We start from the raw sequence: 55,407 nt of genomic DNA on the forward strand, positions 1-55,407 counted from the left end.
GCGCGCCGACGCGGATCGGCGCTCGGCTTTTGTGGCGGCCCGAAATCCGGCGCGACAGCGATGAAGGAGAGACGGTCCGGCGCGCCGCCGTAACGCGTCGATTCGTCACGCGCATAGGCGGGCGCATAGGCGAAGCGCGCATCGCCGAGGCTGGCGGCGACGATGGCCGGCGCGACTCCGTCGGTTTTGCGCGTGAAGCGATAGCCCGCCGCGGCGAGCAGCGCCAAGAGCAGAGCGACGAGGAAGAGGCGCATGATCCTGAAGAAAGAGCAGCAGAGCCGATTCGCCGAGCTTAGCCGATTCAGGCCCGCGGCGCGCGCGCCCCGACAGCCGAGGCGCGCGGTTTCCTCTTTCGGCCAAAGACACTAGAAGGTCGGCGAACGCCCCTCGCGCCTCGCTCTGAGGCCCACCGCAAAGAGGGGCGCGGGAGACCAGGACCATGCCTCTCTACAAGCTCGACGGCGTCGCGCCGCGCGTCCCGGCCTCCGGCCGCTTCTGGATCGCGCCCGACGCTCAAGTCATCGGCCGCGTGCAGCTGGAGGAGGACGCCAACATCTGGTTCGGCTGCGTGCTGCGCGGCGACAATGAATGGATCACGGTCGGCGCGCGCAGCAATATTCAGGACAATAGCGTCCTCCACACCGATATGGGCTTTCCGCTCGTCATCGGCGCCGATTGCACGATCGGCCATGGCGTCATTCTGCACAGCTGCCTCATCGGCGAGGCGAGCCTGATCGGCATGGGCGCGACCATCCTCAATGGCGCGAAGATCGGCCGCAATTGCCTCGTCGGGGCCAATTCGCTGGTCACGGAGAATAAGGAGTTTCCCGACAACAGCCTGATCGTCGGCTCGCCGGCGCGCGTCGTGCGCACGCTGGACGAAGGCGCGCTCGCCCGCAATCTCGAATCGGCGAAACATTATGTCGAGAACGCCGAGCGCTACGCCAAAGGGCTGGAGGCGATCTGACCGTCGCGGCGCGCCCTGTGCCGAAGGGCGCGCCGAGCGCTGCCTCAGCGCGCGGCGAAGAGCGGGGCGTTGGGATCGTCGATCACGACCCAGACGTTCTGATCGAGCTGCGACTGGCGTTTGACGAAGCGATAGGGCGTGTTGGTCCAGGGCCGCACGGCATCGTTCATATTGTCGAGGACGAACTCGCCGCGATTGGTCTTCACCGTCAATATCGCGTGGCCGTCGCCATTCTTCTCCTTCACCACCGTCATCAGCAGCGCGGCGCGCGGATAGCCGAGCTCGACCAGCAGGCGGCGCTTCATCAGCGCATAATCCTCGCAATCGCCCTTGCCGTCGGTGGGATAGTCCCAGCGATCGACGACGCCCCAATGATCCATGTCGGAGACGGGCTCGATCGCGTGATTGACATGGGCGTTGACGCGCTGAATGTCCTTATAGGCTTTGGCGGTGAGGTCGATGTCGTGCGGTCCGGCGGCGTCGGCGGCGCATTCGCCACGATAGCGATGACAAAAATCCAGCCAGCCATAGGGCACGCTCGTCTCCGGTCCGAGGGCCGCGTGGAGCAGATGCTCCGAGCCCGCCCAGCCGGGCGCCGTTCCCAAAATGGAGACCGCGCCGGCCAGAGCCGCGCTCATCGTCAGTCTCGCTACTCTACCCAACATCTTCGTCGTCTCCCCGATGTGGAGACGAGATTAGTTTTATTGTTTTGCTTGCTCCGTAAGTCGATAGCTCAGTTTTTCGGCCAATCCATTTAGATTTGACGACAATTTTCGTAAGTATACCAAGAGATGACCGAAATAGGCGAAATTTCGCGGTATTTTCAATAGAGCGCTGAAATTACGCGATGTTCCCACCGCCGAACGGCGGCGCGACCACGGGCCGAGACCGGGCTTTTTGCTCATGGAGGGCCGATTCGTTAACATGAGCCCCGGAATCGTCGTTAACGGGCTTGCCGTGGCGGCGGCGAGCAACGAAATTACGGCGGCGGCCATGGTTCGGTCTCAAAGGCGGCGTAGGGACCGGATTCGAGTTTCGATCGGGGTTCCGAGTTTCCATCGGGGTTCTAAGACGATGTTGCTGCGCTTCGCAATCGCTCTGGCGGTGAGCCTCATGGCCTTCGTCGTCACAGACGCGCCGATCGCCGAGCCGCTCAATCGTGCGGCGGAGAACCCCTTTGTCGCCCGGCGCAATCCGCTCGAGAGCCATATGGACGAATGGCGGCTCGCCCTGCGCCTCTCCGGCGAGCAGGAGCGGCTGTTCTCCGCCTTCGCGCAACAGCTGCATGCCGTGGTTCAGGATCGCGACGCCGCCATCGTCGCCGCGGCGATCGACCGCAATCGCGACAGCGCCCCGCGCGACCCCGGCGCGCCGCTGCGCGCCCGCGCCGATCGGCTGAGCCGCCATGTGGAGAATTTGCGCGCCCTCGCCGACGCCGAGACCAGCTTCTTCGCCTCGCTCTCCGACGAGCAGCGCCGCATCGCCGATCGCGTGCTGCCCCGCGATGTGCTCGGCGCGCATGATCTGTTCCGCCGCCGCGGCATGCGCCCGGACCGGAACGGCTGATGGCCAGCGTCGATGACTGTGAATATGCGCGAGCCGCCTCCCTCGATCGATAAAAATCGTCTATCTGCCCACGAAGACAAAGCTCGTAATCCCGCCCCTCGCCGCGAGACAAGAAAATGACATCCGTTTCGCTCGCCCCGAGCGCCCGCCCCGCCCGCCGCATCGCCGTCGGATTTTGGGGACTGCTGATCTGCGCCCTTTCGGCCGCGACGCCGGCGTCGCCGGCATTCGCCGCCAATGGCGCGGACAAGCCGCCGGCGCTGGAGCCCGCGCCTGTCGCGCCCGCTGCGCCCGCGGCGCCGCCGGCGCTCGCGGGCAAATCGGCGCAGCCGGCGCCGGTCCGCAAGCGGCTCACCAAATTCGAGGCGAGACGCATCCGCCACGCCTGCCAGGGGCGCGCCAACGAGCGCAACCTCGTCGGGCCGGAACGCGAGGCCTTTTTGGGGCGTTGCTATTTCGGCCGCGTCTCGACGCGCGTCGAGCGGCAGCAGTGCCGGCAGGAGGCGACCGCGCGCGGGATCGAACGGGCGAGCCAGCGCGCCTTCATTCAGGAATGCGTCCGCGAGCGCGTTCGCGCCAAGAGAGAGCGCAAGGACTGAGCGCCTTTGGACAGACCGGCCGAGGGCGCTCCCCCGTACAGTCGTTCCGGTTAAGATCGAACCGGAACGACTCTCGATCTCATTATCTCTTCACGCGAAAACACTCTATCGCCGCACCACCAGTACGGAGCATTTGGCGTGGCGGACGATGGTCTTGGCGTTGGAGCCGAGCAGATAGGTGGACATGGCCGGCCGATGCGAGCCGAGCACGATGAGATCGGCGCCCCACTCCTCCGCCTCCGCCAGCACCTCCGGATAGATCGCGCCGAAGCGCACCACCGTCGTCACCAGATTCTTGGGATAGTCGATCTTGGTCGCGACATCGGCGAGCTCCTGCTCGGCCGACGTGCGCAGCTCCTCGTCGAAATTCGGCGGGATGTAGTCGATGAAGGCGACGGGCACCAGAGATTGCACATTGACGAGGCGAAGCTTGGGCTGCGGCGAGCCCTTGGCGAGGGCGAGCGCCTCGTCCAGCGCGAGCCGCGTGAGGTCCGGCTCGGTCAAATCGAGCGGAATGAGGATTTTCTCATGCATGAGCGCTCCCTCCTCTCATCGATTTAAGGCGCGCGCGCCCGTTTTGTCAGGGGCGTCCTCTCGACTTCACGGGCCGTCGTCCCGCGGCGGAAGGTCGCGCGCGTCGATTTCCGCTTCCACGAGATCGCCTTCGCGCAGATCGCCTTCCGGGGCCACGGGCCGGAACTCCGAGCGGCTCGCCGCGACCGCCTCTATATGGCGTCCGATCTCCGGATTGCGCTGCGTGAAAACATGTAGGTCGAAAGCGTCGAGAATCAGCAGCTTTATCGGCGTCGCGGCGCGCACATTGGCGGTGCGGCGCGTCTTGCGCAAAAGCGCGATCTCGCCGAAGAACTGCCCCTCGCCGAGCCGCGCCATCCCGCTCGGCAGCTCCACCTCCACCTCGCCGGCGGCGATGAAATACATGGAATGCGCCGGCTCGCCGCGGCGCACGATCAGCGCGCCCGCCGGCAGAGATTGCGCGCGCAAATAGCGCATGATCTCGGCGATCGCCGATGCGTCGAGCGTGGCGAACAGCGGCGCCTTGGCCACCATGCTCCATGTGACGACGAATTCGCGCCGGTGAATCTCCTCCGCGAAAGCGGTGGCGACGATGCCGACCGGCAGGCCGAGCATGACGAAGCCCATCACCATGGAGATTGCGGCGATGACGCGGCCCGCCGGCGTATGCGGCACCACATCGCCATAGCCGACCGTCGCAATGGTCTGGATCGCCCACCACATGGCGGCGGGAATGGAGCGGAAAGCCTCCGGCTGCGCGTCATGCTCGGCGATATGCATGGCGGTCGCCATGAACAGCACCACGCCGAACAGCACGATGCCGGAAGCGGCGAGCGCTTTGCGCTCGGCCTCCAGCACGGCGAAGATGGAGCGTATGCCCGGCGAATAGCGCGCCAGCTTGAAGAAGCGCGCGAGACGCAGGAACAAGAGCACGCGGAGATCCGCGGCGATGATGACGGAAAGATAGAATGGCGCGATGGCGATGAGATCGACCAGCGCCGAAACCGAGCAGAAGAAGGCGAGGCGCGCGCGTCCGGGGCGCATCGCGGCATAGAGCGCATGGTCCGGCGCGCTCCAGATGCGCAGCGCATATTCGACGCTGAAGGCGGCGACAGCGACATATTCCACGGCGCGGAAGAGCGCGCCATATCGCGCGGCGTGATCGGGATCGGATTCGAGGATCACCGCGCCGACGGAGAGGATGACCAGCGCCATCAGCGCGCCATGGGTGATTTGCGCGGCGCGGTCGCCGACGCCGCCGCTGTCGAGCAGAATATGGACGCGGCGACGGAGGCGGGACGGCGACTCCTCGGTCTCTGCGCCGCCTCGCTCGCTCACTGCGCCGCCTTGACCCGCAGCGTCTCCTCGATCGCTGTCAGCGCGGCTTCGAGCGCTGTGGCGTCGGGACCGCCGGCCTGGGCGAGATCTGGCCGCCCGCCGCCGCCCTTGCCGCCGAGCTTCTCGGAAGCGACGCGCACCAGATCGACGGCGTTGTAGCGCGCGGTGAGATCGGCGGTCACGCCGACGACGACGCCAGCCTTGCCATCGACCGAAGCGTTGGCGATGGCGACGACGCCGGAGCCGATCGTCTTCTTGGCCTCATCGACCAGCGACTTCAAATCCTTGGCGTCTATTCCGCTGACCGCTTTGGCGAACAGCTTGACGCCGGCCACGTCGCGGATCGGCTCCGCCCCGCCATTGCCGCCGCCGCCCATGGCCAGCTTGCGCTTGGCGTCGGCGAGCTCGCGCTCCAGGCTCTTGCGCTCCTCGATCAGGCTCGCGAGCCGGGCGGGCGCCTCCTCGACGGAGGCGCGCACGAGTGCGGCGATCTCGCGCAGCGCCTTGGCCTCGGAAACGAGCTGGGCGCGGGCGCCTTCCGCCGTCTTGGCCTCGATGCGGCGCACGCCGGAGGCGACGGCGCCCTGCGAGACGATGCTGATGAGGCCGATGTCGCCGGTGCGGCGCACATGGGTGCCGCCGCAGAGCTCGACCGAAAAGGCGCGATCGACGTCGACGGGGGCATGGCCCATGGCGACGACGCGCACCTCATCGCCGTATTTCTCGCCGAACAGCGCGCGGGCGCCGGAGCGAATGGCCTCGTCCTGGCCCATCAACCGCGTCTCGACCGGGGCGTTGTCCTGCACCACCTCATTGGCGATCTGCTCGACGGCGGCGATCTCTTCCTCGCTCAGCGGCTTGGGATGGGTGAAGTCGAAGCGCAGCCGATCCGGCGCGACGAGCGAGCCCTTTTGCGCGACATGATCGCCGAGCACGCGGCGCAAAGCCTCGTGCAGAATATGCGTCGCGGAATGATTGGCGCGCACGGCGTTGCGACGGGCGTGCTCGACTTCCAGCTCGAGGGCGAGACCGGGGACGAGCGCGCCTTCCTCCACCACGCCCTCATGGACGAAGAGGCCATGAACCTTCTTTTGCGTGTTGGTGACGCGAAAGCGCACGCCCTTGGCGCGCATCACGCCCATATCGCCGATCTGGCCGCCCGATTCGGCGTAGAAGGGGGTCTGATTGAGCAGCACGGCGCCGCGCGCGCCGGTCTCGAGCCGGAACGTTTCCGCCCCTTCATGGAGAATGGCGACAATCTGGCCCTCAGACTTCTCCCGGTCATAGCCGAGAAATTCGGTCGCGCCGAGACGTTCCTCGAGCGCAAACCAGACGGCCTCCGTCGCCGTCTCGCCAGAGCCGGCCCAGGCCTTGCGCGCCTCAGCGCGCTGGCGCTCCATCGCTTTCTCGAAAGCCGGCTTGTCGACAACGATCCCGCGCGGGCGCAGCGCATCTTCGGTGAGATCGAGCGGAAAGCCGTAAGTGTCATAGAGCTTGAAGGCGGTCTCGCCGGAAAAGCTCGCGCCCGCGGTCAGCGAGGCGCTCTCCTCGTCGAGGATGGAGAGGCCGCGCGCCAATGTCTGGCGGAAGCGTGTCTCCTCGGTCAGCAGCGTGTCGCGAATGAGGCTTTCGGCGCGCGTCAGCTCGGGATAGGCGAGCCCCATCTCGGAGACGAGGGCGCCGACGAGCCGATGCATCAAAGGCTCGGCCGCGCCGAGAAGCTGCGCGTGGCGCATGGCGCGGCGCATGATTCGGCGGAGCACATAGCCGCGGCCCTCATTGGAGGGCGTCACGCCATCGGCGACGAGGAAGGCCGAGGCGCGCAAATGATCGGCGATGACGCGATGGCTCGCCGCCTGCGGGCCGGCGGAATCGACGTTGGTGGCGTCGGCCACGGCGCCGATGAGGCGACGGAAAAGATCGACCTCGAAGACCGAATGCACGCCCTGCAACAGGGCGGCGATGCGCTCGAGACCCATGCCCGTGTCGATCGAGGGCCGCGGCAGCGGCGCGCGCTCGCCGGGCGCGGTCTGATCATATTGCATGAAGACGAGGTTCCAGAATTCCAGGAACCGGTCGCCATCCTCATCCGGACTGCCGGGCGGGCCGCCGGCGACGCTGTCGCCCTGATCGAAGAAAATCTCGGAGCACGGGCCGCAGGGGCCGACGTCGCCCATGCTCCAGAAATTATCGGCCGTGGGGATGCGGATGATGCGGTCGTCGGAGAAGCCGGCGATCTTTTTCCACAGCGAAAACGCCTCGTCGTCGTCGTGATAGACAGTGACCAGCAGCTTTTCACGCGGCAGGGCGAGCTCGCGAGCGACGAAATTCCAGGCGAGCTCGATCGCGCCTTCCTTGAAATAATCGCCGAAGGAGAAATTGCCGAGCATCTCGAAGAAGGTCAGATGCCGGGCGGTGTAGCCGACATTGTCGAGATCATTGTGCTTGCCGCCGGCGCGCATGCATTTCTGCGCCGTGGTGGCGCGCGCGTAATGGCGCTTCTCGAAGCCGGTGAAGACATTCTTGAACTGGACCATGCCGGCGTTGGTGAACATCAGCGTGGGGTCGTTCTGTGGGACGAGCGGCGAGGATGCGACCTTCTCGTGTCCATTGCGCGAGAAATAGTCGAGGAAGGTCGAACGGATCTGGTTGACGCCACTCATATCGGTTCTTGTCGCCCGCTTGTTCGGCACAAATGGCCATCGAACGCGCGCTCGGCCGTAACCGTCGCTGGGAAAAGGAAAAGGCCCGGCGCGAACCGAGCCCTTCTAGAGCATTTGTCCGCGAAGTGGAACAGGCCGCGCGGATCGCGGAAGGGAGTGATGTTCTGGAGTCTCCGTGGTGGAACCCCGCCCCGGACGGCTGCTCCGTCCGACCCTTCCCTCAAAGGGTGGGCCGTCCTCGCTTCACCTTCGGCGATCGCCCGACTCACTCCTCGCCGCCGGCGCCATCCTCCTCGCCGCCGGCGTCGAGGATGCGCTCGGCGATGAGGCCCGAATTCTCGCGGATCGCCTGCTCGATCCGCTCGGCGGCCTCTTTGTTCTGCCTGAGGAAGGTCTTGGCGTTCTCGCGGCCCTGGCCGAGACGCTGGCTGTCATAGGAGAACCAAGCCCCGGATTTCTCGACGACGCCGGCCTTCACCCCGAGATCAACGAGCTCGCCGACCTTGGAGATGCCCTCGCCATACATGATGTCGAACTCGACCTGCTTGAAAGGCGGAGCGACCTTATTCTTGACGACCTTGACGCGGGTCTGATTGCCGGTGACCTCGTCGCGGTCCTTGATGGAGCCGATGCGGCGAATGTCGAGCCGGACGGAAGCGTAGAATTTCAAGGCGTTGCCGCCGGTCGTCGTCTCCGGCGAGCCATACATCACGCCGATCTTCATGCGGATCTGATTGATGAAGATGACGAGCGTGTTGGAGCGCGAGATGGAGGCGGTGAGCTTGCGCAGCGCCTGGCTCATCAGCCGCGCCTGCAGGCCGGGCTGCACGTCACCCATCTCGCCCTCGATCTCGGCGCGCGGCGTCAGCGCGGCGACCGAATCGACGACGAGCACATCCACCGCGCCGGAGCGCACCAGAGTGTCGGTGATCTCCAGCGCCTGCTCGCCCGTGTCCGGCTGCGAGATCAGCAGCTCCTCGAGATTAACGCCGAGCTTGCGGGCGTAGACCGGATCGAGCGCATGCTCGGCGTCGACGAAGGCGCAGACGCCGCCCTTCTTCTGCGCCTCGGCGATCACATGCAGCGTCAGCGTCGTCTTGCCCGATGATTCCGGCCCGTAGATCTCCACGACACGGCCGCGCGGCAGGCCGCCGACGCCGAGCGCGATATCGAGCCCGAGCGAGCCTGTAGAGATCGTCTCGATCTCGACGGCCTTCTGATTCTTGCCGAGCCGCATGATCGAGCCTTTGCCGAAGGCCCGCTCGATCTGCGACAAAGCGGCGTCCAGCGCCTTGGTCTTGTCCACGGAGGTTCCTTCCACGAGGCGGAGATTGGCTTGGCTCACGGCGATGATTCCTTCTGGCACAGGCAGGGCGGCAGGCGCAACGCGAGATGCGGCCCGGGAACGAAAGAGCGGTGAAAGACTTGCGAGGATCAGGCGATATCGGACGCGAAGATCGGATGGGCAGATTGTATCGTATTTGTTCTCTTCGCCAAGTTCTTTTTTTGTTCCGCATGATTTTTCCCCGCTTCGCCCCGCCGGGCGCGAGCCAGGGGAAGGAACCGGCTTGAAGTCCGCGAGTTCCTCGGCGTAAGGGACCGCAGCCGGCTTCCGGCCTATTTCTCACGATCGACAGCGGAGTTTCGACAGCCCATGAGCGACACGCGCGCGCCTTCCCGTCCCGACGCCGTTCTCGATTCCGCCGATCCGCGCTGGGCGCGGCTGCATCGGCTGATCGACACGCATTCGCTGCTGCGCGGCGATTTCACGCTCTCCTCGGGCCGCAAGAGCAATTATCTCTTCCAGCTGCGCCAGACGACCATGCTGCCGGAGGGCGCGCATCTCATCGCCGATATCGTCGTCGACTATATGAAGGCGCAGGGAATAAAGGGCGTCGGCGGGCTGGCCGTGGGCGCCGTGCCCATGGTGGCGGCCATCGCGGCGGTGAGCTTTCCCAAGGGCGCGCCGGTCGACGCTTTCTTCGTGCGCAAGGAGGCCAAGGGCCATGGCGCCAAGGAGCGCATCGACGGCTATGTGCCCAAGGGCGGCGAGGCGCTGATCGTGGACGATGTGGCGACGACGGGCGGCTCTATATTGGAGGCCATCGCCGGCATGGTGGAGGAGCACCCGGAGGCGAGAGCGACGCGCGCGCTGGTCGTGATCGACCGTGAGGAAGGCGCGGCGGAAAAGCTCGCCGAAAAAGGAATCACGCTGGTGTCGATTTTCAAGCGCGGCGATTTCACCATATAGGCATTGCATGCCGTCGTTTCGGAGGTAGAGCCATGAATCGCGCGACGCCGATGTTTCTAGCCTTCCTCGCTTGCGGAGGCGTCGCGGCGCCGGCGCTGGCGCAATCGAGCGATCCTGCGGCCGGGCGGCGTCTCGCCGCCTCGCTCTGCGTCGAATGTCATCGCATCGACGAGAAGACGCCGGCCAAGGACGAGGCCGCCAAGGCGCCCAGCTTCGTCGATGTGGCGCGCATGCCCTCGACGACCGAGCTGGCGATCAAGGTTTTTCTGCGCAGCTCGCATCGGAACATGCCCAATCTCATCCTCACGCCGGATGAGATCGACTCGCTCTCCGCCTATATCGTCGGCCTCGCGCCCAAGCGTTGAGGCGTCACGGCTTCGGGCATTCGGGCTGCAGAAATTTCGCGTCTATGGTGAAGCCGGAGCGCTCGCGCGTGGCGCCGCTCTTTTGCGTGAGCGTCGTCTTCGATTGCGCGCGATACCAGCTCGAGAAATCGCCGGTGAGCAAGAGGCTCGTCACCTCGCGCGCGCCATGGAGATCGCATGAGAAGGTGACGATGACCTCGCCGCCTTGCGCGGATTCGACCGTCGGCTTCGTGCAATTGTCCTGCGGAGCGCCGAGGATGCCGTCGCCCGCTTCGATGCAGACGTCATGCGACTGCAGTCCCACGTCCGGCGATATTGTTTTTATGCGCCAGAGACCGGGCCGACGCTGCGGCAACTCGTCCGCTCGCGACGAGCGCGCGCTCGCAATGACGGAGAGAGACAAAGTCACTGCGAGCATCGCGAGATATGGCGCGCGACGATAGATGCGGAGGTTCAACGCTTCGCCTCGATCACGTATGATTTTTTTGCGGCGCAGAATATGTGGCGCGCGCGTTTGCGAGGCAACTCGTTTTCAATGTCGGGCGCGCATTTTAAGAATAGCTCCCGCGCGCGCCGCCGCTTTTTCCCGAATGCGTGACGCGGCCTCCCGAGAGAGGCCGCGCGACAGAGAATCAGGCCTGGCCGGCGGCGCCTTGGGCCTTGGGAATACGCAGCACCTGGCCGGGATAGATCTTGTCTGGATCGGAGAGCAACGGCCGATTGGCGGCGAAAATCTCTTCGTATTTTCCGCCCTTGCCCTGTCCATATTGCGTCTCGGCGATCTTCCACAGCGTGTCGCCCTGGCGCACCTTGTAGAAGAAGGATTCCGTTTCCTGCTTGCCGACGACGATATTGCTCTCGACCTGCGAGACGCCCTTGGTGTTGCCCACGGCGAGCACGATCTTCTCCGCGTCGCTGGTCGAAGACGCCTTGCCGCCGAGCTTCACCTTGTCGCCCTCGACCGAGATTTCGATCTTGGAGGCGTCGAGACCTTTCTTCTCGATCTCCTTCTTCAATTCATCGGCGGGCGCGGCGGCGTTATCGGTCGCGCCCTTGGGCGAAGGCGCATTCTTGTCGATCTGCTCGCCGCTCTTCGAGTTGTTCCAGAAATTGAAGAGACCCATTTTTACGACCTCCTTCGCGCATTGGCGTGAGCGCGAGCGCCGGTGGAATTGCGCCCGCGCCGCGTTACATAGGGCGCGCCGCGCTCAGGCGAGCCCATCGCGAAGAAGGCGTTCTCGCGCCGCCCGCACCCATAGCTTCGCGGCGAGCGGAGAGAAATGCAGGCCGTCATCGGTCATCTCGGGCCGCCGCGCGCCGTCTTGCGAAAGCTGCGGCGCCAGATCGACGACCGCGAGCCCGCGCGCCTCGGCGAGCGCGCGCATCAGCGCATTGATCTCGTCTATGCGCGGCGCCTGGGCGGCGTCGGTGACATGGGGCGCGAGCATCAGAACGCCGCGCGCATCCTCCGGCAGGCGGCGCAGCAGCGCGCGAAAATCATGGTCGATCTGCGCGAGCGGCGCCGCGTCGAAGAGAAGATCGTTCAAGCCGCCATCGATGATGAAGCAGCGCGCGCACATCATGCGCGCCTCGACGATTTGCGCGCCTATATCCTTCAGCGTCGCGCCGCCGAGGCAGAGGCGCAGCACGTCGAAGGGGCGCCGGCGGAGCGGGCGCCAGTCGCATTGCGCCGCGAGACTGTCGCCGACGATGGCGTAGCGCGGCGCCCGCAACCGCGCGACGCGCCGATGCAGCGCGATGCGAAAGGCGCGCCGCACGCCAGCGTCGGAGGCAGCGATCAGCGCGCCGCCGAGCAAGAGAAGGAAGGCGAGAATGAAAAAAATCTGCGCCAATGTCGCGATCATCGCCATCGCCGTCTCGCGCGCATCATCGGCAGAACATAGATCCGAATCGACTCTGGGGAGGACCCACGCATGATCGCCCGCATCGCCAAAATCCTGCTCACCGCCTGCGCTGGCTTGCTCGGCCTCGTCACCGGGCTCGGCAATATTTTCGATTATGGCACGAATTTCGAGGTCCTTCGCCATGTCGTCTCCATGGACACGACCCATGCCGACGCCGCGCTGATGAGCCGCGCCATTCTCTCCGACACGCTGCAGCGGCTGTTCTATGCCGGGATCATCGCGACGGAGCTCGCCTATGGGGCGCTCTGCCTCTATGGCGCGCTGCGGCTTTTTGGCGCACGAAAGGGCGATGCGGCGCGCTTCGAAACAGCGAAGCAATGGGCCATAGGCGGGCTCGCGCTCGGCTTCGCGCTCTATTTTTTCGGCTTCATGATCATCGGCGGCGAGTGGTTCCAGATGTGGCGTTCCGTTGATTGGAACTTCCAGCAGCCGGCCTTTCGATTCATCGGCTCGCTCGGCCTCATCCTGCTCTTCGTCGCCCAGCCGGAGCCCTCGCACGGCTGAAGTAGCGAGGGCATTGTTTGGAACCGATCCAATCTATGGAGTTTGACGGGATTGGCGCTCCTTCACTAGATTTCGTGCGCCCTGCTCATTCGGAGAGTTCCCTCTCGCGATCGGAGAATCTGAAAATGGCGCTCGCCACTCGATCGCGCCTCTCGACATTGTCGCGCGCTTTTTTCATTCTGCTCGCCGCGGCCTCGCCGGCGGCGAGCCTCGAATCGACCACGAGCGATGCGCGAGCGGCCGATGAGGCTCATCTCTCGCCGCGCGAGCTGCTGGGGAAACGAATTTTCGAGGATAAGAATCTCTCGGAGCCGGCGGGCCTCTCCTGCGCCTCCTGCCATGACCCCGCCAAGGCGTTTCAAGGCAATAATGGCTCGCCCATCGCGGCGCTCGCGCGCGGCAGCCGGCCGGATGCGCTCGGAACCCGCAAGACGCCCTCGCTCGCTTACGTCTCCTTCAGCCCGCGCTTTCATTTCATGAAGAAGAAGGACGAGGAGACCGGCGAGACGGAGCTGGTTCCCGTCGGCGGACAATTTTGGGACGGCCGCGCGGATGATCTCGCCGCGCAAGTGGAAGGGCCGCTGCTCAATCCACGCGAGATGAACAATCCGTCGAAAGCCGCCGTGGTCGAGAAGATAAAATCCGGCGCCTATGCCGATCTCGCGCGGCGCGTCTATGGCGAGAAGCTCTTCGACAGCGACGCGGCCTTCGACAAATTGGCGCGCGCGGTCGCCGCCTATGAGAGCAGCGAGCGCTTTCATCCCTTCTCGTCCAAATTCGACGATTTTCTGCGCGGACGCGAGAAATTGACCGCCGAAGAGGCGAAGGGCTTCGCGCTGTTCAAGGATAAAAAGAAAGGCAATTGCATCGCCTGCCATGTCGGCGAGGAGAAATCGCGCCATCCGCAGGACTGGCTGTTCACCGATTTCAGCTATGATGCGCTGGGCGCGCCGCGCAACGCCGCCATACCGGACAACAAAGACCCGGCCCACGTCGATCTCGGCCTCTGCAAGCGCGAAGGCCTCACCAAGGTCGCGCCCAAGGGCTACGCTATCGACAGCCTCTGCGGACAGTTCAAGGCGCCGACCTTGCGAAACATCGCCGTCACCGGCCCTTATCTGCACAATGGCGCCTTCGCCAGCCTGCGCGATGTCGTGGCCTTCTATGCGACGCGCGACACCGATCCCGCGCGCTGGTATCCCAAGAAAGAGGGCGCGACCGCGAAATACGACGATCTGCCAGCGGCGTATCACGACAATGTGAACGTCAAGGAAGTTCCTTATGATCGCAAGCCGGGCGAGACGCCGCGGCTCGACGAAGGCGAGATCGACGCCATCGTCGCCTTTCTGCACACGCTGACCGACCGGCCCACGCCCGCGGCGAAAGCTGAGAGATAGCGCGCATAGCGGCGAGAGCCGCCGCGAAAAGGACATAAGCATAGGGCCGGATGTCGCCTTCTTTCCCTCGAGGAGGCGGCCCATGCGGCTTCGCGTCTTGGCTCTCGTTTGCGTGTCTTCGATCGCTCTGTCTTCCGCATGGGCGAAGGAGACGATCGTCGAGGCGACATCGACGATCGACGGCGTCATCGTCCATCCAGACGCAGCGACAGTGACGCGCAGAGCGACGATCGATCTTCCCGCTGGCGCCGCGACGGTCCTCCTCAAAAATCTTCCCTTCGCGCTCGACGCCGATTCGCTACGCGTCTCCGGCGAGGCGAATGGGCGCGTGACGATCGGCGCCGTCGAGGCGCGGCTCGCGCCGGCGGAGACGCAGGCGCCGGACACGGCGATCGAATCGAAGCTGAAGCAATTGCGCGGCGCGCGCGAGAGCCTGCAGGTGACGCTGGACACGCTCACCGCCAAGCAGGCGATGATCGCGCGCTATTCGCAGGCGAGCCCGGAGAAGCTCGGCCCGGAGACACGGCCGCTCGCGATCGGCGAATGGAGCGCGGCCTTCGACGCCATAGCCTCCGCATTGACCAAAACCGGCGAAGAATTGCGCGGCGCCCACGTCAAGGCGAAGGAGCTCGACGACGAGATCCATGCGCTCGAGGCGGGAACCGGCGCGCGCGCGGCGCGGCGCCCGTCGCGCGAGATCGCCATAGCGGTCGAATCGGCGAGCGGCGGCAGGCTGCAATTGGCCCTCTCCTATCTCGTCTCCGGCGCCTATTGGCGGCCCGCCTATGATGCGCGGCTCGAGACCGGCGGCCCGGAGGGCAAGCCGCAGCTCGAATTCATCCGCCGCGCCGCGGTGACGCAGAACACGGGCGAGGATTGGGGCGAGGTCGCGCTCTCCGTCTCGACGACGCGCGCGCATCGCGGCGCAGCGGCCCCCGATGTGCAGCCGCAGCGGGTGAGCTTTTATGAGCCGCCGATTCTCTATTCGGAGAAGCTCGCCGCTCCGGCGGCTGCGGCGCCCGAGCGCCCGATGCGCAAAGCGGAAATCTCCAGGATGCCGGCGCCCGAGCCGGCGCCGGTCGCGCAGCAGACAGCCGCGCTGGAATCCAACGCTTTTCAAGCGAGCTTCAAAATCTCCGGCCGCGTCGGCGTGCCGGGCGACGGAACGACGAAGAGCTTTATTCTCACCGCGCGCCGCATGACGCCGACGCTCGCCGCGCGCATCGCGCCGGCGCTCGATCCCACGGCTTTTCTCGAGGCGCGAATCCTCAATGAGGAGGACGCCCCGCTGCTGGCCGGCCCCGTCGCCGTGCAGCGCGACGGAATGCATGTGGGGCAGAGCCGCATCGCTTTCGTCGCGCCGGGCGAGGCGGTGGAGCTCGGCTTCGGCGCCGACGACAAGATCAAGGTCGCGCGCGCGCCGGTCAAGCGCGTCGAGAATGAGCCGAGCTGGTTCGGCCAGACCAAATATGAGACGCGCGACTTCAAGACCACGGTCACGAATCTGCACGATTTCATCGTTCCGGTGACGGTCGTCGATCAGATTCCGTTTTCGGAGAATACAGCGATCACAGTGGAGACGCTGCCGCAAACGACGGCTCCCACGACGAAGCAGATCGCCGACAAGCGCGGCGTGATGGGCTGGAGCTTCGACGCCAAGCCGCGCGAGACGAAAGAGCTGCGCCTCGCCTATCGCGTCAAATGGCCGGCGGAGCGCGACATTGTGACACAACCGGCGCCGATTGCCCAAAGGTGACGGACTTGAAAGGGACTTCGGCGTAGCCATTTGTGTCGTGTCGCAGCGCTCGCGCGACGAGGAGACTCTCTGATGCATGTCAATATCGCCGCGGCGGAAGCCGCCATCACCGCTGCACGCAAGCGCGCCTCCGAGCTCGGCACGAAAATGTGCATCGCCGTCGTCGATTCCGGCGCCGATCTGAAAGCCTTCTATCGCATGGACGATGCCTGGGTCGGCAGCATCGACATTGCGATCAAGAAAGCGAAGACGGCCGTCTTCTTCGGCATGCCGACGGGCGAGATCGGCAAGCTGTCGCAGCCGGGCGGCCCGCTCTTCGGCATCGAGCATTCCAATGACGGGCTCATCACCTTCCCCGGCGGCCTGCCCATCGTCGATGAGGATGGCGTGCTTGTCGGCGCGATAGGCGTCAGCGGCAGCTCGGTCGAGAACGACCATGCCGTCGCGCTCGCCGGCGTCGCCGTCGTCGGCGTCAGCGATCTGCCGGCGCATCCTTGGCGGACGTGAGCTCGCCGTCGAGCCACATGCGCCACTCCGACGCCGCGCCGATGAAATCGGCCAGCGCCGCATAGCCGCCGCTATTGGGGTGGGCGCCGTCGCTGGCGGCCGCCTCTTGGAGAAGCACGCCGCAGCTCGCGGCAAAGCCGCGCATCTCGATATACGGAATTTGCAGCTCGGCGCAGAGCTTTTGCAATTGCGGACACAGGCGATCGATGCGCGCGGCGCCGGGCAGAAACGGCCCGACCATCAATACGGGCGCGAGCGTCGCGGCCTCGCGCAACATTTTCTGCGCATGAACGAGCGTCTCCTCGAGCGGCACGCGCGCACGGCCCGCTTCCTCCTCCACGCAATCATTGGCGCCGAAGGAAAACAGCAAGCGCGCGTCGGAGCCTGCCGGCAGACGCCGCCGCGCCTCCTCGCGCCAGCGCGCGGCGATATCGGCGCTGGTGTCGCGGCGGATGCCGAGATTATAGGCGGTGACATCTCGCCCACCGTGGCGCTCCCGCGAGACCAGCCGGCCCACCCAGCCGAGACCATCATCGTCGCCGGTTCCATTGACGAAGCTGTCGCCGAAAAAGCAGATGCGAACCGGCGTGGTCATGCGCGCCCCCGGATAGATTTGCGCGGCCTTCGCCGCCTTCCTTCTCCCCGCTCGCGGGGAGAAGGTGAGGATGAGGGGCCAGGGCATGAGCCACAAACGGAAAACGCCCCGAGCCCCTCACCCCGGCCCTCTCCCCGCTCGCGCGGGGAGAGGGAGAAATATCATTCCGCCTCCGCGCTCCATCCGCAGAGCGCCAGCGCCTCGCGCATGTGCGCGGGCGCCGGGGCGCGCACGACGATGCGCTCCTTGTTCTCGCGCATCGGAATGTCGATCTCGCGCGCGTGAAGATGCAGCGGCGGCGCGCCTTCGCGCTTGCCATGGCCATAGACGGGATCGCCGAGCATGGGCCAGCCCATGGCCTGGCAATGAACGCGCAGCTGATGCGTGCGGCCGGTCTGCGGCCTCAGCTCGAGGAAGGCGAGATCATTGCCCTGCGCGTCGCGGGCGCGGCCGAGCATGCGCCAATCGGTCTGCGCCGGCTGGCCCAGCGGATCGGGACGCATCCACCAGCCGCGCGTCGAATCGAGCCTGCCGAGCGCCATATCGATATGGCCCTCCTCCTCCGAAGGCGCGCCTTCGACGATCGCCCAATAGGTCTTTTTGATGCGCCCGTCGTGAAACAGCTTGCCGAGCCGCTCCAGCGCCTTGCGGTGGCGGCCGAGCACGAGGCAGCCCGAGGTGTCGCGATCGAGCCGATGCGCGAGCGCCGGCGCGCGCGGCAAGCCGAAGCGCAGCGCGTCGAAATGATCCTCCAGATTCTCGCCGCCCTTGGGGCCGCGATGCACAGGCAGGCCGGCGGGCTTGTCGACGACGAGCATCAGCCCATCCCGATAGAGGAGGCGCGAGACGAGATCATCCGGTGTCATGGGCGTCATCCTAATCGAATCGGCGATTTCGCGTGAGGCTTCCGCGGCCCGCCCTTGCCGCCGTGCGGCGCGCGCTAGCTAGAGACATGCGGAGCCAGCCCTTCGTCCGAGGGCCAGCAAGAGAGAACAACGGAGAGTACCATGGCCGAAGAAGACCAAGTCGACCGTCTGATGTCGCGGAACGCCTATATTTTCGCGGGGGTCGGGGCCGTGCTCGGCGCTGTGATGGGCGCTGGCGTCGTCGGCTTTCCCGCCGCGATCGGGACCGTGATCATCGGCGCGCTGCTCGGCGGCATTCTCGGGTCCTTCATCGTCACCAAGTGACCCGGCCGAGCGACGCCCATTCGACGGAGCGCGGCTGCGCGAAGCCGCCGCGCTCCCGCCGCTCAGACCGAATGGCCAAAATGGGCGAGCACGAAGTCCAGCGCGCCGACGCGCTCCAGCAGCCAATAGGCGCCGAGCAGCGCGATCACCGCCGAGAGCGCATAGACGAGCTGCGGGCTGCGCTTGCCGCCGGTCTGCTTGTCGATGAAGAGCAGCGCCGGCACGAAGACCAGCACGATCGCCACCTGTCCGAGCTCGACGCCTATGTTGAAGGAGGCGAGCGCGGGTAGAACCGCATCCGCCGGCACGCCCAGCTCCTTCAGCCCGCTGGCGAAGCCGAAGCCATGGACGAAGCCGAAGAGAAACGTGTCGCGCCAGCGTCCATCGACGCGGCGCGAGAAGAAATTCTCGACCGCGACATAGATGATCGAGGCGGCGATCGCCGCCTCCACCCATTGCGAGGGCAGCGTGACGATATCGAGCGCCGCCAGCGACAGAGTGACCGAATGCGAGACGGTGAAGGCGGTGACGATCTTCACTACCGGCCAAACGCGCGTCGCCCAGAGAAGAATGGCGATGAGGAAGGAAATGTGGTCGTAGCCGGTGAGAATATGCTCGACGCCGGCCTGCACGAATTTCCACATCAGCTGCCACACCGTCTCCAGCGGCTTCGAAAGATCGAGCGGCACATCGGTGGGATAGAGCATGGTCTCGCCGGCGTTGGGGCCGGTCAGCGTGACGAGATGCTTGGCCTTGGAGCCCGCGGCCGCCAGAAGCTCTTTCGCGTCGTAGAAAATCTGGCCGGAAACGCTGGCGCAGTCGAACGTCAGCGTCACCAATGCGCTGTCCGCATTGGTGGGGTCCTCTCCGGAATAGTCCACGCGGCCGGAACAGGCGTGGCCATCGGCGTCATGCATGGAGACCCGGCGCTGAATCAGCTTGCCGATCTCGGCCTCCAGCACACCGGGCTGCGATAGCTCGACGCCGGAGCGCTCCGCCATGGTCTGCGAGAAGATGCGCTCGAGATCGGTCGCCAGAAAGCCGACGTCTACCCGATAGGAATGGTCCTTTTCGGGCGTGACCTTAGCGGTGGAAATATCCGCCGTATGGGCGAAGGCCGGCGCGATCGATGCGAGCAATGCGGCGACGACGAGCGGCAAGCATTTCAACGACCAGCTCATTTTCGAAGGACTCCGGGCAAGCCTGACGGGCGGGGCCGCGACAATGCCCGACGCCGCGAAAATGGACAAGACCGCGCGCCGCTCGGCCCGCGCGCGATTGCGGGGCCGCGCCCGGACGGGTAAAAACAACGACATGCGGCCGGAGCTTTTCATTGGAATCCGGGACCGCCGCGAGGGGAGCGTCCGATATGCAGCGTGTCACCATGACCATCGACGACGATCTCATGGCCGCTCTCGACCAGTATATGGAGGCCGGCGGGCATCAGAATCGCTCGGAGGCGGTGCGCGATCTCGTGCGCGCCGGCCTCATGAAGCAGCCCAAGGTCGATGACAGCGACCGCCCTTGCATCGGCGCGCTCGTCTATCTCTACGATCACGAGACGCGGCAATTGTCGAAGCGGCTGATGCACGACCATCACAGCCACGCCGATCTCTCCATCGCCGCCCTGCATGTGCATGTCGACGCCGAGACCTGCCTCGAGGTCTCGCTGCTGCGCGGCCGCAAATCCGAGGTGGAGCATTTTGCCCGACATGTGATCGGCGAGCGCGGCGTGCGCTACGGCCAGCTCGTCGTCGCGCCCGGCGAGGCGCATTCGCCGGAGAGCGCCTCCACGCAAAAGCCTCACCACGGCCATAGCCACGCCTGAGCCCTGTGACGGAAATGCAACGCTGCGGGTAAATCCGTAGGCGGTCGTTGACCCGCCCCCTCTCGTATGATCAGATTAGTAAAAAATCATACGGGGGAGCAGCGATGACCGGCCGGCGCATTGGCGAAATCTCAGCATTGGCCCTGACGGCTGCGCTTTTCGGCGGCGCCGCCCTCGCTCAGGAGGCTCTGCCGGACATAGACGTCGGCGCGCCGATCGCGGCCGCGACGCCGGCGGCGGCCGCCGCGCGCTCGGAAGACGCGCAAAAGGCGAAGGTGAGGATCGAGGCGGCCAGCGAGACCATCTTCAGCGGCCAGCAGGTCAACGCCGTGCCCTTTGCACGTCCGGGCGAGGCGCTCGAGATCGTCCCCGGCCTCTCGGTCACGCAGCACAGCGGCGAAGGCAAGGCGAACCAGTATTTTCTGCGCGGCTTCCAGCTCGACCACGGCACTGATTTCTCGCTGACGCTGGACGGCATGCCGATCAACATGCGCACGCATGGCCACGGCCAGGGCTATGCGGACGCCAATTTCCTGATCCCGGAGCTGCTCTCCTCCGTCGTCGGCCGCAAAGGCCCCTATTACGCCGACAAGGGCGACTTCTCCTCGGCCGGCGCGGTCGATATGCAATATATCGACAAGCTCGACCACGGCTTCTTCCGGGCGACGGGTGGCAGCTTCGCCTATGGCCGCCTGCTCGGCGCCAAGAGCTTCGAGGTGAATGGCGGCAATCTGCTCACCGCCATCGAGTCGAGCATATACAACGGCCCATGGACGCGGCCGGACGAGATGCGCAAGATCAATTCGGTGCTGCGCTGGTCGCGCGGCACGCAGGAGGACGGCCTCTCGATCACGGCCATGGCCTACGCCAACCGCTGGTTCTCCACCGACCAGATCCCGTCGCGCGCCGTCTATGGCGGCGTCCTTCCGCTGTGGGGCAATATCGACAGCACCGACGGCGGCGACGCTTCGCGCTTCAGCCTCTCGGCGCGCTGGAGCCAGACGGAGGGCGCGCATTCCTCGCGCGTGGAAGCCTACGCGATACGCTCGACGCTCGATCTCTACAATAATTTCACCTATTTCCTCTCGCATCCCGACGTCGGCGACCAGTTCCGTCAGTTCGACCGGCGCACCGTGCTCGGCGTCAACGCGCAGCACGCCTATAAATACGAGGTCGCCGGCCTGCCGATCGAATCGCGCATCGGCCTCGAGAGCCGCTACGACAATATTCGCGTCGGCCTGCAGGACAGCTGGCGGCGCCAGCCCTATGACACGGTCGTCAACAGCCACGTGGCGGAAGGCAGCGTCGGCCTATGGACCGACACCACGGTTCGCTTCGCGCCCTGGCTGCGCGCCACAGGCGGCGTGCGTTTCGACTATTTTGCCGCCAGCGTCGGCAGCCTTCAGGATCCGCTCTCCGCGCCCAAGGACGGCAATGGCGATCCGATCTGGACCGGCCCCTGGAACAGCGGCTCCAAATCGGCGACGATGGGCAGCCCGAAGGTGGGCGTCGTCATCGGACCCTTCGAGCAGACCGAGCTCTTCCTCAATTTCGGCGAGGGGCTGCATTCGACCGACGCGCGCGGAACCGTGACCCGGCTGAGCCCGGCCGACGGCTCGAACGTCGCGTCCATTCCCTTGCTGGTGAAGCAGCGGGGCGCCGAGATCGGCCTGCGCACCACGCGCCTGCTCGAGGGGCTCGAATCCTCGGTCGCCTTCTGGTGGCTGAACAATGATTCTGAGAATCAGTTCGAGGGCGATTCCGGCAGCACGGCCTTCGGCCGGCCGAGCCGGCGCTATGGCGTGGAGATCATCAATCACTACACGCCCGCCTCCTGGCTGCGGATGGAGGGCAGCGTTTCCCTGTCGCATGCGCGTTTCCGCGGCGTCGACCAGCAGCAGGCGCTCGCCTGGATCGATCTTCTGCAGCCCGGCTCGTTCCAATATGGAACCTATGTCGGCAACGCGCCCGGCAATTACATTCCCGATTCGCCCAACATCGTCGCCATGGGCCAGATCGAGGTGGGCGAGACGACCGGCCCCTTCGCGGCGCTGCGCTATCGCTATCTCGGCGAGCGCCCGCTGACCGAGGACGGCGCCTTCAAATCGCCGGCGACCGGAACGCTCAATCTGCGCGCCGGCTATCGCTTCGACAATGGCTGGAGCATTCAGGCCGACGCGTTCAACGTCACCAATTCGCGCTCCGACATGATCACCTATGGCTACGGATCGCTGATCCCCTCCGATCCGCTCTATGGCCTGTGCAAGGCGGGCGTCGCGCCGGGCAATGTCTGCTCGGTCGGCGTGATGGGCCGTCATTTCAAGCCGATGGAACCGCCGGCCGTGCGCGTGTCGATCACCGGCCCGCTGCCCTTCTGAGTTCTGGTCGCATCAGTTTCGCGCACCGATCTGGCGCCCCGCGGAAAGCTCGGCTAGGCTGAGCGTTTCGCTGGGCGGCCATTTGCGCGCCGCAGCGATCCTTTCTACGGCGCGTGATTTTTTCGACGCGCCGAGCTCTTTGCGAAAGAGACGATTATGACCGCGACCAAGCCCAAAAAGAAGCTCGTGATCTTTTGCGACGGCACGTGGAACGAGCCGACCAAGCGCGGCACCAATGTCGTGCGAATGCTGCAGGCCACTGATTTTCTCGACGCCGACGGCAATCCGCAACTCACCCATTACATCGCCGGCGTCGGCACGCGGAAGGACGAGAAGGTCGTCGGCGGCGCGTTCGGCTTCGGCATCTCCGACAATATCAAGGACGCCTACGCCTTCATCGTCAGCAATTACGAACCGGGCGACGACATCTATCTCTTCGGCTTCAGCCGCGGCGCCTATACGGCGCGCAGCATTGCCGGCCTTATTCACAATCTCGGCGTGCTGCAACGCTGGAATCTGCCGCTCGTCTCCATCGCCTATGACCATTACAAGGACAGGGCCGAGGAGTGGCGCCCTGGCGGCGCCTCCGCGCAGACATTCCGCGACGAGAATTGCCATCCCTATCCCGCCAAGGTCAAATTCCTCGGCGTGTGGGACACGGTGGGCGCGCTCGGCGCGCCCTATGGCGAAATTCTCGGCCGGCTCATCGACAAATTCTTCCACACGAGCTTTCACGATGTGACGCTGAGCACGAGCGTCGATTCCGCCTATCACGCGCTGGCGGCGGACGAGCGTCGCTGGCCCTTCCGGCCGACGCCGATCGCGCTCACCGACTATCATCGGGAGCGCAATGCGAGAAACATCGCCGAGCGCGGCTTTCCCTTCTATACCGAGCGCTGGTTTCCGGGCGTGCACTCCAATGTCGGCGGCGGCTATGAGGAGCACGGCCTCTCCGACTATGCGCTGGTGTGGATGGCCGAGCGCGCCGCGGAGAATGGTCTGAAGCTTTTGAACTTCGCCAATGTGAAGCTCTCCTTCACCCGGCCCTTCGGACCCGATCCGGCCGAGAAAATACAGAACAGCCAGACATTCCTCTATCGACTGGCGACCGTGCTGCTCGTGAAGCTGCCGGCGACGCTCGGCCTGCCCTCCGTCTATCCGCTCGACGATCAGCGCCTCGCCAAATATGTGACCTGGAGCGGCGACTACATCCGCCCTATCGACTCCGGTGAGGATTTCGGCCCGGTGCGCGAAAAAGCGGAGATCGACCCCGCCTATCGGCCCAAGCAGCTGCCCGCTCGCGCCGGCGCGACGGAAACAGCGCCGGAGAAGGAGAAAGTGCGCGAGCCTGCGTGAGAGGCGCCCCTCTTCGACGGGATGATCGATTTGCCCTCGCCTAGCGCTGGTCGAAGCAATTCGTATATACGATCGTATTCCGTGTCGAACGCGCCGTAGCCCCCGTGTGGTTAGCGGGCAAAAAGCCCATGCGGCGCGCGCCGAATGCGCCGACAATGCTACGAGTGGCCCGCGTCATTCGATCCGACGACCGAAAGGCCCCCTCCCTCACCCTCCCCCGCTTCGCGGGAGAGGGAGGCGGCGCCGATTCGCGAGACATGGATGAAGCGCCGAATCTGCCCCCTCTCCCGCGAAGCGGGGGAGGGCTGGGGGAGGGGGCGCGAGCAGCTTCGCTCGATCGACGAAGGCCATAAAAGACACAATGCGATACCCTCCCTCCTTCCTCGATGAAATTCGCGCCCGCGTGCCGGTCTCGGCAGTGGTGTCGAAGAAGGTCAAGCTCAAGAAGGAGGGGCGCGAGTGGCGCGGGCTTTCGCCCTTTCAGGCGGAGAAGACGCCCTCCTTCTATGTCAATGACCAGAAGGGCTTCTACAAAGACTTCTCCTCCGGCAAGCATGGGGACGGCTTCACCTTTCTGATGGAGACGGAGGGCCTCACCTTTCCCGAGGCGGTCGAGCGGCTCGCCGGCATGGCCGGCCTGCCCATGCCGGTGGAAACCAAAGAGGCGCAGGAGGCGGAGCAGCGCCGCGGCTCGCTGACCGAGGTGCTGGAATGGGCGGCGCAATTCTTCGAGAAGCAGCTGCGCGGCCCCGCCGGCGCCGAGGCGCGCGCCTATCTCGCCCGCCGTGAACTAGGTGAAAGAGAGCAGGCGCAGTTTCGGCTAGGCTACGGGCCGAGCGAGCGCTATGCGCTGCGCGACCATCTCGCCGGCAAGGGCGCCAGCGTCGAGACGATGATCGAGGCCGGCCTGCTCGTCCATGGCGAGGACATCGCCGTCCCCTATGATCGTTTCCGCAATCGGATCATGTTTCCGATCGCGGACCGCTCCGGCCGCGTCATCGCCTTCGGCGGGCGGGCGATGGAGAAGGACGCCAAGGCCAAATATCTCAACTCGCCGGAGACGCCGCTCTTCCACAAGGGCGCGACGCTCTACAATCTGCACAACGCCCGCAAACCCGCTCATGAAGCGGGAAACATCATCGCCGTCGAGGGCTATGTCGATGTCATCGCCATGACCGCGGCCGGCTTTCCGCAGACGGTGGCGCCGCTGGGGACGGCGCTGACGGCCGAGCAATGCGGCCTGCTGTGGAACCACGCCGAGGAGCCAATTCTCTGCTTCGACGGCGACAAGGCCGGCCGCAACGCCGCCTTTCGGGCGATCGACACGGCCCTGCCGCTGATCGGCCCCTGCCGCAGCCTGCGCTTCGTGCTGCTGCCGGACGGCCAGGATCCGGACGAGCTCTTGCGCTCCGCCGGCCCGTCCGCCTTGGCCACAGCCGTGGCCGCGGCGCGCCCTCTGGTCGATCTGATATGGGCGCGGGAGACGGAGGGCGTCCCGCTCGACACGCCCGAGCGCCGCGCCGGGCTCGAGCGTCGCCTCGCCGAGCTCGGCCGCGCCATCGCCGACGAGAGTTTGCGCCGGCACTATCAAAAAGAATTCTCCGACCGCTGCGATTCGCTGTTCGGCCGCACGCGCGGCCAATTTCAGCGTCGGCCCGAGGGGCGCCGCCCCGGCGGACAGCAGCAACGCTTCCGCCGCGATGCGGAGCCCATGCGCGGCCCGCTGACCATCGGCGCGGCCCTCGCCAATTCCCCGCTCTATCGCGGCACGAAGCCGGCCATCACGCCGCGCGAGGCGCTCATTTTGCTGATTCTCCTGAATCACCCGGAGCTTCTCGCCGCCCATCTGGAGGCGGTGACGGCGCTCGATTTCGCCTCGGCGGAGGGCGAGAGGCTGCGCGCCGTGCTGGTGCGCAGCCTCGCCGACGGGGCCGGAGGGCGCGAAGAATTCGCTCGCGCCGCCGCCGCCGCCGGGCTAGAAGCATTTTGCGAGAAATTGGCAGGAATGGGCGCCCATGCGACGCTGTGGAGCGTGCGCGCCGAGGCGGCCCCGGCCGACGCCGCCGAAAGCCTGCGCCAAGCTCTCGTCTTGCAACATCGCGTGCGCGCATTAGATAAAGAACTTCGGAAAATCGAGGCGAGGTTGGCGATCGCGCCCAACGACCAAGATTCCGCGCGCTTAAGCGATATTCAGGCGCAATTGAACGCGCTCGATGGAACCGAAGCCGCTCTCGACGGGTTCGGTTCCCAATCGGGCCGTTCGCTTAGAAGCCTTTGACCCGTAAGCCGAACGGCCCGCGAGCCAAAGCTCTACCGATTTGGTTAGGCGAAAGTTAAGCCCTGGCCGCGACTGTGGGCTCGGACGAATCGGTAGGGTCCTCTGCGGGGTCCGCCGTCTTGTCATGCGGTCGACGCTGTGGTTTTTCGTTAAAATGCGGCGAGCGGAAAAGTGAACGATCCCGGCATGGCGCAGCCTTCGGCTCGGGAAGGCGGCGTGGGGTGGGGCTTGGAGCGAAGAATGGCGAAAAAAGACGACGAGAAAGTCGAAAACGAGGGCGCAGTGGCGGTGGAAACCGCCGACGGTCCTCTGCTCGACCTCAACGACGCCGCCGTCAAGCGGATGATCAAGCTCGCCAAGAAGCGCGGCTTCGTCACTTATACCGAGCTGAACGCCGTTCTGCCGTCTGAGGAAGTGTCCTCCGACCAGATCGAGGACGTTTACGCCATGCTGCAGGAGATGGGAATCACCGTCTCCGAGGGCGAAGATCCCGACGACGCAGAGGGCGAGGAGCAGCAGGAGGAGGAGGAGGCCGAGGGCGGCGAGGTCGTCGAATCCACCCGCGCCACCGCCGTCGCGACGCGCACCTCCGAGCCCGCCGACCGCACCGACGATCCCGTCCGCATGTATCTGCGCGAGATGGGCTCGGTGGAGCTGCTGTCGCGCGAGGGCGAGATCGCCATCGCCAAGCGCATCGAGGCCGGCCGCGAGGCGATGATCGCCGGTCTCTGCGAGAGCCCGCTGACCTTCCAAGCCATCATCATCTGGCGCGAGGAGCTGGAGGCCGGCAAGGTCCTGCTGCGCGACATCATCGATCTCGAGGCCACCTACGCCGGCCCCGAGGGCAAGAACGCCGGCAAGCCTCCGGTCACGCCGTCCGATCTCGCGCCCGCCACCGCGCCGCGCTCGCCGCCGGCCGCGCTGGGCGAAGCCGGCGCGCCGCCGGAGGAGGCTTTCGAGGAAGAGGACGACCTCGAGAATTCCGTCTCGCTCTCCGCCATGGAGACCGAGCTGAAGCCCAAGGTGCTGGAGACTTTCGCCCGCGTCGCCGACGCCTATAAGAAGCTGCGCCGGCTGCAGGATCAGAATGTCGAGAACAAGCTCAAGAATGAGACGCTGACCCCGGCTCAGGACCGCAAATACAAGCAGCTCAAGAAAGAGATCGTCACGGATGTGAAGTCTCTCTCCTTGAACCAGAACCGTATCGAGGCGCTGGTCGAGCAGCTCTACGACATCAATAAGCGTCTCATCGGCTATGAGACCAAGCTGCTGCGCCTCGCCGATGCGCAGGGCGTGCAGCGCGAGGACTTCATCGACAAGTTCCAGGGCTCGGAGCTCGATCCGAAATGGATCATGCGCGTCTCCAAGCTCGGCTCGCGCGGCTGGAAGGAATTCGTCGCCAACGAGAAAGACCGGATCAAGGAGCTGCGCGGCGAGATTCACGCGCTGGCCACCGAGACCGGCCTCGAGATCGCCGAGTTCCGCAAGATCGTCCATATGGTTCAAAAGGGCGAGCGCGAGGCCCGGCAGGCGAAGAAGGAGATGGTCGAGGCCAATCTGCGCCTCGTGATCTCCATCGCCAAGAAATACACCAATCGCGGCCTGCAGTTCCTGGACCTCATTCAGGAAGGCAATATCGGCCTGATGAAAGCGGTCGATAAGTTCGAATATCGCCGCGGCTACAAGTTCTCGACCTACGCCACCTGGTGGATTCGGCAGGCGATCACGCGTTCCATCGCGGATCAGGCGCGCACGATCCGCATTCCGGTGCATATGATCGAGACGATCAACAAGATCGTGCGCACCTCGCGCCAGATGCTGCACGAGATCGGCCGCGAGCCGACGCCGGAGGAGCTGTCCGAGAAGCTCGCCATGCCGCTCGAAAAAGTGCGCAAGGTGCTGAAGATCGCCAAGGAGCCGATCAGCCTGGAGACGCCGATCGGCGACGAGGAGGATTCGCATCTCGGCGATTTCATCGAGGACAAGAACGCCATTCTCCCGATCGAGGCGGCGATCCAGTCCAACCTCCGCGAGACGACGACGCGCGTGCTGGCCTCCCTCACCCCGCGTGAAGAACGCGTGCTGCGCATGCGCTTCGGCATCGGCATGAACACCGACCATACGCTCGAGGAAGTCGGCCAGCAATTCTCGGTGACGCGCGAGCGCATCCGCCAGATCGAGGCGAAGGCGCTGAGGAAGCTGAAGCATCCGAGCCGCTCGCGGAAGCTGCGGAGCTTCTTGGACAATTGATATCGAATGGCCGGCCTCGCGCCGGCCATTTTGTTTCAAGTCGCCAATTGTTCGTATCGAGCCGAAGCCTTCCACCTTGGATGAACGCGCCTCCAACGCCTCGCGCCGAGCCGAGCGCAAGCGCCGCGGCGTCGTCTACACGCCCGCTCCAATCGCCCGTTTTCTCGTCGCCCGCACCATCGCGCAATCGCTCGACGAGCGGCGCGCCGCTCTCGTCGCGCAGCATGGCGGATGCGAGACGCCCGCCTTCTGGCGCGCATGGCTCGACGCTCTGCGATCCTTCAAGATCATCGATCCCGCCTGCGGCGATGGCGCGCTTCTCGACGCCGCCTTCGACGAAATGGCGCGACACTATGAGGAGACGGCGCTCGGCGCGATGATCGCGCTCGATGCGGCGCGCGAGACGATCGCCAATAATCTCTTCGGCGTCGACATAGATGCGCGCGCTGTGGAAGCCGCGCGCCATGTGCTATGGAGCCGATGCCCGCAGATCGCCGCGACGAGCGAGCCCGAAGGCTCGCGGTCCGAGGCGGCGACCGGACCGCTAGCCTTCAGGCTCGCTCTCGATCCAAACGGTCCGCACGACAATTTGCGCGCCGGCGATAGCCTCATCGACGATATTGCGGTGCGCGAAGGCGGCTTCGATATCGTCCTCGGCAATCCGCCCTATGTGCGGATGGAATATCTGAAAGCGGCGAAGCCCTATCTTGCGAAACATTACGCCGTCGCCGCGGAGCGCGCTGATCTCTACGCCTATTTCTTCGAAAAAGGCGTGCGATTGCTGAAAGACGGCGGACGGCTGGGCTTCATCTCCTCGTCGAGCTTCTTTCGCACCGGCGCCGGCGAGAGCTTGCGCCGCTTCCTCGCCGAAAATGCGACGATCGAAAGCGTCGTCGATTTCGGCGATCTGCGCGTCTTCGACGGCGTCGTCACCTATCCGGCGATCGTGACGCTGAGAAAGAGCGTCGAGCGCGACGATGTGTCCTTTCTGCTGTTGAAGGATCGCGCGCCGAAGGACCTCGAAACGGAGTTTGCGGAGAATGCGCGGCGCATGCCGCAGGCGCGGCTCGGCGCCTCCGTCTGGCGCTTCGAGGAGGACGCGCTGGCGCGTCTGCGCGACAAGATCGCGCGGGGCCGCAAGACGCTGCGCGAGGTCTATGGATCGCCGCTCTGGGGGATCAAGACGGGGCTCAACGACGCTTTCGTGCTCGATCGGGCGGCACGCGACGCGCTCGTCGCCGCCGATCCGCGCAGCGCCGAGATTTTGAAGCCCTATGCTCGCGGTGGAAGCATCGGCCGCTGGCGCGCGGCGAGCGAGGACTGGCTCGTCGATGCGCCGAAAGGCGCTTTCGACATTGCGGAATATCCCGCCGTGGAGGTGTGGCTCGCGCCGCTGCGCTCACGGCTCGAGGGCCGCGCCACGCGACAAAAATGGTTCGAGCTGCAACAGGCGCAGCTCGCCTATCGCGCCGGCTTCGCGGCGCCGAAGATCGTCTTTCCGGATATTTCCCAAGGGCCGAAATTCGCGCTCGACGACAGCGGCGGCCTCATCGACGCCACCTGCTTCTGCCTGCCCTGCGCCGATCTCGCGCTGCTCGCCTTTCTCAATTCGCGCCTCTGCTGGTTCGTGCTGCATTCCGTGTCCAATCCGCTGCGCGGCGGCAAATGGCGGCTGCGGCTGAAGACGCAATATTTGGAGCCGCTGCCGCTGCCCGATCTCGATCCGCAGGCCGCGGAACGGCTCGCAGCCCTGGCGAGCGCCAATGGCGAGGCCGCCCGCCGGCGCAGCGAGACGGGCGACCCCGACGAGGCAGCGCGCCTCTCCGCCGAGATCGAGAGCCGGGAAAGGGAGATCGACGCGATCGTCTATGATCTCTTCGATCTTTCGACCGAGGAGGCCGCGCTTCTCGAAGCCACGCTCGCCGGCCAATATTGACACGCGAAATCCCGCCCGGATTGCGCTATATTGCGCTGCATGAACCCGCATCTGCGCCCGATCGGCCTTCCGCTCGAGACTCAGGCCGCCGAGGGACTCCCCCGGCGTTGCTGGAGCGTGGCGGAAATCGAGGAAATGCTCCGCGCCGGAATTATCGATGAAGACGAGCGGTTCGAGCTGATCGGCGGGGAGGTCGTGCCAATGTCGCCGAAGGGCGCCCGACACGAATGGGTGAAGATCGCGGTTAATCGGTTTTTGCAGCGCGCGGCTCCGCAGCATTTGGAAGTCGCCCAGGAGACCACGCTGCGCCTAGACGCACGCACTTTCGTCGAGCCGGATTTCTGCGTCTTTCCGCGCGATCTGCCCCTCTCCGCCCTCGATGGGCCGGCGGTGCTGCTGGCGATCGAGATCGCCGATTCGAGCCTCGCCTATGACAAGGGCCGCAAGATCGGCGTCTATGCCGCTTTCGGCGTGCGCGAGGTCTGGGTCGTCGACGCTGTGCGGGCCGTGACCTTCATTCATCGCCGGCTGGGCGCGGCGGGCTATGCCGAGATCGTCGAGCTCGCCAGCGCAGCGCGCCTCGAGCCCACGCTCGCGCCCGAGCTCTCCTTCAGCCTCGCAGAGCTCGGCGTGACGCCCGGCGCGGAGAAGCAGTAATCCCATGACGCCGACGACGATTGCCCGGCCAACGACGACGACCGCGCTGCTGCGCGGCTTTCTGCGCAAATGCCCGCGCTGTGGGAATGGCGCGCTCTTCGACGGCTATCTGAAGCGCGCGGACGCCTGCCCGCATTGCGCGGAGAGCTTCATCGGCGTCGACGCCGACGATGGGCCGGCCTGGCTCACCATCGGCGTCGTCGCTCATATCATCGTTCCGCTGCTGATCTTTCTGGAGACGCGCGCAACTCTGTCCTATGGCGCCGAGGCGGCGCTGGTGCTGTCCGCGACTATCGTCTCCACCCTGCTGCTGCTGCCTCTCTGCAAGGGATTCTTCATCGCGGCGGTTTGGTCGCTGTCGAAGAAGACGGACTGACGCGCGGCTCAGCGCTCGCCGCGGGGCTCAGGCTCGCGCGGCTCCAGCGGATGGCCGGCGGCGGCCCAGCCATCCGTGCCCTGCGAGAACCAGGACACGTTGGAATAGCCGAGCGCGAGCGCGCGCTTGGCGGCGTTCCACGACATCCAGCAATCGGCGAGGCAGTAGAAGACCAGCGGGCGGCTCTTTTCTTCCACGGTCACGCGCGCGAGGCCGCTTTCGAAATAGCGGAGCGAGGCCTCCGGCAGTTCGCCATAGCCGGTCTCGGGAAGCCAGACGCTGCCCGGAATGTCGAAACGCGGCTTGTCGCGCCAGACGGCCTCGGGCGGCAGGCCCGCGGGCCTCGGCGGGCGCGGCAGGACATCGATGAAGACAGCGGCCTTGTCGCGCCATAGGGCGAAGGCCTGCTGCGTGTCGATCACGCGGGCGCCGCGCAGAGTGGCGGGCACGGCGGCGCGAAAATCGGAGAGCCGATAGCCCTCCGGCTCGGGAACGGTCTCGGCGGCGGCGGGCGCCGCGACGAGAGCAACGAGGCCGAGCGCGACGCCGAGCCAGCGCCTCATGGCGTGGACGCGATGGGCGCGGGCGCGATCGGCGCGTCGGATTCGTCGATCAGCGGCACGCCGAAATCGACGAGCAATCGGTCGATCTCGCTCTGATTCTGGGCGATGAGCCGATTGAGCTCGCGCTTCCACTCCTGATCGGAATGGCGAACCCCCATGGCGATGCGAAAGCTCATGCGCGCGCCCTTGTCCCCGCTGAGCAGGGCCAGCTTCAGCCGGCCGCCGGATTTTTTCGCATGATAGCCGGCGAATGGCCCCCAGAGAATAGCGACGTCGATCGCGCCACTCTCGAGATCATGGATCATATCGGCGCCCGGCGCGTCGACACGCGTATCGACGACGAGCGGATAGGGCTTCACCGCCGCGAGCAGCCGATAGCGGGCCAGGAGATTGCCGGGTGGCGTGTTGGCGACGAGGCCGATGCGCTTATTCTGGGCGAGGCGCGGATCGGCGAGCGACGTCAGCCCCTCGAGATCGGAGCCGGCGCGATAGACCACCGCATAGGAGGTCCGATAATAGGGATTGGTGGGCTGAACGAGATCGTCGCCCTGCGGCATTCCCATCACCACATCGCACAAATGCGCATTGAGCGTGTTGCGGATGAAGCCGGTCGCGCCCGGATAATAGGAATAGGCGATATCCTTGCCGAGCTTCTTGGCCAGAAACTCCGCGAGCTTGTTCTCGAACCCCTCTCCGGCGCTGTTGGAAAAGGGAAGATTGCTCGGATCGGCGCAGACGCGCAGAATCTTGGGGTCGATCAGCTCGATCGAGCCGCGCGCGTCATCGACGCCCCCTTGAGGACGCGCCACGAGACCGGGCGATTGAGACTGTGCCGGGGCCGTCGCGAGCAAGCCCGCGACGGCGACCAGGGAAAATGTGAGACGACGCGACATGACGAGCCCTCGGCCGGTTCCGCCGCCAGCCGGCGCGCGAAGCCTCGACTGACGCTCGATCACTATTTGGCGCTCATGCACTTCGCTTCGGCCTCGGCGAAAGCCGGCGGCTTCTCTGCCTTCTTCTCCGGACGGCCGCGGCCGACCGCCTCGGTCGAACGGGCGCGGAGATAGATGTAGAGGTCGTCGATATAGCACATGGCGTTCTTATTGTCGGCGAAAGCCGGCATGACGCTGTCATTGCCCGCCTGCTTGTTCTCGCGGCCGCCGACGACGATGCCGTAGAACTCCTCGTAATTGAAGTTCTTGACCGAATTCTTCAGCGCCGGCGCATAGGTCGAGCCCTCGGCGTTGGGGCCGTGGCAGACGTGGCATTCGGCGTGATAGCGGCGATAGCCGGAGAAAGTGTACCAATCGACCGTGCCGTCGGCCTGCACCTTATAGGTCGGCTTGCTCTGCGCGTCGAACCACTTGCCGTCCACTTCCTTGACCGCGGTCGGGTCTCCCGGCGCTTCGGCGCGCACGGTCGTTCCAACACCCATGAAGACGCTCAGGGCAAGTGCCCCGACGAGCGGCAGTCTCATCACGCCATCCTCCAGCAGTTTCCATCCACACAAACAAGGCGCTCGGCGCGCGCCAGGAGCGTTCGCCGAGCGCTGATCTTTTTATTGGCCGTATCAGTTCGCCGGAGCGACGATCGGCAGAGCGTAGTCGGGCAGAGAGAAGACGGTCAGCACGCCGCCGAGAGCGGTGTAGTCGGACAGCGCCTTATAGCCGCCGACCGCGCCGAGGCCTTCGTTGCTCTTGGACAGGCCGGCCGCGAGGCCGATGCCGGCCCAGCCGCCGACGCCGGACAGAACCGCGACATACTGCTTGCCCTTGTGCTCATAGGTCATCACATTGCCGATGATGCCCGACGGAGTCTTGTACTTGTAGAGCTCCTTGCCGGTCTTGACATCGACGGCCTTCAGATAGCCCTCGAGCGTGCCGTAGAAGGCGAGACCGCCGGAGGTCGTGACCGTGCCGGACCAGACCGAGAACTGCTCCTTATTGGACCAGACGATCTTGCCGACGCGGGCGTCCCAAGCGATGAAATTGCCCATGTGGCTGTCGCCGGGCGGCGGGAACATCTCCAGCGTCGCGCCGACATAGGGCTGACCCGCGGTGTAGCTGACGCGGAAGGGCTCATAGTCCATGCAGACGTGGTTGGTCGGCACGTAGAACAGGCCCGTGTCCGGATCGAAGGACGCCGGCTGCATGTCCTTGGAGCCGAGAGCCGCCGGGCAGACGCCCTTGGTGTTGACGTCCTCGCCGTTCTGCTGCGTCGAATATTTCGACACGACGAGCGGACGGCCATAGGTCGGCGAGTTCTTGTCCTGATCGACCTTGGTCGCCCAGTTGACGGCCGGATCATACTTCTCGGCGACGAGCAGCTCGCCGGTGACGCGATCGAGCGTGTAGCCGAAGCCGTTACGATCGAAGTGGACGGCGGTCTTGCGGGCGACGCCGCCGATCGTCTGATCGGCGAGGATCACCTCGTTGATGCCGTCATAGTCCCACTCGTCGTGGGGAGTCATCTGATAGACCCACTTGGCGACGCCGGTGTTGAGGTCGCGCGCCCACAGGGTCATGGACCAGCGATTGTCGCCGGGACGCTGCGCGGGGTTCCAGGTCGAGGGATTGCCCGAGCCGTAGTAGATCAGGTTCAGCTCGGGGTCATAGGAATACCAGCCCCAGGTGGTGCCGCCGCCGATCTGCCACTGATCGCCTTCCCAGGTCTTCAGAGACGAATCCTTGCCGACCGGCTTGCCGAGGAAGGTGGTCTTCTCGGGGTCGAGCAGAACCTCGGAGTCCGGGCCTTCCGAATAGCCGCGCCAAGCGAGCTTGCCATCCTTGACGTCATAGGCGGTGATGCTGCCGCGCACGCCGAACTCGCCGCCGGCGATGCCGACGAGGACCTTGTCCTTGAAGACGTGCGGAGCGGCGGTCGAGGTGGCGCCCTTGGACGGATCGCCGTTCTTCACCGACCAGACGAGCTTGCCGGTCTTGGCGTCGAGAGCGACGAGGGTGGTGTCGGCCTGGGCCAGGAAGATCTTGCCGTCGCCATAGGCGAGACCGCGATTCACGGTGTCGCAGCACATGACCGGAACGACGCTCGGATCCTGCTTGGGCTCATACTTCCAGAGGATCTTGCCTTCGTTGTTGAGATCGAGGGCGTAGACGATGTTGGGGAACGGCGTATGCAGATACATCACGTCGCCGATAACGAGCGGCGCGCCTTCGTGGCCGCGCAGCACGCCGGTCGAGAAGCTCCAAGCGGGAGCCAGCTTGCCGACGTTCTCGGTGGTGATCTGCTTCAGCTTCGAGTAACGCAGATTGGCGTAGTCGCCCGTCGGCAACGCCCACTGCTTCGGGTTCTTCTGGAGATCGAGCAGCTCGTCGGCGCTCGCCACGCCGGCCCCGAACAGCGCGAGGATCCCCACCGAAGTCGACAACAACAGCTTATGCATGAGCTTTTCCTCCTGACGACATCACCGTGCAAAAGGCCCGGCCACGCCGCCGACATCGCGCCTTTCCGACGCCCTAAGGCTTTGGGAAGCCGTTTCCTCGTTTTTGCCACGGCGATCGGGCGGAAACGCCGCGCCCGCAGCCCCGCCCGTATCTCCGTCGAGACGCTTTCCGGTTCCCGGCCGGAAAGCCTCTTTTAGGTCGGAAACGGCGGGATAATATGTCGCACGGAATTGAAGCGCAATCCCCAAATCCTGTTCCCGACTTTCCTGATTTCGCGCGTGAAACGGGCGAAAAACGAGGCTGAAAAACCGATGCTGCAACGCACTATTCGAGGGCTCGCGATTGCGTTTCTCTGCCTCGTCGCGAACGGCGCGAAAAGCTTCGAGCTGACCGAGATCGCGCCGGGAGTCTTCGTCCATCAGGGCGTGACCGCCTTGATGTCTCGCGATAACCTCGGCGGCATCGCCAATCTCGGCGCCATCGTCGGCGCGGAGGCGGTCGCGGTCATCGACACGGGCGGCAGCCGCGCGGAGGGCGAGGCTTTCCTCGCTGCATTGCAGCAGCGCACGACCAAGCCGATCCGTTATGTCATCGACACTCACGTCCATCCGGATCATATTTTCGGGAATATTGCCTTTCGAGACACGGGAGCCGTCTTCGTCGGGCACAAGAATCTCCCGCGCGCCATGGCGACGCGCGGCCCGCACTATCTCTCTTCTTTCCGCGAGACGATGGGCGCCCTGCTCGACGATGTGATTCTGGTTCCGCCGACCCTCACCGTCGAACGCGAGACGATTCTCGATCTCGGCGGCCGCAAGATCGCGCTGAAGGCCTGGCGCACCGCTCACAGCGATTCCGATCTCACCGTGCTCGATCCGCAGAGCGGCACGCTCTTTACCGGCGATCTCTTGTTCCTGCAGCATGTCCCGATCATCGACGGCAGCCTTTTGGGCTTTCTGTCCGTCATCGAGGAATTGCGGAAGATCGAGGCGGTCCGCGTCGTGCCGGGCCATGGGCCGGCGGTCGCTCCCTGGCCGCAGGCGCTGGAGGCGCAAAAAGCCTATCTCGACCATCTCACCCGCGATTTGCGCGCCGATATCGCCAGAGGGGAGACGCTCGCGCGCGCGGTGACGACAGCCGGCCGCGGCGAAAAGCCCAATTGGCTGCTGTTCGAGGATTATCACACGCGCAACGCCACGGCCGGCTTCGCCGAGCTGGAATGGGAGGCCCCTTGAGCCGGCCGCGCCCACAGCGCTATGATTCCAAAAAATACCGGAGGAACGCAGATGAGCCCTTGGACCGCGAGCCTTCACGCTCGCAAATCGCCGAATGAGAGCGAGCCTCAAGGCTCGCGGTCCCTCCTGCGCCCCATCGCAGCGGCCGCAGCCCTCTGCCTTTGGGCCGCCGCCGCCTCGGCCCAGGAGCCGAAGATCGATCCCTGGCCGGGCCTCGTCACCGATATTTTCCACGATCGCGCGATCACCTCGCATGAGGGCGTGGTGGCGCTCGACGCGCCGAAGCGGGCCGAGGACGCCGCCATCGTGCCGATGACCATCTCGCTGCTCGAGCCGGGCCTGCGCGCGGCGACGCTGGTGATCGACGAGAATCCCATGCCCATGGCGGCGGCCTTCTCCTTCGGCGAGGGCGCCGGCGTCGCGAAGATAGAAACGCGCGTGCGCGTGAACTCCTACACCAATGTGCATGTCGTCGGCCAAACGGGCGATGGCGCGCTGCATTCGGTGGTGAAATTCGTGAAGGCCTCGGGCGGCTGCTCGGCCCCGGCGATCAAGGATCAGGACGAGGCCAGCGCCAATCTCGGCAAAATGAAATATCGGGAGTTCGCCAGCGAGAATCCCGCCCTGCGCGAGGCGCAGATCATGATTCGCCATCCCAATAATTCGGGATTGCAGATGGACCCGATCACCCGCGCCTATATTCCGGCTCATTATGTCGACAAGGTCGAGGTGCGGCAGGGGGAGGCGCTGATCTTCTCCATGGAGGGCGGAATTTCCCTGTCGGAGGATCCGAGCTTCCGCTTCGCCTACAAGCCCAATGGCGCCAAGGTGATGCGCGTCGAGGCGCGTGACAATCAGGGCAATGTGTTCAAAGGGGAGTGGCCGATCGGCGGAGCGTCGTGAGACGCTTTTCGTCCGTCGCCGCCACCCACTCGCGCGCCCGCGCCTCCGGCTCCGCGGCGCGCAATATATCGGTGACGACGCAGGCGCTGTCCGCCCCCGCCGCCAGCGCCGCGCGGGCGCGCTCCGGCGTCAGCCCGCCTATGGCGACGAGCGGAATTTCGCCGATGCGGCGTTTCCAGACGCCGATTTTATCGAGCCCCTGCGGGGCGAAGGCCATTTGCTTCAGCAAAGTCGGATAGATCGGCCCCAGCGCGATATAATCGGGGGAGAGCGCCAGCGCCCGCTCCAGCTCGGCCTCGTCATGCGTGCTGACGCCGAGCCTTATTCCATGGGCGCGGATCGCGGCGATATCGGCCGTGTCGAGATCGCCTTGGCCAAGATGCACGAAATCGCAGGAAAGATCGATGGCGAACCGCCAATAATCATTGACGACGAGCAGCGCGCCATGGGCCGCGCAAAGATCGCGGGCGCGGGCGATCTCCTCGCGCAGCGCCGCCTCCTCGCGATCCTTGACGCGCAATTGCACGAGCCGCACGCCGCAAGGCAACAGCCGGGGCAGCCAATCGGCGGAATCGACGATGAGATAGAAGGGATCGAGCAAAATCGCGCTCATGACGGGATGACGCTCGAATGAGAGGCGACGCGCCCCACCCTCCCCTTCAGGGGGAGGGTCGGCCTGCGCAGCAGGACGGGGTGGGGTTCGCCGCCCGAGACTCGGGGGCTCACCCCCTCCCGAGCGCCTTCGGCGCTCGACCTCCCCCCTCCAGGGGGAGGTGGAAACGAAAGCGCGCTCATGCCTCGAGTCCGTCGTCGAAGGCGCGGCCGAGCACGGGCGTCGAGGGCGCCGCCATGTCGCGCGGCTCCATCAGGCCGGAGAGATAGGCCGCCCGGCCAGCCTCTATGGCGAGCGAAAAGGCCCGCGCCATGGCCACCGGATCGCCGGCGCGCGCCACCGCCGTGTTGAGCAGCGCCGCGTCGAAGCCGAGCTCCATGACGGCCGCCGCCTGCGAGGGCGCGCCGAGGCCGGCGTCCACGATGAGCGGCGTATTGGGAAAATGCGCGCGCAGCGCTCTGAGGCCGAAGAGATTATTGATCCCGCGGCCGGAGCCGATCGGCGCCGCCCAGGGCATCAGCACGCGGCAGCCGGCGTCCAGCAGCTTCTCCGCGACGACGAGATCCTCGGTCGTATAGGGAAAGACGCAAAAGCCGTCATCGCTGAGGATGCGCGCCGCCTCGACCAGGCCGAAGACGTCCGGTTGCAGCGTGTCCTCCTCGCCGATCACCTCGAGCTTGATCCAGCTGGTTCCGAACAGCTCGCGCGCCATTTGCGCGGTGGCGATGGCCTCCTTGGACGTGCGGCAGCCGGCGGTGTTGGGCAGCACGCGCACGCCCAGCTCGCGAACGAGCCGCCAAAAGCTCTCGCCCGCGCGCGAGCCTCCGGCCTCCCGCCGCAGCGAGACGGTGACGATCTCCGCTCCCGCCACGCGGATCGCCTCGGCGAGTATGGCCGGCGAAGGATAGCGCGCCGTGCCGAGCAGGAAGCGGGAGGATAGGACCTCGCCGTAGAGGAGGAGAGACGCAGTCATCGCATTCGGCTGGTTCGGGGCTCGACCGGAAACCGCATCGGCCATCAGTGCAGGAACAGCTTTCCGAGCACCAGAAGCGTGAGCGTGATATTGGTCGCGAGCATCCATTTCACGGTGTTGAACTCGCCTTTCAGCAAAGCGAACTCATGCTGACGTCGCTGTTCTTCGAGTCGAAATTAGCGACGACCTCCGCGGCCTTGCGCGCTTTCTCCTCGCTCGCGCCGGCCTCTCGAAGGGCGTCGTAGATTTCCGTGACGATCGTGCTCATGACCCGACTCTAACATGGAGTTCGTGGAGGAGGTAGCAAGTTCGACAATCCCCTCACCCTCCCTGCCGCGGCGTGACGATCTCGATCGTATCGTCCTCGACCAGCAGCGTCTCGCCGCGATCCTTGCTGCGCACGAATTCCTGATTCACCGCCGTCGCGACGGTCTGCTCGCTAAAGCCCAATTCCTCGATGAGGCGTTCCAATGTGGGCGCCTCGATCTCGAGCGTCTGCCCATTCACCCTGATTCGCATTCATGACCTCCGGGAAGATATCGCCCGTGAAGAGAAAACGCGCGACGCGGCGCGCCAGCGCCGGCGCCAGAAGAAATCCATGCCGATAGAGCCCGTTCACATAGAGCGTCCGGCCCTGGCGCGAAATGCGCGGCAGATTGTCCGGGAAGGCCGGCCGCACGTCCGAGCCCGTCTCGACGATCTCCGCCTCGGCGAAAGCGGGATGAATGGCGAAAGCCGAATTGACCAGCTCGACGATGGAGCGCGCCGTGACTCGGGAGCGCTCCTCATTCTCGATCATCGTCGCGCCGACCATGAACACGCCCTCCCCGCGCGGCACCACATAGACCGGATGGCGCGGATGCAACATTCGGACGGGGCGGGACAATTCGATCTCCTCGCTGCGCAGCACGAGCATCTCGCCCTTGACGCCGCGCAGCTCCGCCAGCTCGCCGCGCGCGGCAAAGCCGCGGCAATCGACGATCCAATCCGCCTGTGGGACAGAATCGGCGCAGAGCCGGATGCGGACATTGTCCATTGTCTGCAAACGTTCGAACAGCGCCGCCATCGCCGCGCGCGGCTCGAGATGCGCCTCCTGCGGAAAATAGAGCCCGCCCGAGAAACGCCCGGCCAGCGCCGGCTCGAGCGCCGCGAGGCCATCCGCGTCCAGCCGCTCGAACCGCCGGGTGCGGCGGGAGAATTCAGTCAGCTCGGCGCGGTCGCGCGGCGGCGCGACGACGAGGCTGCCGGCGACTTTCGCGACAGGAATGTCCTTGGTCCAGAAGGCGAGCGCCTCCTCGCCGAGCGTCGCCACAATCGGCTCGGCGCTTTGCAGCTCGCACCAGGGCGCGATCATGCCGCCGGCGTAATGCGAGCAGCCGCGGCCCGGCTCCGCCGCTTTCTCGATCAGCTCGACCTCAGCGCCATGCGGCGCGCCGGCGCGGGCGATCTCGAAAGCCGCGGTCAGGCCGGCGACGCCGGCGCCGATCACGCCGATCAGCATCGATGCGGCCCGATAGGGCCGAGGAATATCAGGAACATGCGGCCTCCCTACGCCAGCGCGAACTGGATCAGGTTCGAAGGGTCGCCGAGCCGCTTTTTAAAAAAGCTATTCGGCCTCTCAGCCTCTTGCCACGCGCAAAGCGCGCCAGCGGCGAGGCTCCCCTGGGCGAGACCGAGATTTGCGCAGGAACGGCGGCGCGTCAAGCGGGGCCGCGATGGCTTTGCAGTAAGGAGGCCGGCCGTCGTCATTGCGAGCGAAGCGAAACAATCCAGAGCCGGGGGCGGCCCCTGGATCGCTTCGTCGCTGCGCTCCTCGCGATGACAGCGCTACTCCTGCGGGGCGCGGGCGGTGATCGTCAGAGCATGAACGCGCGTCGCCAGCTCCTCGGCGAGCAGCGTGTTGACGATGCGATGCCGCTCGACGAGCCTCTTGCCCGCGAACGCCTCGCTCACCACCTCGACTCGAAAATGGCTTTCGCCATCCTGGTGGTGGCCGCCATGCCCGGCGTGCTTGTCAGACTCGTCGATCACCTTCAAGGTGACGGGCGCGAGCCCTTCGGTCAGCTTCGAACGGATGCGGGCCTGGACGGCGCCGATATTGCCTTGCTCGGCCATAGTGGAATCCTCCTCGTCGCCTCGGTCCAAGCAAAATTCCCGCCGATTGAAATTGACGTCGGGTTCCGCTTGCAGCCTGCGGCCAGTCTACCATAATGCAGCGCCATGGATTTGAATTCGCCCCTCTTCGATCGTATCCGCGTGAAGCCCGAGCAGAGGCAGGAGCGCCGCGAAACTCGTTTTCGCTGCGACGCCCCCGGCTGCGAGGCCGAGGGAGCCCATCGCGCGCCCATGGGACGGCTGCGCGAGGGGCAATATTTCTGCTTCTGCCTGGAGCACGTGCGGGAATATAATAATTCATACAATTACTTCAACGGAATGAGCGACGAGGACGTCGCCCGTTACCTGAAGGACGACGCCACCACCGGCCATCGCCCCACCTGGTCCATGGGCGTGAAGCGCGGACAGGCCTCCTTCCGCGAGGACCCGCTGCGGCCCGACAATTTCGCCGATCCTATGGGCCTCTACCGGCAGCGGGCGCATCGCGCCCGGCCGCAGGCGGAGGCCAGCCCGCGCTATTCGGCGGTGACGATCAAGGCGCTGAATGCTCTCGGTCTCGATGAGACCGCCGGTGCGGAGGCGATAAAGACGCGCTATAAGGAGCTCGTCAAACGTCACCATCCCGACGCCAATGGCGGAGATCGCTCCTGCGAGGAAAGACTGCGGGAGATCATTCACGCATATAAGACGTTGCGGGCCGCCAAGCTCGTTTGAACAAGCGTTTGACCAGGCCTTGCCGGCGCGAATGTCGCGAGCGCGCGTCGGCGAAACGGAGGATCAATGTCAACCCCAAGCGACAAAGCGGCCGGGTCCGCGCCCCTGCCGGACCTCAAAGTCTCCGTGCGCCAGCTGTTCGGCATCGACTCCGATCTCGAGGTTCCCGCCTATTCCGAGCGGACCGAGCATGTCCCGGACAAGGATCCCGACTATCTCTTCGACCGCGAGACGACGCTCGCCATTCTCGCCGGTTTCGCCCGCAACCGCCGCGTCATGGTCACGGGCTATCACGGCACCGGCAAATCGACGCATATCGAGCAGGTCGCCGCGCGGCTCAACTGGCCTTGCGTGCGCGTCAATCTCGACAGCCATGTCTCGCGCATCGATCTCGTCGGCAAGGACGCGATCGTGCTGAAGGACGGCAAGCAGGTCACGGAGTTCCGCGACGGCATTCTGCCCTGGGCGCTCCAGCACAATATCGCGCTCTGCTTCGACGAATATGACGCCGGCCGTCCGGATGTGATGTTCGTCATTCAGCGCGTGCTGGAAGTCTCCGGCCGGCTGACGCTGCTCGATCAGAACCGCGTCATTCGTCCGCATCCCGCCTTCCGCCTGTTCGCCACCGCCAATACGGTGGGCCTCGGCGACACATCCGGCCTCTATCACGGCACGCAGCAGATCAATCAGGGCCAGATGGACCGCTGGTCCATCGTCTCGACGCTCAATTATCTGCCGCATGACGCGGAGACCAATATCGTGCTCGCCAAGGTGAAGAGCTTCAATGCGACCAAGGAAGGCCGCGACGCCATCAATAAGATGGTGCGCGTCGCCGACCTCTCGCGCAACGCCTTCATGTCCGGCGATCTCTCCACGGTGATGAGCCCGCGCACGGTCATCACCTGGGCGGAGAATTCCGAGATATTCGGCGATGTGGGCTTCGCCTTCCGGCTCACCTTCCTGAACAAATGCGACGAGCTCGAGCGTCCGCTCGTCGCAGAGTTCTACCAGCGCTGCTTCGGCAAGGAATTGCCCGAGAGCGCGGTGAATGTGGTGATGTCCTGAACAGCGCTTTTCCGTCATTGCGAGGAGCGTAGCGACGAAGCAATCCAGGGCCGCCCCACGGCTCTGGATTGCTTCGCTTCGCTCGCAATGACGGAAAAAGCATCGCGCCTGATCGCAGTCAGCGCTTCTTTCCATCCCGCGCCAGCAAATCTGGCCGCCTCGCGCGCGTCAGCTCGAGCGCGCGCTCATGGCGCCAGCGCGCGATCTTGGCGTGATCGCCGCAGAGCAGAATGTCGGGAATAGCGCGGCCCTCGAAATCACGCGGCCGCGTATATTGCGGATATTCGAGCAGACCGCTCTCGAAGCTCTCCTCCTCGCCCGAGGCCGACTCGCCCATTATGCCCGGCAATAGCCGCACGCAGGCGTCGACGAGCGCCATGGCCGCGATCTCGCCGCCCGAGAGCACATAATCGCCGATCGAGACTTCCTCCAGCGCGCGCGCCTCGATGATGCGCTCGTCCACGCCCTCGAAGCGTCCGCAGAGGATGATCGCGCCCTCGCCTTCGACCAGCGCGCGCACGCGGCTCTGCGTCAGCGGCGCGCCGCGCGGGCTCATCAGCAAGCGCGGTCTCGCATCGCCTTCCGGCGCGGCCGCGTCGATCGCCGCGGCGAGAACATCGGCGCGCATCACCATGCCGGGACCGCCGCCGGCGGGCGTGTCGTCGACAGCGCGATGACGGCCGAGGCCATGCTCGCGAATATTGCGAGCCTCGAGCGACCAGAGCCCGCGCGACAGCCCGTCGCCCGCGAGCGACAGGCCGAGCGGACCGGGGAACATTTCCGGGAAGAGTGTGAGGATCGTCGCGCGCCACATGGGGCGGGTTATGGCATGGGGGCGCGGGGCGGGAAAGGCGGCGCGCTTTCGCCTACGATAGTTACGAGCTAGAGTTTCTCTCGCGGGCGCTCACCGCCGCGAAAGGCCGATATGTCGCCGACGCTGTTTCGCCAAAGAGGATATCGGTTCTATTTCTTCTCGCGTGAGGAGCCGAGGGCGCATGTTCATGTCTACCACCCTGACGGCGAAGCCAAGTTCTGGATGGAGCCGGAAATCGCGTTGGCGCGCAATCAGGGGCTGTCGGCCCAGGCCTTGCTGGAAATCGAGATCATGATCCGAGAGCATGAAAAGGAGATCAGAGATGCCTGGCGTCGACACTTCCCCGGTTGAAGTCTCGGGTGTGACGAAGCTCGGCGTCTGGCTGCGGCTGGACGATGAGCAGCTCTTCATGCCTTTCGACCAGTTTCCGTGGTTCCGCACGGCCGCGGTCTCGCAGATATTCGAAGTGGAACGGCTAAATCCGCAACATCTCTATTGGCCCGAGCTGGATGTCGATCTGCATGTCGACTCCATTCGCCACCCCGAAAATTTTCCGCTGGTGGCGCAGCCGCCGCGATGAGGACGGCTATCCCTCTTCCCCTGAAGGCGCATCGCCCTCGATCTCGAGCGGCGGCTCCACCACCACGCGGCCGCCGGCCAGATCGACGATCGGAACCACGGCCTTGGTGAAGGGGAAGAGCAGCGTCTCGCCGCCGGCGGGCGGACGCACTTCCAACAGATCGCTCGCGCCGAAATTGCGCACGGCGATCACCACGCCGAGCGTCTCGCCGGCGGGCGTTTCCGCGCGCAGACCTTCGAGATCGGCGAGATAGAATTCGTCTTCCTCCGGCTCCGGCAGCGCCGCACGCGGAAGATAGAGCTCGACGCCCGTCAGCGCCGCCGCCGCCTCGCGGTCGCGCACGCCCTCGAGACGCGCGACGAACATGTCCTTGCCGATCGGCCGCAGCGCGGCGATGACGAAACGGCGCGCGCCGCCGGCGTCGAACAAGGGACCGTATGTGGAGATCGCCGAAGGATCGGCGGTGAAGCTCTGCAGGCGGATTTCGCCGCGCACGCCATGCGCGGCGCCGAGCCGGCCGAGGAGTACGGCGTTTTTCATGCGGCGCAGAAAGCGAGCCCGAAGGCTCGCGGTCCAAGACACGCAGAGGACCGCGAGCCTTCAGGCTCGCATCGCGAAAGCGACGAAGCGCTCCAGAGGCCGCAGCGCGGCCCCCGATCGCTTCGCTTCGCTCGCAAGGACGACGTCATCAGGCCGAGGCGGCCTCGGCGGCGGCGGCCGCAGCGGCGGCGCGCTCCTGCGCCTTCTTCTTCGGCTGGGCCTTCTGCGGATTATTATGCGCCTCGCGCTTGCCGACGCCGACGCTCTCGAGCAGACGGGCGACGCGATCGGTCGCCTGCGCGCCCTTGGCGATCCACTCCTTCGCCTTCTCGGCGTCGAGCACGAGACGATCGGCGGCGTCCTTCGGCTTCAGCGGATCGAAAGTGCCGAGACGCTCGATGAAGCGGCCATCGCGGGGCGAGCGCGAATCGGCGACGACGACGCGATAGAAAGGACGCTTCTTGGCGCCGCCGCGGGAGAGTCTGATCTTCAGGGACATTTGGTTCTTCCTTTGTGAGCGAGTAGCGAGTAGCGAATAGCGAGTAGCGTGAGCGAACTATTCGCTACTCCCTATTCGCTATCCGCCCCTTCATTTCTTCTTCCCGAACGGATTCAATCCGCTCAGGAAACCTCCGCCGCCGCCGAGCCCGGGCAGGGTCGGCTTGGCGGAGAATGCGGAAGCCGGCGGCGCAGCGGGAATGCTGGGGCCGGCGCCGGGCGGCAGGCCGCCGCCCATCTTTTTCTGCAATTGCGCGAGCTGCTCCGGCGAAGGCGCCTGCATCCCGCCCATGCCCATCATCTGCGCGGCCTTGGCCATCATGCCGCCGCCCTTGCCGCCGCCCATGGCCTTCATCATGTCGGCCATCTGGCGATGCTGCTTCAGCAGCTTGTTGATGTCCTCCACCTTCGCGCCGGAGCCCGCCGATATGCGGCGCTTGCGCGAGGCTTTGAGAATGTCGGGATTGCGCCGCTCCTTGGGCGTCATCGACAGAATGATCGCGCGCTGGCGCTTGAACATCTTGTCGTCGATGTTCGCGGAGGCGATCTGCTCCTTCATCTTGGCGACGCCGGGGAGCAGCCCCATTATGCCGCCGAAGCCGCCGACCTTCTCCATCATGGCGAGCTGATCGGCCAAATCCTGCAGATCGAACTTGCCTTTCGCCATGCGCTCGGCGGCGCGCTGCGCTTGCTCCTGATCGACCGCCGCGGCGGCTTTCTCCACCAGCGCCACAATGTCGCCCATGCCGAGAATGCGATTGGCGATGCGCTGCGGCGAGAATTCGTCGAGCGCATCCATCTTCTCGCCGGTGGCGATCAGCTTGATCGGCTTGCCGGTGACGGCGCGCATCGAGAGCGCCGCGCCGCCGCGGCCATCGCCATCGACGCGCGTCAGCACAATGCCGGTCAGGCCGACGCGATCGTCGAAATTCTTGGCAAGATTGACCGCGTCCTGACCGGTCAGCGCATCGACGACGAGCAATATCTCATGCGGCTTGGAGACGGCCTTGATCTGCGCCATCTCCTCCATCAGCGGCTCGTCTATGTGTGTGCGGCCCGCCGTGTCGAGCATCACCACATCATAGCCTTCGCGCCGGGCCGTCTCCTCGGCGCGCTTGGCGATCTTCACCGGGTCCTGGCCCGGCACGATCGACAGAGTGTCGACCTCCACCTGCCGGCCGAGAATGGCGAGCTGCTCCTGCGCGGCCGGGCGCTTCACGTCCAGCGAGGCCATCAGCACGCGCTTGCCGTGGCGCTCTTTCAGGCGCTTGGCGATCTTGGCGGCGGTCGTCGTCTTGCCGGCGCCCTGCAGGCCGACCAGCATGATGGCGACTGGCGGCGCGGCGTCGAGGTCGATCGGCTGCGCGGTCGAGCCCAGAGTCTCGACCATGACGTCATTGACGATCTTGACGACCATCTGGCCGGGCGAGACCGACTTCACCACATTGGCGCCGACGGCCTTGGCCTGCACGCTGTCGGTGAATGTGCGCACGACATCGAGCGCGACATCCGCCTCGAGCAGAGCGCGGCGGACCTCGCGCAGAGCCTCGGCGACATCGGCGTCCGAAAGGGCGCCGCGCCGCGTGAGCTTGTCGAATATGCCGGAGAGCTTGTCGGAAAGGCCCTCGAACATGCGGTTCTCCCAGGGAGCGAGTAGCGAATAGGAAGTAGCGAGTAGAGCCGAAGCTCGATCTCTTCGCTACTGCCTATTCGCCACGCGCCCGTCCAAAGCAAAGCGCGCCCGGGGGCGCTCAGCGCTGCCGGACGTTGGCCCTACGCCTCTTGGGCGAATGGGCGGGTCATAGGTCATCTCTGACGAGATTGGCGCGTTTTTAGGCGCTGGGGGCCGGGAAGTCAACGCGGCGCGTGGCGGGCGTTCCACCCTCCCCTTCAGGGGGAGGGTCGGCCGGCCATAGCCCGGCGCTCGCGACGGGCGTTCTTTCAGAACGCCCTACGGCCGGACGGGGTGGGGTGCAACGCCCCAGACTCGGGGGTTCACCCCCTCCCGATCGCCTTCGGCGCTCGACCTCCCCCCTCGAGGGGGAGGTGGAAACGCCCTTCCCGTTTATCTCGTGCGCGAGGGCTACGAATTAGGATTATCATCCCCCCACGCCGAAGCGCCCGGCGCCTCGCGGCGGCGGGGGAGGAAGGGCGGTTCGGGACGCTCCGGCCCCTTTCGGCCGCAGCGCGAAGAGATATTCATCGGTTCCGGAGCGTCCCGAAACGCGGCTTCGCCTTCTCGTCGACGTCCCGAGGCGTTTTCGGACCCGCGAATCCTGGGTTTTCACATTCAGGACCCGATCGCTTCCGAATGCCTGGGATCACGGAACGGCTCTCGCTCTCCCTATGGACGGGAGAGAAACGCCGGTCCGGCGACGCGCCGCCTGTCCAGGGACGGGGGTCGCCGTCCCGGATGGAGCCGGCCCCCGCCCGCGTTCCACGACCCGAGGAACGCGCCCTTGCGTCGGCGGGAGCGAGTGGGGTATAGGAATATTTTCAGGATATGTCAAGAGCCCGACAACGGGGAGATTCGGCTTCTGGACCCGATGCAGACTTCTGCACTTGCTTGACCACTGGGGTTGTGTTGGTTATCGGCATACATACTGAGCGGCTTACAACATATGGTTGAGACAAAACCTGATGGGACGGTCAAGGGATAGCGAGCCTACAAAGCCCAATGAGCCTGATAGGTCATCGGCAAAATTGTCATCGCCGTTTAGACTGGAGGCGATATACGAAGATCTTTCTTTAATATTCACATCGAGCCGTGTTAAAGATGCCTCATCGGCTGATGTCGTCATAGCAGTTGATACAAATGTATTACTTCTTCCCTACACGATCAGAAAAGAAGGCCTACCAACTCTTCAGGAATTATATATAAAGCTTAGAGCTGAAAAGCGCTTATTCCTACCAGCTCGCGTTGCCCGAGAGTTTATCGGAAACCGAGATAAAAAGCTCGCAGAGCTCCTAAAAACCCTAAGCGACATCAAGTCACGCATCAATATCGGCGAAACAAAACTGTCACCTATACTTGAAGGCGTTGAAGGAAGCGAGCAGCTAGCGATTGCTAGCAAAGCCTTATCGAGCGCCAAGGAGCAGTACACCGCAGCAATTGGACTTCTTGAGGACAAAGTTAGATCGTGGAACGGCGACGACCCCGTTACAAATATCTACTCAATGGTTTTCGATTCCGAAAATATTATTGTATCATCTCAAGATAATGAAGAGATTCTCAAAGAATGGGAGTTTAGACTAACTGAACAAATCCCGCCCGGTTATAAAGACAGCGCCAAGTCGGATACAGGTATAGGTGACTTCCTTATCTGGAAGTCACTACTCTACCTCGCGGGGAAAGAAAAAAAAGACCTTATCTTCGTGACAGGCGAAGAGAAGGCCGATTGGTTTGTTCGAGTGAACGGCGGCGGCGCTTATCCGAGGCCAGAGCTCATTGCCGAGTATCGGAAATTCTCGGGCGGCAAGAATATACGCTTGGCTAGCTTTCATGACGTCCTTCGAGAGATGGCAGTCTCACAAGAACTCGTGTCTGAGGTTGAGCATGCTGAAAACACCGCAAATAACGCTATTCGCAGCGAAACGAACGAAAATGCTAGTATTATGGCGCGTAATACATTTACATTTATTTGTTTTAATATTCGATACGGCGGCGACAATATAACATTTATTGATGATTGTTTAGTATTTACTTTCAACGTATCTGAACGTAGCGTAGGTTCACTATGGGTTTATCCGAACAATACGATTTCGTTCCGCGAAATTTGCGCTGGAAATGTGAGCGAATCAATTTCGATCGATGGGCTGCAGCCTATTCAGGGAAATTTCGCTGTAAAGATGGGTGAGATAATTTGTGCTCAAGATGCTCACGGTAATACTCTCATTGCAAAATTGATCAGCGCGAACCTGCCCAAGCCTAACGAGCAGTTCCTGATATCGTTTGCCTATGCAATTTATCGGAACGGTAGCGACATTTTTGTCCTATGAGCAGGAAAATAGCGGCTCTTGGCCCATCGGCGAAATTCAAGCCGACGCGCTACCCGCCATCGGATAGAGATATAGCGAGACCTTTCCGCTGGCGCGCCGGGACCAGCCCGGCCATGACGGCGCGGGGGCGAGGAGAATGACGGCGTGGGGGATGACGTCGCCGGGGCGAGGAGGATAGGCGCATTCGATGCGCTGTCGCGGGCCGCGGGGCGAAAAACTTGCCCCGAATCCATGGCCCGGGGGTTTCCTCTTTCGAAAAAACATGAAATCGCTCTCATTCTAAAATTCGCCGACGCGAGGGCCTTCCCCTTGCGTCTCGAACTGCGCCCGAAAGGGACCGCGCCCGGAAGTGGGAAAGACGATGGCTGAGACAGAAGAATTGCCCCCGCGCGAAGCTATGGATTACGACGTCGTGATCGTCGGAGCCGGCCCGGCCGGCCTCTCCGCCGCGATCCGCCTCAAGCAGATTTCGCCCGATCTCTCGGTCGTCGTCATCGAGAAGGGCTCGGAGCCCGGCGCGCATATTCTCTCCGGCGCGGTCATCGATCCGATCGGCCTCGACCGCCTGCTGCCGGACTGGCGCAGCCGCGACGACGCGCCGCTGAAGACGAAAGTGACCAGCGACGACATGCTCTGGCTGACCTCGACCAGCGCCGTCACCATCCCGCATGTCGTCAATCCCAAGCTCATGAGCAATGAGGGCAAGTTCATCGGCTCACTCGCCAGCGTCGTGCGCTTTCTGGCGCAGGAGGCGGAGGGGCTCGGCGTCGAGATTTATCCGGGCTTCGCCGGCGCCGAGCTGCTCTATGGCGAAAAGGGCGAGGTGCTCGGCGTCGCCACGGGCGATATGGGCGTCGGCCGCGACGGCGCGCCCAAGGACAGCTTTACCCGCGGCATGGAGCTGCGCGGCAAATATACGCTGATCGCGGAAGGCGCGCGCGGCTCGCTGGCCAAGGAGCTCTTGAAGAAATACGCGCTCGACGCGAACAGCGAGCCGCAGAAATTCAGCATCGGCCTCAAGGAGCTGTGGCGCATCCCCAAGGAGAAGCACCGCCCCGGCCATATGCAGCATTCGGTCGGCTGGCCGCTCGCCGACGACACGGGCGGCGGCTCCTTCCTCTATCATTTCGACGAGGATCTCGTTTCGGTCGGCTTCGTCGTCTATCTCAACTATTCCAATCCGACGCTCTCGCCCTTCGACGAGTTCCAGCGCTTCAAGGCGCATCCGTCCATCGCCCCGGTGCTGGAAGGCGGGCAGCGCCTCGCCTATGGCGCGCGCGCGCTGACCTCGGGCGGCTGGCAGAGCGTGCCGAAGCTGACCTTCCCCGGCGGCGCGCTGATCGGCTGCTCGGCCGGCTTCATGAATGTCCCGCGCATAAAGGGCTCGCACAACGCCGTGCTGTCCGGCATTCTCGCCGCCGATCATGTGGCGGCGGCGCTGGCGGAAGGCCGCGCGCATGACGAGGTCGCGGCCTATGACGCCGCCTGGCGCACGAGCGACATCGGCAAGGATTTGAAGCCGGTCCGCAATGTGAAGCCGCTGCTCTCGAAATTCGGGACGAAGCTCGGCATTGCGCTCGGCGGCTTCGACATGTGGACGAATGAGCTGTTCGGCTTCTCGATCTTCGGCACGCTGAAGCATGGCAAGCCGGATTACGCCTGCCTGAAGCCGCTCTCGCAGGTGACGCCGATCGTCTATCCGAAGCTCACCAGCAAAGTGGTCTTCGACAAGCTCTCCTCTGTGTTCGTCTCCAACACGAACCATGAGGAGGATCAGCCCTGCCATCTGACGCTTCGCGATCCGTCGATCCCGATCGAGAAGAATCTGCCGATCTATGGCGAGCCGGCGCGGCTCTATTGCCCGGCGGGCGTGTATGAAGTGGTCTATGCGGAGGAGGCGACGAAGAGCGATCCGCGCTTCGTCATCAACGCGCAGAATTGCGTGCACTGCAAGACTTGCGACATCAAGGACCCGGCGCAGAATATCAATTGGGTTCCGCCGGAGGGCGGCGGCGGGCCGAATTATCCGAATATGTGAGCGGGCGCCTCACGATTGTGACCCTTATCGCTTATCGCTGCGCGCGTGACGGCTGAAATCGTCGCGCGCGCGACGCGGCGCGCCGTTTCCTCCAGACAATTCGAGCGACAATGTTTTTCATCCTGTCCAAGATCGGCGAATTCTTCCTCGCGCCTTTGCATGTCGGCGTTTTCCTCGCCGCCGTCGGCGTGGCGCTCTCCTTCACGCGCTTCGCCGCCAAGGGGCGCATTGTGGCGGCGCTCGGCGTGGCGACTCTGCTGCTGCTGTGCTTCACCTCGCTCGGCGATCTGATGCTCTATCCGCTGGAGAACCGCTTTCCGCAGGTCGCCGAAGATGCGCCGGCGCCGGATGGAATCGTCGTTCTCGGCGGCGCGATCGACGAGAATCTGAGCCGCCTGCGCGGCGGCGCGGCGATGACCGAGGCGGGCGAGCGCGTGACGGCGATGGTCGAGCTCGCGCGCCGCTATCCGGCGGCCAAGCTGCTCTTCGCCGGCGGCTCCGGCAGGCTGTTCGGCGCCGCCGGCTCGGAGGCCGAGATCGTCGGGCGGCTGCTTCCGCGGCTCGGCGTCGAGCCGGGGCGCATCATCCTCGAGGACAGCTCGCGCAATACATGGGAAAACGCCGTCAATGCGCTGGCGCTGGCGCGGCCCGCGCCCGGCGAGCGCTGGCTGCTCGTCACCTCGGCGAGCCATATGCCGCGCTCCATGGGGATTTTCCGCCGCGTCGGATTCCCTGTCGTCGCCTATCCGGTCAATTATCACACGGGCCTGCGCCTGCCGCTCGGCCTGCGCTCGCACGCCTCCGACCAGCTGAAGCTCGTCGACACAGCGACGCATGAATGGGTGGGCCTCGTCGCCTATCGGCTGACCGGCAAGACGGATGCGCTGTTTCCGCAGCCTCGAGAGTAACGGGGCCTAATCGCGTGAGGCTTTCTTGCCGCGGGCGCCCGCCGACTCGGCGCGGCCGCCCGGCGTCGCCGCCGTCCAGGAGCCGTGCTTCATCTCGAGGAAGAGCGCGATGGCCTGGGCGCGATTGCGCACCTCGAGCTTCTCGAACAAATTGCGCAAGTGGAATTTGATCGTGTTGATCGAGACGCCGAAATCCTTGGCGAGCTGATTATTGGTGTGGCCGGAGCCGAGCGCCGACAGCAGGCTGCGCTCCCGCAGAGTGAGATTCTCCAGCGGATCGGCGCGCATCTTGCGGATATCGACGAAGGGAAACACCATGTCGCCCGCCGCCACGGAGGCGAGCACGTCGAGCAGACGCTCCGGCGGGGCGCGCTTGCTGACGAAGCCGGCGCCGCCCAATTGCAGCGTCTCGGCCGGCGCGGCCGGGTCGTTGGTGCCGCTATAGACGACGATCTTGGGCGCGGAGGGCTGGCGCGACAGAGCGCGCAACACTTCCCGCGCATGCAGCGTCGGCAATTGCCAGCCGATGATGGCGATCTGGAAGCGCTGCAGCTTGGCGGCGTCGAGAAATTCCTCGCCGTCCGTGACCTTCAGCACGAGATTGAAGCGGCGGTCGTCGGCGAGCAGCGCCTCCAGCCCGGCCAGGATCAGCGGGCTCTTGTCGGCGATGGCGACGTCGATCGGAAAGGTCGCGCCATTCTCGTCGCGGTCGTCGCTGGAGCGCTCGGCCTTATGGCGCAGAGCGGAGGGCGCGCCCTCGGCCGCGGCCTGCATGGCGGAGGCGCGGATCGGAACGGGACGCCCGACGGCGCGCGGTCGCTCATCTCCGAGCTTTGTCGAAGACGTCGAGGCCATGGACCACTGCAAGTGACCACTCCAAGTGAAACGCTGCCGACGCAGCCGGGACGGGCTCGGACGGCGAAGCCCCCCGAGTGGGTAGGCCGGACTATATAACCTGCGGCTTCCATTGGAAAGCCTCGGCGCGCGTTTCGCGCTGCGTCAGAGGTGCGGAATTCGCAAGCGCAAAAAAAGAAGCGGCGCATCGGACCCGCCGATGCGCCGCATCATATCCGTAGCGGTTCTGAAGCGTCAGTCGCTCAGGACCCAGCGCGCAGCGAAATAAGCGGCGGCGCCGAGCGCGATGATCGCGATCATGCCCACCGGGGTCGCCGCATAGCTCGTAAGCTCGAGAATTGCTCCCATAACGCTTCCTCCTCCTTTAACGCCCGACTTCGTTCAGGCTGCCAGCAAAGCCACGATATCACCCATGGTTGGCGAAGTCTCGCCTCTACGTGCGATACGTTTTGGTGGATATCGTCGCCGGCTCGAATTCCGAGAACGTCTCGAGTGCTGGCTGCATTTCGAGACGCGCCGACGTTATTCGCGCCCGGCGCTGTTCTCCTCAGAACGGCCGAACGAAGCCGCGATCCACGCTCGCAGCATGACGGTCGCAATTATTGTAGCCTTAGAGGCTTGTCAAGATGCGGCGCCGCCCCCACGCCGACGGATGGGGCTTGCGGAGACGCGCGCGGCGCGGTTAATGAAGCTGCGGCTCGACGAAGAAAAAAGAAAACCGACGCCATGGCTCGCCCCTCCTTCGCCTTCATCGCCGTCGCCGGCATTGCGACGCTCGCCGGCGCCGTCTGGTTCTTCGGCTACCGCCGCACGCCCGCCTGCATGGGCGACGGCCAATACATGGCGACCGTCCAGCAATGCCGCGCCTATGGGCTGGGCGCCGACCTCTGCGCCAGCGCGGTGGAGAAAGCCCGCGAGCTGGTGGCGAAGGTCGCGCCACGCACGGACGCGTCCTTCGATTGCGAGGTGCGCTTCTCGGAATGTTTCGCGGGAGCGGATGGGCGCTTTACGCCCGCGCCCTCCTTCTGCCTCGCGCCGGGATCGGCCGAGCCGAAGGAAGTGCGCTATCTCGAATATGAATCCGACCGGCTGAACCGCAAGAAGACGCGCGAGATCCGCATCGACTGAGCGCTCTAGATTCTTTCGTTGGAAGCGAATTCTGATCGATCGAACGATTCCGTTCGATCGGAAAGCGCTCTATTGATCGGCCGCCGACCGCTCCGGGGCCGATCGCTCTGGGGACGATCTCTCCGCGGCTTGGCGACGTCCGCCGAGGTGGAATTCCGCCGGCTCGACGGTCAGCATGCCGACATTGGTGCGCAGCGCCATGCGATAGGGCACCACCGCATGCGCCGTCTGCAGAGGCGCGAGCCAGACGGTGATGTCGCTGTTCTCCGCCATGAAGCGCGTCGAGACGCTGTCCGGCCGATGGCCGGCGATCGGACGATAGCGCGCCGCGCAGACCGACACCGGGCCGGAATAGCCGTGCGTCTCCACATTGCGCATCTCGACGAAGGAGAGCGTCACATCGAAGCGGGTGACGCCGTCGAAGACCGGAATGGTGCGATTGCAGGCGGAGGGGCCGACCAGCGGCTCGCTCGCCGGAACGCTCATGATGAGCGCGCTCACCGGATCGGTGATGTGGGACTTGTTGCTCTCCGTCACCGGAATGCGGACCGGCAGGTCCCAAGGCGTCGGATCGACATGCACGGCGCGCACGGAATTGCCGGCGAGCGACATGCGGACGGTGCGCGTCTCATAGGTGTTGGAGGTGGTGTTGGCGTAGCTCGTCGGCGTCAGCCCCTCGCTCGACAGCGCGCCGGAGGCGGTGGCGGCGCCGCGTGTGTCATTGACGAGAGAGGCGAGGCCGGTGGTGCGCATCGAAATGTCGATGCGGTAATTGCGGCCCTCGATGACGCCATTGGCCGAGGCGTGGCCGATCGAAAGGCCGAGCAGGCTCAGCGCGAAATTCGCCTTGAGCGTCTCCGCCCCGCAGGGCGCAGCGGCGGCGAGCGCGGCGAGCGTCACGAGCCCCGGAAAGGCGAGCGCTACGGCCCTGCCGCGCCCGGCTCCGCCCTGAACGGATGAGAGAAACGCCATTCGAAGACCTGCGATCGATCGAATCATCCTGGCCACGATGGGCCAGGCGCGGGCGCTTGTCGATGCTCGGGCCGCGCCGGAGGACGAAGGGCTCGTCTCAAGCCCATTCCTGCCAGCTGCCGTCGGCGAATATGCGCCATGCGCGCAGACCCGCCTTGGCGACCACGATGCGACCGGACTTCGCCTCGCTCACAAGATGCTTGAATACGAGAGGATTGCGCCAGGAAAACGGCTTTTCGGGGTCGCAGACCGCATGATATTCGTCGCTGTCCGG

General features: G+C 64.9%; 57 protein-coding genes, 1 pseudogene and 1 riboswitch (1 of these 59 only partly in view). Of the genes and pseudogenes, 28 read left to right on the top strand and 30 right to left on the bottom strand.

Annotation, left to right across the window (positions count from 1 at the left end):
* Positions 1-254 (bottom strand): annotated as a pseudogene (locus A1351_RS00005) (hypothetical protein); the annotation flags it as partial.
* A 185-nt stretch (positions 255-439) separates the two neighbouring features.
* Between A1351_RS00005 and A1351_RS00010 the strand changes: the two are divergent.
* Positions 440-967, top strand: a complete 528-nt coding sequence (locus A1351_RS00010) for a gamma carbonic anhydrase family protein (protein WP_024881230.1) — start codon at positions 440-442, stop codon at positions 965-967.
* A 44-nt stretch (positions 968-1,011) separates the two neighbouring features.
* On the opposite strand, the gene A1351_RS00015 is transcribed toward A1351_RS00010, so the two are convergent.
* Positions 1,012-1,605: a transglutaminase-like cysteine peptidase gene (locus A1351_RS00015; protein WP_198162180.1), complete on the bottom strand. Its 594-nt coding sequence runs from the start codon at positions 1,603-1,605 to the stop codon at positions 1,012-1,014.
* Positions 1,606-2,041: 436 nt separating this feature from the next.
* On the opposite strand from A1351_RS00015, the gene A1351_RS00020 reads away from it, so the two are divergent.
* Positions 2,042-2,533: a Spy/CpxP family protein refolding chaperone gene (locus A1351_RS00020; protein WP_024881232.1), complete on the top strand. Its 492-nt coding sequence runs from the start codon at positions 2,042-2,044 to the stop codon at positions 2,531-2,533.
* Positions 2,534-2,649: 116 nt separating this feature from the next.
* Positions 2,650-3,132 carry a hypothetical protein gene (locus A1351_RS00025; RefSeq protein WP_026599485.1) on the top strand — a complete coding sequence of 161 codons (483 nt, stop codon included), beginning with the start codon at positions 2,650-2,652 and terminating at the stop codon, positions 3,130-3,132.
* 105 nt (positions 3,133-3,237) lie between these two features.
* Here the strand turns inward: A1351_RS00025 and A1351_RS00030 are convergent, their stop codons facing one another.
* The 4 genes from A1351_RS00030 to recA all read right to left on the bottom strand — a co-directional run bounded on the left by A1351_RS00030 (position 3,238) and on the right by recA (position 9,012).
* Positions 3,238-3,666, bottom strand: a complete 429-nt coding sequence (locus tag A1351_RS00030) for a universal stress protein (RefSeq protein ID WP_024881234.1) — start codon at positions 3,664-3,666, stop codon at positions 3,238-3,240.
* 66 nt (positions 3,667-3,732) lie between these two features.
* Positions 3,733-5,004 (bottom strand): cyclic nucleotide-gated ion channel, encoded by a 1,272-nt coding sequence (locus A1351_RS00035; RefSeq protein ID WP_064031844.1) that lies wholly within the window; start codon positions 5,002-5,004, stop codon positions 3,733-3,735.
* Positions 5,001-7,667 (bottom strand): alanine--tRNA ligase, encoded by a 2,667-nt coding sequence (gene alaS / locus A1351_RS00040; protein ID WP_064031845.1) that lies wholly within the window; start codon positions 7,665-7,667, stop codon positions 5,001-5,003. The genes A1351_RS00035 and alaS overlap by 4 nt, the downstream gene beginning before the upstream one ends.
* Positions 7,668-7,932: 265 nt before the next feature.
* A complete protein-coding gene (gene recA / locus A1351_RS00045) occupies positions 7,933-9,012 on the bottom strand; it encodes a recombinase RecA (RefSeq protein WP_024881237.1) in 1,080 nt (359 codons plus the stop codon).
* A 309-nt stretch (positions 9,013-9,321) separates the two neighbouring features.
* On the opposite strand from recA, the gene pyrE reads away from it, so the two are divergent.
* Entirely contained in the window at positions 9,322-9,918 is a 597-nt protein-coding gene (gene pyrE / locus A1351_RS00050; protein ID WP_024881238.1) for an orotate phosphoribosyltransferase, read from the top strand.
* Positions 9,919-9,950: 32 nt separating this feature from the next.
* Positions 9,951-10,283 (top strand): c-type cytochrome, encoded by a 333-nt coding sequence (locus A1351_RS00055; protein WP_024881239.1) that lies wholly within the window; start codon positions 9,951-9,953, stop codon positions 10,281-10,283.
* A gap of 4 nt (positions 10,284-10,287) precedes the next feature.
* On the opposite strand, the gene A1351_RS00060 is transcribed toward A1351_RS00055, so the two are convergent.
* From A1351_RS00060 to A1351_RS00070, 3 genes are all read right to left on the bottom strand, one after another.
* Positions 10,288-10,701, bottom strand: coding sequence for a DUF3617 family protein (locus A1351_RS00060; RefSeq protein ID WP_036309766.1), 414 nt, complete (start codon positions 10,699-10,701; stop codon positions 10,288-10,290).
* A gap of 214 nt (positions 10,702-10,915) precedes the next feature.
* Positions 10,916-11,407 (bottom strand): peptidoglycan-binding protein LysM, encoded by a 492-nt coding sequence (lysM, locus tag A1351_RS00065; protein WP_024881241.1) that lies wholly within the window; start codon positions 11,405-11,407, stop codon positions 10,916-10,918.
* 84 nt (positions 11,408-11,491) lie between these two features.
* On the bottom strand, positions 11,492-12,154 hold the full coding sequence (locus A1351_RS00070) for a GDSL-type esterase/lipase family protein (protein WP_064031846.1): 663 nt from the start codon (positions 12,152-12,154) through the stop codon (positions 11,492-11,494).
* Positions 12,155-12,217: 63 nt separating this feature from the next.
* Between A1351_RS00070 and A1351_RS00075 the strand changes: the two genes are divergently transcribed.
* The 4 genes from A1351_RS00075 to A1351_RS00090 all read left to right on the top strand — a co-directional run bounded on the left by A1351_RS00075 (position 12,218) and on the right by A1351_RS00090 (position 16,372).
* Entirely contained in the window at positions 12,218-12,712 is a 495-nt protein-coding gene (locus A1351_RS00075) for a DUF2165 family protein (protein WP_024881243.1), read from the top strand.
* A 125-nt stretch (positions 12,713-12,837) separates the two neighbouring features.
* Positions 12,838-14,109, top strand: coding sequence for a cytochrome-c peroxidase (locus tag A1351_RS00080; protein ID WP_024881244.1), 1,272 nt, complete (start codon positions 12,838-12,840; stop codon positions 14,107-14,109).
* An 82-nt stretch (positions 14,110-14,191) separates the two neighbouring features.
* Positions 14,192-15,865, top strand: a complete 1,674-nt coding sequence (locus tag A1351_RS00085) for a mucoidy inhibitor MuiA family protein (RefSeq protein ID WP_064031847.1) — start codon at positions 14,192-14,194, stop codon at positions 15,863-15,865.
* A gap of 72 nt (positions 15,866-15,937) precedes the next feature.
* Positions 15,938-16,372, top strand: coding sequence for a heme-binding protein (locus A1351_RS00090; protein ID WP_018267805.1), 435 nt, complete (start codon positions 15,938-15,940; stop codon positions 16,370-16,372).
* Here A1351_RS00090 and A1351_RS00095 read toward each other — a convergent pair.
* Together A1351_RS00095 and A1351_RS00100 are read right to left on the bottom strand one after the other, a co-directional pair.
* Entirely contained in the window at positions 16,338-16,967 is a 630-nt protein-coding gene (locus tag A1351_RS00095) for a GDSL-type esterase/lipase family protein (protein WP_024881246.1), read from the bottom strand. The two genes, A1351_RS00090 and A1351_RS00095, sit on opposite strands and share 35 nt — an antisense overlap.
* A 161-nt stretch (positions 16,968-17,128) precedes the next feature.
* Positions 17,129-17,842, bottom strand: a complete 714-nt coding sequence (locus A1351_RS00100; RefSeq protein WP_036309015.1) for an RluA family pseudouridine synthase — start codon at positions 17,840-17,842, stop codon at positions 17,129-17,131.
* A gap of 132 nt (positions 17,843-17,974) precedes the next feature.
* On the opposite strand from A1351_RS00100, the gene A1351_RS00105 reads away from it, so the two are divergent.
* The gene (locus tag A1351_RS00105; protein WP_024881248.1) at positions 17,975-18,157 is read left to right on the top strand and encodes a hypothetical protein; all 183 of its coding nucleotides are present in this window, start codon (positions 17,975-17,977) and stop codon (positions 18,155-18,157) included.
* 62 nt (positions 18,158-18,219) lie between these two features.
* On the opposite strand, the gene A1351_RS00110 is transcribed toward A1351_RS00105, so the two are convergent.
* On the bottom strand, positions 18,220-19,338 hold the full coding sequence (locus A1351_RS00110) for a HupE/UreJ family protein (RefSeq protein WP_036309017.1): 1,119 nt from the start codon (positions 19,336-19,338) through the stop codon (positions 18,220-18,222).
* A gap of 188 nt (positions 19,339-19,526) precedes the next feature.
* Between A1351_RS00110 and nikR the strand changes: the two genes are divergently transcribed.
* The 8 genes from nikR (at position 19,527) to A1351_RS00150 (ending at position 31,216) form a co-directional block, all read left to right on the top strand.
* Entirely contained in the window at positions 19,527-19,985 is a 459-nt protein-coding gene (gene nikR, locus A1351_RS00115; RefSeq protein ID WP_024881250.1) for a nickel-responsive transcriptional regulator NikR, read from the top strand.
* Between the two features lie 104 nt (positions 19,986-20,089).
* On the top strand, positions 20,090-22,363 hold the full coding sequence (locus A1351_RS00120) for a TonB-dependent receptor (protein WP_064031848.1): 2,274 nt from the start codon (positions 20,090-20,092) through the stop codon (positions 22,361-22,363).
* 156 nt (positions 22,364-22,519) lie between these two features.
* Positions 22,520-23,719 carry a DUF2235 domain-containing protein gene (locus A1351_RS00125; RefSeq protein ID WP_064031849.1) on the top strand — a complete coding sequence of 400 codons (1,200 nt, stop codon included), beginning with the start codon at positions 22,520-22,522 and terminating at the stop codon, positions 23,717-23,719.
* Between the two features lie 361 nt (positions 23,720-24,080).
* Positions 24,081-25,997 (top strand): DNA primase, encoded by a 1,917-nt coding sequence (gene dnaG, locus A1351_RS00130; RefSeq protein WP_024881253.1) that lies wholly within the window; start codon positions 24,081-24,083, stop codon positions 25,995-25,997.
* A gap of 240 nt (positions 25,998-26,237) precedes the next feature.
* Positions 26,238-28,247, top strand: a complete 2,010-nt coding sequence (gene rpoD, locus A1351_RS00135) for an RNA polymerase sigma factor RpoD (protein ID WP_024881254.1) — start codon at positions 26,238-26,240, stop codon at positions 28,245-28,247.
* Positions 28,248-28,323: 76 nt separating this feature from the next.
* The gene (locus A1351_RS00140; protein WP_024881255.1) at positions 28,324-30,183 is read left to right on the top strand and encodes an Eco57I restriction-modification methylase domain-containing protein; all 1,860 of its coding nucleotides are present in this window, start codon (positions 28,324-28,326) and stop codon (positions 30,181-30,183) included.
* A gap of 135 nt (positions 30,184-30,318) precedes the next feature.
* Positions 30,319-30,840, top strand: coding sequence for a Uma2 family endonuclease (locus A1351_RS00145; RefSeq protein WP_245267401.1), 522 nt, complete (start codon positions 30,319-30,321; stop codon positions 30,838-30,840).
* 4 nt (positions 30,841-30,844) lie between these two features.
* The gene (locus tag A1351_RS00150) at positions 30,845-31,216 is read left to right on the top strand and encodes a DUF983 domain-containing protein (protein ID WP_036309023.1); all 372 of its coding nucleotides are present in this window, start codon (positions 30,845-30,847) and stop codon (positions 31,214-31,216) included.
* Between the two features lie 8 nt (positions 31,217-31,224).
* Here the strand turns inward: A1351_RS00150 and A1351_RS00155 are convergent, their stop codons facing one another.
* The 5 genes from A1351_RS00155 to A1351_RS25045 all read right to left on the bottom strand — a co-directional run bounded on the left by A1351_RS00155 (position 31,225) and on the right by A1351_RS25045 (position 35,602).
* Entirely contained in the window at positions 31,225-31,779 is a 555-nt protein-coding gene (locus A1351_RS00155) for a PQQ-dependent catabolism-associated CXXCW motif protein (protein WP_026599505.1), read from the bottom strand.
* Complete coding sequence (locus A1351_RS00160) at positions 31,776-32,672, bottom strand: substrate-binding domain-containing protein (protein WP_026599506.1); 897 nt, start codon at positions 32,670-32,672, stop codon at positions 31,776-31,778. Before A1351_RS00160 ends, A1351_RS00155 begins: the two co-directional genes overlap by 4 nt.
* Before the next feature lie 62 nt (positions 32,673-32,734).
* A complete protein-coding gene (locus A1351_RS00165) occupies positions 32,735-33,214 on the bottom strand; it encodes a c-type cytochrome, methanol metabolism-related (protein ID WP_024881260.1) in 480 nt (159 codons plus the stop codon).
* A 135-nt stretch (positions 33,215-33,349) separates the two neighbouring features.
* Positions 33,350-35,182, bottom strand: a complete 1,833-nt coding sequence (gene xoxF5 / locus A1351_RS00170) for a lanthanide-dependent methanol dehydrogenase XoxF5 (RefSeq protein WP_024881261.1) — start codon at positions 35,180-35,182, stop codon at positions 33,350-33,352.
* A 21-nt stretch (positions 35,183-35,203) separates the two neighbouring features.
* Positions 35,204-35,602: a hypothetical protein gene (locus A1351_RS25045; protein WP_166671813.1), complete on the bottom strand. Its 399-nt coding sequence runs from the start codon at positions 35,600-35,602 to the stop codon at positions 35,204-35,206.
* Here A1351_RS25045 and A1351_RS00175 point away from each other — a divergent pair.
* Together A1351_RS00175 and A1351_RS00180 are read left to right on the top strand one after the other, a co-directional pair.
* On the top strand, positions 35,495-36,418 hold the full coding sequence (locus A1351_RS00175; RefSeq protein ID WP_024881262.1) for a quinoprotein relay system zinc metallohydrolase 2: 924 nt from the start codon (positions 35,495-35,497) through the stop codon (positions 36,416-36,418). The genes A1351_RS25045 and A1351_RS00175 overlap by 108 nt on opposite strands.
* Before the next feature lie 51 nt (positions 36,419-36,469).
* Complete coding sequence (locus tag A1351_RS00180; RefSeq protein WP_245291542.1) at positions 36,470-37,321, top strand: quinoprotein dehydrogenase-associated SoxYZ-like carrier; 852 nt, start codon at positions 36,470-36,472, stop codon at positions 37,319-37,321.
* On the opposite strand, the gene A1351_RS00185 is transcribed toward A1351_RS00180, so the two are convergent.
* The 6 genes from A1351_RS00185 to A1351_RS00205 form a co-directional block, all read right to left on the bottom strand.
* Positions 37,287-37,934, bottom strand: a complete 648-nt coding sequence (locus tag A1351_RS00185) for a thiamine phosphate synthase (RefSeq protein ID WP_198162181.1) — start codon at positions 37,932-37,934, stop codon at positions 37,287-37,289. The genes A1351_RS00180 and A1351_RS00185 overlap by 35 nt on opposite strands.
* Positions 37,935-38,112: 178 nt before the next feature.
* Positions 38,113-38,907, bottom strand: coding sequence for a thiazole synthase (locus A1351_RS00190; protein ID WP_157096013.1), 795 nt, complete (start codon positions 38,905-38,907; stop codon positions 38,113-38,115).
* 130 nt (positions 38,908-39,037) lie between these two features.
* Entirely contained in the window at positions 39,038-39,175 is a 138-nt protein-coding gene (locus A1351_RS24245; RefSeq protein WP_157096014.1) for a hypothetical protein, read from the bottom strand.
* Positions 39,176-39,228: 53 nt separating this feature from the next.
* Positions 39,229-39,378 carry a sulfur carrier protein ThiS gene (gene thiS, locus A1351_RS00195; RefSeq protein WP_245267409.1) on the bottom strand — a complete coding sequence of 50 codons (150 nt, stop codon included), beginning with the start codon at positions 39,376-39,378 and terminating at the stop codon, positions 39,229-39,231.
* Positions 39,347-40,408: an FAD-dependent oxidoreductase gene (locus A1351_RS00200; protein WP_064031851.1), complete on the bottom strand. Its 1,062-nt coding sequence runs from the start codon at positions 40,406-40,408 to the stop codon at positions 39,347-39,349. Before A1351_RS00200 ends, thiS begins: the two co-directional genes overlap by 32 nt.
* 27 nt (positions 40,409-40,435) lie before the next feature.
* Positions 40,436-40,581: riboswitch (TPP riboswitch) on the bottom strand.
* A gap of 153 nt (positions 40,582-40,734) precedes the next feature.
* Positions 40,735-41,022 (bottom strand): BolA family transcriptional regulator, encoded by a 288-nt coding sequence (locus A1351_RS00205; RefSeq protein ID WP_024881269.1) that lies wholly within the window; start codon positions 41,020-41,022, stop codon positions 40,735-40,737.
* Between the two features lie 105 nt (positions 41,023-41,127).
* Here A1351_RS00205 and A1351_RS00210 point away from each other — a divergent pair, with 105 nt between their 5' ends.
* Together A1351_RS00210 and cobS are read left to right on the top strand one after the other, a co-directional pair.
* Positions 41,128-41,736: a J domain-containing protein gene (locus A1351_RS00210; protein ID WP_024881270.1), complete on the top strand. Its 609-nt coding sequence runs from the start codon at positions 41,128-41,130 to the stop codon at positions 41,734-41,736.
* A gap of 66 nt (positions 41,737-41,802) precedes the next feature.
* A complete protein-coding gene (gene cobS, locus A1351_RS00215; RefSeq protein WP_018267775.1) occupies positions 41,803-42,801 on the top strand; it encodes a cobaltochelatase subunit CobS in 999 nt (332 codons plus the stop codon).
* Between the two features lie 118 nt (positions 42,802-42,919).
* Here cobS and trmD read toward each other — a convergent pair whose 3' ends face one another.
* A complete protein-coding gene (gene trmD, locus A1351_RS00220) occupies positions 42,920-43,615 on the bottom strand; it encodes a tRNA (guanosine(37)-N1)-methyltransferase TrmD (protein WP_064031852.1) in 696 nt (231 codons plus the stop codon).
* A 111-nt stretch (positions 43,616-43,726) separates the two neighbouring features.
* Between trmD and A1351_RS00225 the strand changes: the two genes are divergently transcribed.
* The gene (locus A1351_RS00225) at positions 43,727-43,966 is read left to right on the top strand and encodes a DUF4160 domain-containing protein (protein WP_064031853.1); all 240 of its coding nucleotides are present in this window, start codon (positions 43,727-43,729) and stop codon (positions 43,964-43,966) included.
* Positions 43,938-44,195 carry a DUF2442 domain-containing protein gene (locus A1351_RS00230; RefSeq protein WP_024881272.1) on the top strand — a complete coding sequence of 86 codons (258 nt, stop codon included), beginning with the start codon at positions 43,938-43,940 and terminating at the stop codon, positions 44,193-44,195. The genes A1351_RS00225 and A1351_RS00230 overlap by 29 nt, the downstream gene beginning before the upstream one ends.
* Positions 44,196-44,201: 6 nt before the next feature.
* Here A1351_RS00230 and rimM read toward each other — a convergent pair whose 3' ends face one another.
* The 3 genes from rimM to ffh all read right to left on the bottom strand — a co-directional run bounded on the left by rimM (position 44,202) and on the right by ffh (position 46,866).
* Positions 44,202-44,735, bottom strand: coding sequence for a ribosome maturation factor RimM (rimM, locus tag A1351_RS00235; RefSeq protein ID WP_064031854.1), 534 nt, complete (start codon positions 44,733-44,735; stop codon positions 44,202-44,204).
* Positions 44,736-44,883: 148 nt separating this feature from the next.
* A complete protein-coding gene (rpsP, locus tag A1351_RS00240; RefSeq protein WP_064031855.1) occupies positions 44,884-45,234 on the bottom strand; it encodes a 30S ribosomal protein S16 in 351 nt (116 codons plus the stop codon).
* A 90-nt stretch (positions 45,235-45,324) separates the two neighbouring features.
* The gene (ffh, locus tag A1351_RS00245) at positions 45,325-46,866 is read right to left on the bottom strand and encodes a signal recognition particle protein (RefSeq protein ID WP_064031856.1); all 1,542 of its coding nucleotides are present in this window, start codon (positions 46,864-46,866) and stop codon (positions 45,325-45,327) included.
* Between the two features lie 1,070 nt (positions 46,867-47,936).
* Here ffh and A1351_RS24250 point away from each other — a divergent pair.
* The 3 genes from A1351_RS24250 (at position 47,937) to A1351_RS00255 (ending at position 52,178) form a co-directional block, all read left to right on the top strand.
* Entirely contained in the window at positions 47,937-49,232 is a 1,296-nt protein-coding gene (locus A1351_RS24250; protein ID WP_157096015.1) for a PIN-like domain-containing protein, read from the top strand.
* A gap of 361 nt (positions 49,233-49,593) precedes the next feature.
* A complete protein-coding gene (locus A1351_RS00250) occupies positions 49,594-51,270 on the top strand; it encodes an electron transfer flavoprotein-ubiquinone oxidoreductase (protein WP_064031876.1) in 1,677 nt (558 codons plus the stop codon).
* 110 nt (positions 51,271-51,380) lie between these two features.
* On the top strand, positions 51,381-52,178 hold the full coding sequence (locus A1351_RS00255; RefSeq protein WP_064031857.1) for a YdcF family protein: 798 nt from the start codon (positions 51,381-51,383) through the stop codon (positions 52,176-52,178).
* Between the two features lie 6 nt (positions 52,179-52,184).
* Here A1351_RS00255 and A1351_RS00260 read toward each other — a convergent pair whose 3' ends face one another.
* Positions 52,185-53,045, bottom strand: a complete 861-nt coding sequence (locus A1351_RS00260) for a response regulator transcription factor (protein ID WP_245267411.1) — start codon at positions 53,043-53,045, stop codon at positions 52,185-52,187.
* Between the two features lie 714 nt (positions 53,046-53,759).
* Between A1351_RS00260 and A1351_RS00265 the strand changes: the two genes are divergently transcribed.
* Positions 53,760-54,161 (top strand): DUF1190 domain-containing protein, encoded by a 402-nt coding sequence (locus A1351_RS00265; protein WP_051592571.1) that lies wholly within the window; start codon positions 53,760-53,762, stop codon positions 54,159-54,161.
* A 69-nt stretch (positions 54,162-54,230) separates the two neighbouring features.
* Here the strand turns inward: A1351_RS00265 and A1351_RS00270 are convergent, their stop codons facing one another.
* A complete protein-coding gene (locus tag A1351_RS00270) occupies positions 54,231-55,133 on the bottom strand; it encodes a DUF3108 domain-containing protein (RefSeq protein WP_024881281.1) in 903 nt (300 codons plus the stop codon).
* Between the two features lie 97 nt (positions 55,134-55,230).
* Positions 55,231-55,407 carry the end of a hypothetical protein gene (locus A1351_RS00275; RefSeq protein WP_026599518.1) on the bottom strand. It continues 240 nt past the right edge of the window, so 177 of the gene's 417 nt are visible here — the last part of the coding sequence; its start codon lies beyond the right edge, outside the window; the stop codon is at positions 55,231-55,233.

Origin of the sequence: Methylosinus sp. R-45379, assembly GCF_001644125.1 — a bacterium.
GTDB lineage: Bacteria > Pseudomonadota > Alphaproteobacteria > Rhizobiales > Beijerinckiaceae > Methylosinus.

Coding starts and splice junctions, on each gene's coding strand:
- A1351_RS00100 (WP_036309015.1), bottom strand. CDS start 17,842: ATGACGCCCATGACACCGGATGATCTCGTCTCGCGCCTCCTCTATCGG.
- A1351_RS00265 (WP_051592571.1), top strand. CDS start 53,760: ATGGCTCGCCCCTCCTTCGCCTTCATCGCCGTCGCCGGCATTGCGACG.
- A1351_RS00145 (WP_245267401.1), top strand. CDS start 30,319: ATGCTCCGCGCCGGAATTATCGATGAAGACGAGCGGTTCGAGCTGATC.
- A1351_RS00255 (WP_064031857.1), top strand. CDS start 51,381: ATGTTTTTCATCCTGTCCAAGATCGGCGAATTCTTCCTCGCGCCTTTG.
- A1351_RS24245 (WP_157096014.1), bottom strand. CDS start 39,175: ATGAGCACGATCGTCACGGAAATCTACGACGCCCTTCGAGAGGCCGGC.
- rpoD (WP_024881254.1), top strand. CDS start 26,238: ATGGCGAAAAAAGACGACGAGAAAGTCGAAAACGAGGGCGCAGTGGCG.
- A1351_RS00055 (WP_024881239.1), top strand. CDS start 9,951: ATGAATCGCGCGACGCCGATGTTTCTAGCCTTCCTCGCTTGCGGAGGC.
- A1351_RS00200 (WP_064031851.1), bottom strand. CDS start 40,408: ATGCTGATCGGCGTGATCGGCGCCGGCGTCGCCGGCCTGACCGCGGCT.
- alaS (WP_064031845.1), bottom strand. CDS start 7,667: ATGAGTGGCGTCAACCAGATCCGTTCGACCTTCCTCGACTATTTCTCG.
- nikR (WP_024881250.1), top strand. CDS start 19,527: ATGCAGCGTGTCACCATGACCATCGACGACGATCTCATGGCCGCTCTC.
- A1351_RS00080 (WP_024881244.1), top strand. CDS start 12,838: ATGGCGCTCGCCACTCGATCGCGCCTCTCGACATTGTCGCGCGCTTTT.
- A1351_RS00085 (WP_064031847.1), top strand. CDS start 14,192: ATGCGGCTTCGCGTCTTGGCTCTCGTTTGCGTGTCTTCGATCGCTCTG.
- A1351_RS00015 (WP_198162180.1), bottom strand. CDS start 1,605: ATGAGCGCGGCTCTGGCCGGCGCGGTCTCCATTTTGGGAACGGCGCCC.
- A1351_RS00020 (WP_024881232.1), top strand. CDS start 2,042: ATGTTGCTGCGCTTCGCAATCGCTCTGGCGGTGAGCCTCATGGCCTTC.
- A1351_RS00230 (WP_024881272.1), top strand. CDS start 43,938: ATGCCTGGCGTCGACACTTCCCCGGTTGAAGTCTCGGGTGTGACGAAG.
- A1351_RS00250 (WP_064031876.1), top strand. CDS start 49,594: ATGGCTGAGACAGAAGAATTGCCCCCGCGCGAAGCTATGGATTACGAC.
- A1351_RS00060 (WP_036309766.1), bottom strand. CDS start 10,701: ATGCTCGCAGTGACTTTGTCTCTCTCCGTCATTGCGAGCGCGCGCTCG.
- A1351_RS00030 (WP_024881234.1), bottom strand. CDS start 3,666: ATGCATGAGAAAATCCTCATTCCGCTCGATTTGACCGAGCCGGACCTC.
- lysM (WP_024881241.1), bottom strand. CDS start 11,407: ATGGGTCTCTTCAATTTCTGGAACAACTCGAAGAGCGGCGAGCAGATC.
- A1351_RS00120 (WP_064031848.1), top strand. CDS start 20,090: ATGACCGGCCGGCGCATTGGCGAAATCTCAGCATTGGCCCTGACGGCT.
- A1351_RS00180 (WP_245291542.1), top strand. CDS start 36,470: ATGAGCCCTTGGACCGCGAGCCTTCACGCTCGCAAATCGCCGAATGAG.
- A1351_RS00025 (WP_026599485.1), top strand. CDS start 2,650: ATGACATCCGTTTCGCTCGCCCCGAGCGCCCGCCCCGCCCGCCGCATC.
- A1351_RS00090 (WP_018267805.1), top strand. CDS start 15,938: ATGCATGTCAATATCGCCGCGGCGGAAGCCGCCATCACCGCTGCACGC.
- A1351_RS00270 (WP_024881281.1), bottom strand. CDS start 55,133: ATGGCGTTTCTCTCATCCGTTCAGGGCGGAGCCGGGCGCGGCAGGGCC.
- A1351_RS00095 (WP_024881246.1), bottom strand. CDS start 16,967: ATGACCACGCCGGTTCGCATCTGCTTTTTCGGCGACAGCTTCGTCAAT.
- rpsP (WP_064031855.1), bottom strand. CDS start 45,234: ATGTCCCTGAAGATCAGACTCTCCCGCGGCGGCGCCAAGAAGCGTCCT.
- A1351_RS00155 (WP_026599505.1), bottom strand. CDS start 31,779: ATGAGGCGCTGGCTCGGCGTCGCGCTCGGCCTCGTTGCTCTCGTCGCG.
- trmD (WP_064031852.1), bottom strand. CDS start 43,615: ATGTGGCGCGCGACGATCCTCACACTCTTCCCGGAAATGTTCCCCGGT.
- A1351_RS00175 (WP_024881262.1), top strand. CDS start 35,495: ATGCTGCAACGCACTATTCGAGGGCTCGCGATTGCGTTTCTCTGCCTC.
- rimM (WP_064031854.1), bottom strand. CDS start 44,735: ATGAAAAACGCCGTACTCCTCGGCCGGCTCGGCGCCGCGCATGGCGTG.
- A1351_RS00185 (WP_198162181.1), bottom strand. CDS start 37,934: ATGAGCGCGATTTTGCTCGATCCCTTCTATCTCATCGTCGATTCCGCC.
- ffh (WP_064031856.1), bottom strand. CDS start 46,866: ATGTTCGAGGGCCTTTCCGACAAGCTCTCCGGCATATTCGACAAGCTC.
- A1351_RS25045 (WP_166671813.1), bottom strand. CDS start 35,602: ATGGACGAAGACTCCCGGCGCGATCTCGGTCAGCTCGAAGCTTTTCGC.
- dnaG (WP_024881253.1), top strand. CDS start 24,081: ATGCGATACCCTCCCTCCTTCCTCGATGAAATTCGCGCCCGCGTGCCG.
- A1351_RS00125 (WP_064031849.1), top strand. CDS start 22,520: ATGACCGCGACCAAGCCCAAAAAGAAGCTCGTGATCTTTTGCGACGGC.
- A1351_RS00150 (WP_036309023.1), top strand. CDS start 30,845: ATGACGCCGACGACGATTGCCCGGCCAACGACGACGACCGCGCTGCTG.
- A1351_RS00070 (WP_064031846.1), bottom strand. CDS start 12,154: ATGGCGATGATCGCGACATTGGCGCAGATTTTTTTCATTCTCGCCTTC.
- A1351_RS00075 (WP_024881243.1), top strand. CDS start 12,218: ATGATCGCCCGCATCGCCAAAATCCTGCTCACCGCCTGCGCTGGCTTG.
- A1351_RS00210 (WP_024881270.1), top strand. CDS start 41,128: ATGGATTTGAATTCGCCCCTCTTCGATCGTATCCGCGTGAAGCCCGAG.
- A1351_RS00165 (WP_024881260.1), bottom strand. CDS start 33,214: ATGGGTGTTGGAACGACCGTGCGCGCCGAAGCGCCGGGAGACCCGACC.
- A1351_RS00110 (WP_036309017.1), bottom strand. CDS start 19,338: ATGAGCTGGTCGTTGAAATGCTTGCCGCTCGTCGTCGCCGCATTGCTC.
- xoxF5 (WP_024881261.1), bottom strand. CDS start 35,182: ATGCATAAGCTGTTGTTGTCGACTTCGGTGGGGATCCTCGCGCTGTTC.
- A1351_RS00105 (WP_024881248.1), top strand. CDS start 17,975: ATGGCCGAAGAAGACCAAGTCGACCGTCTGATGTCGCGGAACGCCTAT.
- A1351_RS00160 (WP_026599506.1), bottom strand. CDS start 32,672: ATGTCGCGTCGTCTCACATTTTCCCTGGTCGCCGTCGCGGGCTTGCTC.
- A1351_RS00225 (WP_064031853.1), top strand. CDS start 43,727: ATGTCGCCGACGCTGTTTCGCCAAAGAGGATATCGGTTCTATTTCTTC.
- A1351_RS00205 (WP_024881269.1), bottom strand. CDS start 41,022: ATGGCCGAGCAAGGCAATATCGGCGCCGTCCAGGCCCGCATCCGTTCG.
- A1351_RS00010 (WP_024881230.1), top strand. CDS start 440: ATGCCTCTCTACAAGCTCGACGGCGTCGCGCCGCGCGTCCCGGCCTCC.
- pyrE (WP_024881238.1), top strand. CDS start 9,322: ATGAGCGACACGCGCGCGCCTTCCCGTCCCGACGCCGTTCTCGATTCC.
- A1351_RS00190 (WP_157096013.1), bottom strand. CDS start 38,907: ATGACTGCGTCTCTCCTCCTCTACGGCGAGGTCCTATCCTCCCGCTTC.
- cobS (WP_018267775.1), top strand. CDS start 41,803: ATGTCAACCCCAAGCGACAAAGCGGCCGGGTCCGCGCCCCTGCCGGAC.